This window comes from uncultured Microbulbifer sp. (assembly GCF_947504145.1).
GTDB lineage: Bacteria > Pseudomonadota > Gammaproteobacteria > Pseudomonadales > Cellvibrionaceae > Microbulbifer.
On sequence record NZ_CANNGQ010000002.1, the window covers coordinates 632698 to 690368 of the forward strand.

The window sequence follows — 57671 nt, forward strand, 5'->3', positions numbered from 1 at the left end:
GAGCCCGCTTACTCGAGCATTGTTGGCGGTGGGCGCAATGCGCTGGTGATGCACTACATCGCCAACAGTGCACCGCTGAAAAATGGCGATCTGGTATTGATTGATGCGGGCTGTGAATATCGCGGCTATGCGGCGGACATCACGCGGACCTTTCCAGTCAACGGTCGTTTCAGCGGGCCGCAGAAAGCGGTGTACGAAATTGTTCTCGCCAGCCAGCAGGCGGCCATTGAAAAAATTGTCGCCGGCAATGATTGGGACCATCCGCACCTCGCCAGCGTCGAGGTGATCGTGCGCGGACTGAAAGACCTCGGCCTGTTGAAGGGCGATGTGCACGGGCTGATCGAATCCGGCGCCTATCGCCGTTTTTATATGCACCGCGTTGGCCACTGGCTGGGAATGGACGTGCACGATGTGGGGGATTACAAGGTGCACGGTCAGTGGCGCCAGCTGGAGCCGGGGATGACCATGACGGTGGAGCCCGGCATTTATATCGGTGCTGAAGAAAGCGGTGTACCGGAGAAGTTTCGCGGTATCGGTATCCGGATCGAAGACGATATCGCCCTGCTCAAAGACGGCGCGCAGATATTGTCTGCCGCAGCACCTAAATCCGTGGCGGATATCGAGTATTTGATGCGCTCCGGCGATCTGGTGCAGGAGGCGCTGCTGTGAATACGCAAACCGATGTAAGCGCGCAGACCGATGTGGCCATTGTCGGCGGCGGCATGGCCGGTGCCAGCCTGGCGCTGCTGCTTTCCCATCACTGCCCCGGCGTGAAAATAACGCTGCTGGAGCGCCACGCGCTGCCAGACCGCAGCAACGTCTTACACCTGCCAAGTTTCGATACCCGCGCCACCGCGATTGCCGCCGGCAGCCTGCAGATTTTTGCTCAGCTGGGTCTGTGGCCCGCGCTGCGCGAACACGCGGCCCCCATCACCCGGGTTCAGGTGTCGGACCGTGGGCATGCCTTCGGCGCGAGCCTGAAAGCTGCGCGTGAATCCGCAGCCAACTTCGACGGCATGCTGGGCGCGGTCATTGAAAACGCCGCCCTCGGCCCATTACTGTACCGCGCGCTGGAAAATACCAGTGTGCACGTACTCGCTCCGGCGGAAGTGTCCGATGTGACGATGACAACGCAGGGAGCGCAGCTGACCTGGCACGGGGCGGCGCAAGGCGAGCCGAGCACTCTTCGATGCCGCTTGCTGGTGGCGGCCGACGGAGTCCGCTCGCCTCTCTGCCGGCAGTTGGGCGTCGCGACGGAAGAGGTGGATTATCACCAGCAGGCACTGGTGACCACTGTCGGTTTACAGAAAGACCCGGGTGGCGTGGCGTTCGAACGTTTTACCGACAGCGGCCCCATGGCGCTGTTGCCACTGCCCAGCCGGGAAGGTGTGCACCGCGCGGCTCTGGTGTGGACCTGTGAGCAGGACGACTGGGAGCACATTGCCGCGCTGCCTGAGCCGGCATTTATCCAGCATCTGCAAAAGACCTTCGGTTGGCGCGCAGGGAGGTTCGTGCGCGCCGGGCGGCTGCAGGGTTACCCCCTCAAATTGTCTCTGGCGCGGGAGCAGGTGCGCCGTGGGCTGGCACTGGTGGGGAACTGCGCGCACTTCCTGCACCCGGTGGCGGGGCAGGGCTTCAACCTGACCCTGCGGGACTGCGATGGGCTGGCTCGTGCCATTGGTCGCGAAATGGCGGCGCAGGGCACGGATTTCGGGCAGACCGGACCCGGCGAGCTAGACTTATTACAGGCCTATTGGCGCGAACGTCAACATGACCAGCAGCTGACAATCGGCTTCAGTGACCGTATTCCCCCCCTGTTTGCCTCACGCAGCCTGCTTCTGGGAGGCCTGCGGCAGGCCGGGTTACTGGGGTTGGCCCTGGCCCCCGCCCTGCGCGCGGGCTTCGCCCGTCAGGCGGCGGGGCTGGCGTTCTAGCGGTGGCTGTGGCGGTCAAAAATAGAGAGTTGGTTCGGTCCCTGTTCTGTTTGACCGCCGTTCACACTATAACCGTGCAGATGTTCAGGCTTCCTGTTGCGAACGCCTGGCCACGCAAACAAAATTTTTTGGGGAGCAACTGCCTATGAACAGACAGCGGATGGACGTAACCATCGTCGGTGGCGGCATGGTGGGGATGGCTCAGGCGGCACTGCTCGCCGTGCGCCACCCGGAATTGCGTATTTCGCTGCTGGAGGCATCCAATGTGGACCCCCAGGTTCGGGAAGACACTTATGACGCGCGCGTTGTTGCGCTCACCGAAGCTTCTCGCGCGCTGCTGGAAGAAGTGGGTGCCTGGCAACGCATCGCCGGCCAGCGCGAATGCCCCTATACCCAGATGCGGGTTTGGGACGCGGAAGGCACCGGTTCCGTGTGGTTCGACTGCCGGGATGTGAAGCTGCCGAACCTCGGTCATATTGTGGAAAACAGTGTGATTCTGCAGGCGTTGCGGGAACGTATCGCGGAGTTGAGCAACGTCGATCTGGTCACTGGCTTCCAGCTGGAAAGCTGGTGGCGGGATTGCGGTCTCTGGCATTTGCAGTCCCGCAGCCCAGACCGGGACGCGGTGGAAGGCCTCGACAACCAGTCGCCGGTTCTCACCACACGGTTGCTGATCGGCGCCGACGGCGCGCGCTCACGGGTGCGCGACTTGCTGCGCATTCGCACGCGCGATGTGGAGTATCAGCAGACCGCACTGGTGTGTGTCGCCCGCTGTGAACAGTCTCACCAGTCCACCGCCTGGCAGCGTTTTCTGGACACCGGCCCGCTGGCATTCCTGCCATTGGCTGGCCTCGGCGATGACCGCCACTGTGCGGTGGTCTGGTCTGCCGACGACAGCCTCGCCCGCGAGCTGGTAATGCTGGACGACAAAGCCTTTGCGCTGAACCTGGAAAAGGCCTTTGAGAGCCGCCTGGGAGCGATCGAGTCGGTCAGTGAACGCTTTTCTTTTGCCCTGCGTGCGCGCCATGCGGAGTCTTATTTTGGCCCCGGCGCAGTGTTGATTGGCGATGCCGCCCATAGCATTCACCCGCTCGCGGGGCAAGGCGTCAATCTGGGGCTGATGGATGTATTGGTACTGAGCGAGGAAATTGATCGCGCCCTCAAACGGGAAATATCGCCAGCCCACGCATCTGTGTTGACTCGCTACCAGCGCCGCCGCCGCGGCGAAAATGCGGCAACCCTGAAAGCCATGAGCACCTTCAAATCCCTGTTCGGTGCCGGTGACCTGCACTGGCGCTGGCTGCGCAACACCGGTTTGAGCATGGTGGATTCCAGTCCGTTGTTGAAAAAGCGGATCATCATGCGCGCCATGTCGGTGTAATCACCGCGGCGTACCATTGAAAATCGGTACACAAAAACGCGGCACTTTAGCCGCGTTTTTTGTGCCCGTAGCCTGTGCCCGTTCCCTCGGGGCCGGATTCCGCCGGGGAAATTTGATAGAGTCGCGCCATCGCATTTTCTTATTCAAGTAGGCCTCCATTTGAGTAACTGGATCACCGTCTGTGAATTCCCTCTGAGCAAAGATCTCTCGGCGGTGGCGGATTTTATTCGTCGCCATCAGCTGCCCCTGCGTATCACCGAGGAAAGTAATCGCCAATGTGTTGCCAGCCTGGCTCCGCAACTGGTGGAGCCGATGAAGCAGTTGCTGGAGCGCTGGCAGGCGGGGGAAGTCGATCTCGCGCAGATTCAGGTGCACACCTATGATGAGAATTCATCGGCTGGGAGCAGCCCACAGCGCGATGCAACGGAAACCGATGTGAAGCCTGACGGTGACGCGGTTGCAGATGGGAGTAATGCCAGCGCAGCGGCGGCGCCTCGATCACAAGCGGCCGTATTGCCATCCGTCATCCCTCAGTGGTCTCTGCGACAGACGCCGGTGAGCCTGGTTTTGATCGCACTGTGCTTTATCGGCTGGATTATGTTGCGCCAGGGCTGGGCGGAGCCGCTGGTCATTTTTCCGCAAAAGGTCGGGGATTTTGACGGGGCGCAATCGTCGCTCGCGTGGCATCTCGCGCGGGGAGAATTCTGGCGCTTGTGGACCCCCGCCATTGTGCACTTTTCGCTGCCCCATGCGCTGTTTAACAGTCTGGGCGTGTGGATTGTGGGGCGCTCGCTGGAGGCGCGCGCCGGCAGCTGGTGGTTTGCATTGCTGGTACTGATCAGTGCACCGGTATCCAACCTGGCCCAGTATTACTGGGCACCGCAAAACCTGTTTGGCGGCATGTCCGGTGTAGTGTACGCATTGATCGGTGCGGCATTCGTGATCCAGCGCTGGCAGCCCCAGTGGCGGGATGTACCGCCGTCGCTGATATGGCTTGCGGTGGTATGGCTGCTGGTGTGTATGCTCGGGGTGGTGGATTATTTTATTCCCGGCGGTATCGCCAATGCCGCCCATATTGGTGGTTTTGCTGCGGGCCTTTTACTTGCGCTGCTGTTCTGTGTGGGCGGCGGTGCGCGACGGTACTTTTCTCGCACCGGTACCAGTACAGTTTCTCGCACCGATTCACACCGCGAGACCGACACGCCCGTATCACGCAAAAAATTCTGATCGACCATGCTGCTACTGATTGTTTACGTCCTGATTGCGCTGGGTTTTTCCTTTCTCTGCTCTATTGCCGAGTCGGTGATCCTCAGTGTCACCCGCCCCTATGTCAGCCTGCTGGAGCGCGAGGGGCATAAATCCGGACGTCTGCTGCGAAAATTGAAAGACGATATCAACGCGCCTCTGGCGGCGATTCTGACCCTCAATACCGTTGCACACACCGTTGGCGCCGCGGGCGCCGGCGCCCAGGCCGCGGCAGTGTTTGGCAACCAGTATCTGGGGATTGCCTCGGCGATCCTCACGCTGTTGATTCTGGTGTTCTCCGAGATTATCCCCAAAACCCTGGGGGCGGTTTACTGGCGGCAACTGGCGCCGGCCACGGCCTATGTACTGCGCTACCTGGTTATTCTGCTGAAACCGTTTGTATGGCTGTCGAACTGGCTCACCCGCGGGCTCGCTCATGGGCCGACGCTCACTGGTTTCAGCCGCGAGGAGTTCGCGGTGATGGCGGAAATCGGTGAGGCCGAGGGGCAGCTGGAGCGTCACGAATCCAGCATTCTGCACAACCTGTTTTTTACCCTGCGCGATCACACGGTGCGCGAGGTAATGACACCGCGCACCGTGGTGTTTTCCCTGTCGCAGAATATGACTGTTGGCGATGCCTACGAGCAGGTAGAGAAAAGCCGCTTTTCCCGTATCCCCGTGTACGAGCAGGACGACCCGGATCTGGTGGTGGGCTTTGTGCTCAAGCAGGACCTGCTGCAGGCCTATGCGCGCGACGACCGCGAAAGCTCCCTGCGCAGCCTGCGCCGCGACCTGTTGATGTTGCCGGAAACCGCGGCCATCTATCAGGTGTTTCACAAAATGCTGGCGCGGCGGGTGCAGATCACCGCGGTGGTGGACGAGTACGGTAGCCTGGAAGGCGTGGTGACCCTGGAAGATATTCTGGAAACCCTGCTGGGCGAAGAAATCGTCGACGAGGCCGACAAAACTCCCGACCGCCAGGAACTGGCCAAGCGCCTGTGGCGCTGGCGCTCCAAACGCTACGGTTTGCGGGTGGATGAGTTCGCGCAGCGGGAGCAGGATAGTGAAGATCCGCAGGATATTCTGCGTAAGGAAGTTCAGCAGCAGCTCGACAGTGAGCCGGGCGAGCCTCAGGACCCGGGTGCCGAGGGCGGCCAGGGTCGCGATGCGGATATAAGCGGCACCGAGGAAAAGAAAAAGTAAGCGGCTATCCCGGGTTCGGTGAACAGGTTTTTTCAACGGTTCGTCGCAAGACACTTGAAAAATGCTCGGCCCGGACGGATAACGTTACTTACTGGCCACGGCGCTATTGAGCCCCGGGCGCTTGATCGACAACCCTCGATAAACCTATCTAATGGATTTGAAGTGCGCGTTGGAATTCTACTGATACTGCTGCAATCTGTACTGCTCTGCGCGGAAGCCCGCGCAGAGGGGCAGGCGCTACAGGCAGAATCTGCAGATAAGAAGATCGTGCGTGCGCTGGTATTGGAGGGCGATACCCAGCAGCAGGAGGAGCCGGACGCTTCTCCACTTTCCTCTCCGGCGGCGACCTTCTCCGGTGTTTTTGAAACGCCGAAACCTGACTACGACGCCACACAATTTTCTTCACCGTACTCTGCCCATCCCATTCGCGGGCCGCCAGCCCGGCAATAATTCTTTGTTATCGAATCCTGCGCTGATGACGCTTCGCTTTGTCGTCAGCGCACCAGAATAATTTGGTCGCGATGGCTTCCGGTTACGGAATCTTGCGCCCAGAAAAAGAGAGTTGTTGTCATGAAAAAACTGGATCTCGCCCCTCTGCAGGACAGCGACAAACTGGTTTTCCCTGAGGAATTTCACGAGCTGAGCCTGGATTCTCCCGCGCTAAAATTCGTTACGGATTTTAAAAAACACCACCCGGCGGTATTGACTGCTTCCGTTTCCGCGCTGGATGCGGCCCAGGTTCTGCGCACCGGACATTTATCCTGGGTGCTGGTGATGGACCACCGGGGTGATTTTATCGGCCTGTTGACCGCAGAGGATGTGTCCTACCAGCGTGTTATGCAGTGCGTTGCTGCTGGGCAAAACCGCGGCGATCTTACCGTGGGTGACTTGATGCGTCGCCGCAACCGGTTGCAACTACTGAACCGCGAACAATTGGAAGGCGCTTCCATTCGCGATGTTCTGGAGACCATGCGCCACAACGGGCAGCGCCACTGCCTGGTGGTGGATATGCAGCAGCACCATGTGCGCGGCGTGATCAGCACCGAAGATGTGGCTGCACGACTGCATATGGAGTACCCGATTGATACACCGGAGAACTTTGTCGAACTGCTACGCACGGTGGCGGCGGTGCACTGATACCCGATAGTTGCACCTTGTCGAGCCGGCTCCTAACGGGCCGGGTCGACCGTTTCTCCGAGGCTGTTATTCACCCGAAACCAGCCGGTAACACTGTAGCGCGGCCGGTTGGTAGTGAGCACCTCATGGGGAAACTCTTCCGAAAGGAAAATCACCATCTGTCCGAAACGCGGCGCGACTTTTTCGGCCACAGTGTCGCTGTCCGGTGCGTAGATTTGTAGTTCGCCGCCGTCTTTGGGTTGCCAGTTGGGGGTGAGGTACAGGACTGTGCTTACCACCCGGTTGGTGCCACCTTTGAACGCATCCATGTGTTTCTTGTAGTAGCTGCCGCGGTCGTAGCGGGCGTAGTGGCACTCGTAGTCAAACAGTCCCAGAAACAGCCGCCGGTTCAGCTCAAGACGCAGGTTCTCCGCCCAGCTCAGGTAGGCCGCCACTGCCGGGTTACTCCGGTCCAGCCAGAAAATCTCATCCGTGCGCACAAACTGGTTCACCTGGTGCTCCCGCTCGCGACCGATGCCCGCGGCCTGAAAGCGCGCGCGGTCGATGGAGCGGAAATGGCGCAGCAGTGATCCCAGCAGGGCCGGTGGCAGGGGCGCCGGTAGCACGATATAGCCGATTTCGCGCAGTGCAGCGGCGATGCGATCTGCAGGATCGCCGTCATCGGGGCCGCGTTGCCAGGAGTTGGTTACACAAGTGTCCACGAGGGAGTCCGCGAGCGGAGTTGTGCACTCAGCCGCCAGGGGAACAGCGTTCAATAAGGTCAGTTCCGAAAGGCTGCGCGGGAAAGCGGCCGAGCCGGCGGGTGCGGGCAGGGATGGGCCGTCGAGTGCAGCGGGGTTGGTCAGGGCGGTCTTTATACCGCCGCCCAGCCCGCCGCGCCAGTGATTTAACGAGCGTGTTTTATTGGCCCAATCTAGGGGCTCAGGGTGAGATTCCAGCCGCTGATCAGAATGGTCACGGTTACCGCGCCGATCAACAGGTTCATCGGAATACCGACCTTCAGGTAGTCGGAGAATACATAGCCGCCGGGGCCGTACACCATCAGGTTGGTCTGGTAGCCCAGTGGGGTGGCGAAACTGGCCGAGGCCGCCATCATCACCGCGAACATGAACGGCTCCGGGTTCAGTCCGGCGCCGGCGGTAATCTGCAGCACAATGGGCACCATGATGATGGCTGCCGCATTGTTGGTGACCATTTCGGTCAGAAGGGAAACACAAAGGTACACCAGGATCAGCATCAGCCAGGGGTGGCCGTAGGAGAGCGAAATCACACCTTCCGCCAGTACGCTGGCCACGCCGGTTTTCTGAAGCGCTACCCCCAGGGCAAAAGACGCTGCGATGGTGATCAGCACTGGCAGATCAAGGCTTTTCTGCGCCTGGCTGACCGAGCAGCAGCGGGTGACCAGCATGGCACCGGCGCCGATCAGGGCCGCATTCAGCATACTGATAAGGCCGGTGCCGGCGGCCAGTACCATGGCGATCAGGATCAGCCACGACGTAAGTCCCTTCTCGTGGCGGGGGCTTTCCGCTTCCAGATCGTTGATCAGCAGGAAGTCTTTGCTGTAGCGCTGGCGCAGAGCGAAGCCCGGACGCGCCTCCAGCAGCAGGGAATCGCCCGCTTTCAGTTTGATGCTGCCCAGGTTACCGGCTACCCGCTTGCCTTCGCGCGCGACTGCCAGTACCGCTGCACCGTAGCGTTTGCGGAATTCCGCATCGCGGATACTTTTGCCGATGACCTCGCAATGGGGTGAAACCACGGCTTCTACCAGGCGCCGTTCCTCCACGCCGCTGGTGAGTGCCACTTCGCCGTCGTGGTGATCTGACGGCACAATGCCGCGCATGCGCAACAGGTCGGAAATCGCTTCGGTGTCGCCGGCAAATACCAGCCGATCGCCACCGCGCAGGATTTCTCCCGAACGCACCGGGGTGATAACCCGTCCATCCCGCTCAATTTCGACCAGGTACACCCGGCGCAGCCCCCGCAGGCCGGCATCTTCTACCGACTGCCCTACCAGAGGGCCGCTGCTGTCGATGGCGACTTCCAGGGTAAATTCCCGCAAGTTGCCGAAGGGTTTTTTCTCCCGGCGATCCGGCAGCCAGCGGGGGAAAAACACCAGCATAAAGGCGATACCCACCAGCGCTGCGGGCAGGCCCACGGCGGCGATGGAGAACAGAGAGAAGCCCTCGTTGCCGGTAATGGCCTGGTACTGGCCATTGACCACCAGGTTGGTGCTGGTGCCGATCAGCGTCAGCGTGCCGCCGAGAATGGCGCCGTAACTGAGAGGGATCATCAACTTGGACGGGGCGATGTCGATACGCTTGGCCCAGGCGTTGAGCGCCGGGATCATGGTGGCGACAACCGGGGTGTTATTGAGGTAACCGGACAGCGCGACGACCGGGGCGAATACCCTCAGCATCGCAGCCCGCACCGTACTCGGGCGGCCCAGCAGGTGCTTCACCATCATGTCGATTCCGCCGGAGGCGTGGATGCCGGCGGCCACCACAAACATCGCGGCCACGGTGATCAGGCCGCTGTTGCTGAAACCGGACAGGGCCTCGGTGGGCGTAAGAATGCCACTAACGCTCAACAGGGTGAGTGCCGCCATCATGACCAGATAAGCCTGAACGCGAGTGAATATCAGCGTGGCCAGTACGGCGAAAACGAGAAACAGGGAAAACCAGCCAGACCAATCCATAGCAGCGTGTAATCATTCGGAGACAGATGACGGCTAAAGCTACTGCAAACCCTTTGGCACCAAAAGTGATTTTTTCGCATATTGATATAGCGACGCCAAAAGTGCTGTGCCGCGGTTGCTCTCGTGAGCGCGTGAAGACTGCTTCATAAGCGCCAGCGGGTAATATTTTTCACTGCGGCTGCTAGTCTTTGCAGAGTATCGGCATCTGGTAACGGCCGTTGTGCGGCCGGTAGAATACGCGACTTTCTTACGATGGCTCTTAATAACCATCGATGGCACGCGCTATAAACAACACGCAGTCCGGGCCTTCACTTCCTTATACAGAGACTCAAGACACGGGATTCAGCACAGAATGGGAAATAAAACCGCGCTTTACGATGCCCACGTTGCCATGGGCGGCAAAATGGTGGATTTCGGTGGCTGGGATATGCCACTGCACTACGGTTCGCAGCTCGAGGAGCACCACAAGGTGCGCAAGGGCGCGGGCATGTTTGACGTGTCTCATATGACGGTAGTGGATATCGATGGCGATGGTGCCCGCGACTTCCTTCGCACCCTGCTGGCCAACGATGTGGCCAAGCTGGACGGTAACCCCGGCAAGGCGCTCTACACCGGCATGCTGAACGACAAAGGCGGCGTGGTGGACGACCTGATCGTCTACCTGCGCGACCCGGGCTACCGCGTGGTGGTAAATTGCGCCACTCGTGAAAAGGATCTGGCATGGATGAATCAGCAGGTCGGTTCTTTCGATGCCACCCTCACTGAGCGTCCGCACCTGGCGATGATCGCGATTCAGGGCCCAGACGCTATCGACAAGGTCAAGGAAGTAATGGGGATCGACTGGACCGCGGCCATCGACGGCCTCAAGGTGTTCAACAGCTTTGCTCGCGGCGACTGGTTTGTAGCGCGTACCGGCTACACCGGCGAAGACGGCCTGGAAATCATGCTGAGTAACGAGGACGCGACCGGCTTCTGGAATGCGCTGGCGGACGCGGGCGTATCCCCTTGCGGCCTGGGCGCGCGCGATACCCTGCGCCTGGAAGCCGGTATGAACCTGTATGGCCACGAGATGGACGACGAAACGTCCCCGCTGCAGGCGAATATGGCCTGGACCATTGCCTGGGAGCCGGAGGAGCGCAAGTTTGTCGGCCGCGAGGCACTGGAAGCGGAAAAAGCGGCCGGAGTGGAAAACAAACTGGTGGGCCTGGTGTTAGAAGACCGCGGTGTTCTGCGCGCGGGCCAGGAGGTTGTGGTAGACGGCACCGATCGCCGCGGTATCATCACCAGCGGAACCTTCTCCCCAACTCTGGGCTTTTCTATCGCCATGGCCCGGGTGCCGGTGAGTGTTGGTGATACCGCACAGGTTGAGATTCGCAAAAAGCAGATCCCGGTGCGGGTGGTCAAACCGAGTTTTGTGCGCAATGGTAAGTCTCTGGTGTGAGATTATTGCCGGGCCGCAATTGATTTTTTAAATACCGTTTTTTCAAATAGACTGTTTACAGCTAATTTTTGAGCTTTTTTGAGGGAAGAACCCATGAGCGAGATTCGCAGCGAACTGAAGTACGCCTCCAGCCACGAGTGGGCGCGGCTGGAAGAGGATGGCACCGTAACCGTGGGCATCAGTGACCACGCCCAGGATTCTCTGGGCGATGTGGTGTACGTGGAGACTCCGGAAGTGGGCCAGACCCTTTCTGCCGGGGAAGAAGCGGGTGTGGTTGAGTCGGTAAAAGCGGCCAGCGATATTTACGCGCCGATTTCCGGCGAAGTGATTGCAGTTAATGGCGCGCTGGAAGACGAGCCGGAGACGGTGAACTCCAGCCCGTACGACGATGGCTGGTTCTTCAAGATCAAGCCCAGTGATGAAAGCGAGCTGGATAAGCTGCTGGACGCGGACGCGTACAAGGCGGAAGCCGACGAGGGCTGATCCCTCCGGGTCTTCTGACACAAAAACGCCGGGCATTGCGCCCGGCGTTTTTGTTTGGAGTGGGTTTGGTGGCCGGGCCTTCGCATCCACGGCTCAGGTGTTTGAACTCGTCTCGGCCTGCTGCGGCTGCACCAGTCCGCCGATACCGAGATCGTGCAGATACCCGTGCAGCTTTTCTTCAATCTGTTCCGGGCTCTCCATCAGCAGCACCTGTTGCAGCAAACGGTCCAGGTCCGATTTATTCACCTCCCGCAGTGCGGCTTTCACCCGCGGCAGGTTGGTGGCGTTCATGGAGAGCACGTCGTAACCCATGGCCACAAGCAGTAGTGCACCGCCCGGGTCGCCGGCGAGTTCGCCGCAGATACCCACCTTGGTACTGGTTTCGTGCCCGGCGGTAACCACCTGCAATAGCGCCTGCAATACCGCCGGGTGGAAGCTGTGGTAGATACCCGCCACGCGGCTGTTGTTGCGGTCCACCGCCAGCAGGTATTGGGTCAGGTCATTGCTGCCCACGGACATGAAGTCCACCCGCTTGGCCAGTTCGCGCGCCTGGTACACCGCGGAGGGTACCTCGATCATGATGCCCAGCGGCGGGCGCTGGATGGCGTAGCCTTCGTCGATCAGTTCATCAAATGCCCGGTCTACCAGTTTGCGTGCGGCTTCCAGTTCGCCCACGCCGCTGATCATCGGCAGCATGATGCGCAGGTTGTCGAGCCCGAGGCTCGCTTTCATCATTGCGCGCACCTGGCCGAGGAAAATTTCCGGGTGATCGAGAGTGACGCGGATGCCGCGCCAGCCGAGGAAGGGGTTGGTTTCCTCGATGGGGAAATAGGTGAGCGCCTTGTCGCCGCCGATATCCAGGGTGCGCATGGTCACCGGGCGCGGGGCGAAGGCCTGTAATTGTTCGCGGTAGATTTCCCGCTGCTCTTCCTCTGAGGGGAAGCGGTCGCGCAATAAAAACGGGACTTCGGTGCGGTACAGACCGACGCCTTCGGCGCCGCGTTCCAGAGAACGCACCACGTCTGCCATCAGGCCGGTGTTGACCCACAGGCGTATGCGGTGGCCGTCGGCGGTCTCACAGGGGAGCTTGGCCAGGTGGTCCAGGTTGCGCGCAAGCTCGCGCTCCTCTTCGACGATCGCGTCGTAGCGGCGTCTGAGTTCTGCGCTGGGGTGAATGTGCAATTCGCCACGGTAGCCGTCCACTACCAGGTCGACGCCGTCTACCTGCTCCCAGGGCAGTTCCTGGGCGCCCATCACGGCGGGTACGCCCATGGCGCGGGCAATGATCGAAACGTGGCTGTTGGCGGAGCCTTTGATGGAGATGAGGCCCGCGAGTTTTTCCCGCGGTACGTCCGCCAGCACCGAGGCGGTGAGCTCCTCGCCGACCAGGATGGTGTTGTCCGGGTATTCCCGCCGGCTCTGCTCCTGCTGGCGCAGGTGCATCAGCACCCGCCCGCCGAGGTCGCGCACATCGGCGGCGCGTTCGCGGAAGTAGGAGTCGGACATGGCTTCAAAGCGGCGCACATGCTCCAGCATCACTTCGGCCCAGGCGCGGCTGGCGGTGAGCTGTTGGCGGATCCGCTCGCATACTTCAACGGCAATGGAGTTGTCGTCGAGCATGCTGATATAGGCATCGAAGAGCGCGCGCTCTTCCTTGTTCAGATCGTTCTTCAGCCGCTCGCCCACGTTGCGGATCTCGTCTCGCGCTGCGGCCAGAGCCTGGTGGAACAGGTTCAGCTCGCCTTCCACATCCATGGTGCAGGCAAAGGGGACGGTGGCCAGGTTGGCCGGCGGCGCAACAATATGCGCGCGGCCAATGGCGACGCCGGGGGAGGCAGCGAGACCGGTGAATTTCGCTTCGTTGCGCTGCTGGCCCATATTGACCAGGGCGCCGGTGGCCTCAGCGTGGGCGATGACCCCGGCGAGCTGGGCGGAGAGGGTGACGAGAAAAGCCTCTTCCCCCTCGTCGAAGCGGCGCCGCTCGGTCTGCTGCACCACCAACACGCCCAGGACATTGCGGTGGTGGATGATGGGGGTGCCAAGGAATGCGGAGAAGCGTTCCTCACCGGTGGCGGGGAAGTACTGGAATGCGGGGTGGGCCTCGGCGTGCTCGAGGTTGATCGGCTCCTCGCGGGTGGCCACATTACCCACCAGGCCTTCGCCGGGGGCAAGATGGACCTGGCCGACGGCGTCCTGATTCAGGCCTTCGGTGGCCATCAACACGTAGTTATCGGATTGTTTGTCGCGCAGGTAGACAGAGCACACCTTGGTGTCCATCACCTCCCGCACCCGCCGCACGATAATATCGAGCGCCGTGGTGAGATCCCGGGCGGTGTTTACTTCCTGAACGATACTGCGCAGTGATCCGAGCAAATTGGCTTTCCTCGCCGTATTCTTGCCGCCGCCCTCGCAAGTGCGGCCGCCGGTGGCTGTTTGATCCTGATTCTGGCGGCGAACAAGCCGCCGCGGTTACAGGGTTACTGGTCACGCTTCAGCCAGCGTCTTTCCAATTGTAATTGTGTCGGCGCCAGCTCGGTGAGCGCGCGCCGGTAGACCTCCCGTTTGAAGGTCACCACCTTGGTCAACGGGTGCCAGTAACTCACCCATCGCCAGTGATCAAATTCCGGTTTGCAGCCATTGTTGAAGCTGATGTTGCTTTCTTCGGCATTTATCTGCAACAGGTACCACTTCTGTTTCTGCCCGATGCACAGGGGCTCCGAGCGGCGTCGTACCAGACGTTGCGGCAGACGGTAGCGGAGCCAGCCGCGGGTGCAGGCGAGCAGGGTTACCTGGCTGCGGGTCAGGCCCACTTCTTCATAGAGCTCGCGATAGAGCGCATGCTCGGGGGATTCACCGGGGTTGATGCCGCCCTGGGGAAATTGCCACGCGTCTTTGCCACCTACCCGGCGGGCCCAGAGGGCCTGACCGCGCTCGTTCAGGACAATGATGCCGACGTTGGGGCGGAAGCCCTCACTGTCGATATTGCTACTGTTGTCCGAAGTTGCACCAGTATTCTCCGCGCCCGCTTTGGGCGTGCTTTTACCGCCGCCGGATTTCTCGTTGCGCGCGGATGACCTGGCGGGTCTGCGGCGGTTTTTACGCCCGGCGGGTGTCTGCTTGCCGTCGCCCAAAATACCGTCCTCAAATTTGTGTGGTGCGCAATTCGTCAGGTAAGGGATACCTCCGCACCATAATGTCCTGCATTGTTCCACAGCGACTGAAATACGGCAATTCGGTGACGTCGGTCGGTGTAACCCCTTCCTCGGCAGGGTAAAATCATCCGCCTTTCTGGGGCCTCTGGGGCGGTTTTTTTCCGTTCGCAATGGAACAGCAGTACCGGTTTGACGTAAAAAGTTGCCATCTGGGCAACCTGCGCGTCACCGGTGCCCTATAGTCAATAAAGGAGATTCTTTGTGCAGTTGGCGATTTTTGATCTGGATAACACCCTGATAGGTGGCGACAGCGACCACGCTTGGGGGGAGTTCCTGGTGACCCGCGAATGTGTGGACGGCGAGCGCTTCCGCAGCGAGAACGACCGCTTCTACCGGGATTACCAGCGTGGGGATCTGGATATCTTCGCCTATCTGTCTTTTGCGCTGGAGCCCCTGGCACAGCTTTCCCGCGGGCAATTGCAGAACCTGCAGCGGGAGTTCATGCATGAGGTGGTGGGTAATATCTGGTTACCCCATGCGGAGACACTAATCCAGCACCACCGGGATGCCGGCCACCACATCATGATCATCACCGCCACCAATCGCTTTGTGGTCGAGCCCATCGCCACCAAACTGGGAGTGGATACTCTGCTGGCGACGGAGCCGGAAGAGGTAGACGGAAAGTTCACCGGCCGCGTGGCGGGCCAACCCTGTTTCCAGGAGGGCAAGGTGGTGCGGCTGCAGCAGTGGCTGGATCAGCACCCGCGCTACGCCGAGGGCGAAAAATGGTTTTACAGCGATTCCATCAACGATCTGCCGCTGCTGAAGCAGGTGGAGCACCCGGTGGCAGTAGACCCGGATGCCCAATTGCGCGATGCGGCGCTGAGTCGCGGCTGGCAGGTCATCAGCCTGCGCGGTGACCGCGAGGATTTTGCCAGCGCGCTGACGCGGTAATCGGGTGCGCTTCGCCTACGCTACTAGTTCCCTTCTACGCACAGAAACGAGTTCGGAAATCACGTGAAATACGCAGTCTTCAAATCTTTTCCCGCCCTGGCCCGGACCTTGCCGCTCGCATTGGCCCTGACTGGAGGCCTGTTGCTGACAGGCGGTTGTGAGCGCAAGGCGCCACAGACCGAGACAGAAACCGGTACCCAGTCGGCGCCAGTACAGGTAATCAACGAAGCCGCCGCCGATGCCTTCTCGTCCGAGTACTGGCAGGCCGGGCAGGCGCAGATTATTGATGCGGAGGCCGCCGGCCAGGCGCTGGCGCGGGCAGTGGCAAAACTGCTGGAGTCTCCCACCGAAGATCACCTGGAGGCCGCCAAGCTGGCCTGGCTGGACGCTCACCGGGAGCTGGCCGGTTCGATGCCGTTTATCAAGGTGGCTTTCTCGCCCGCGGATCTTCAGCAGCAGGGCAAAGAATTGCTGCTGGCCCTGGACAGCTGGCCCACCCAGGCCGGATATCTGGATACGGTGCCGGGCTACTCGTCCAGTGGCATCGTCAACGACACTGCCATCGAACTGACTCTTGCCAATCTGCGCAAACAGCACCGCTTGACCGCCCATGAAGAGGCCAGCACCGGGTTTCACGCGCTGGAAGTCATGTTGTGGGGGCCGACCAGTGAGCGCACTGCGGGCCAGTTTGCCAAGGCGAGTGCCGGAGAGAAGCCGGAAGCCCAGGCCGCCAATCGCCGCCGGGAGTTGACCCGCCTGATCACCCAGGGGATCAGCGAGGATTTGTCCGGTCTGTCCGCGCGCTGGCCGCTGACCGCCAATGACCTCTCCCAGCGCTATCTGGCCAAGCCGCCGGTGGCGCGCCTGCAGTGGATCCGCTCAGCGCATATGGATCTGCTGCGCAATGAGATTCTGCCGCGCTTGCCGGAAAGCTCAGAGAGTGATGTGGAGAGCGGCCGCGCCGCAGACTCCAAACAGGCGCTGCTGGCCATGTTGCGCAATCTGCAGGCCAGCTGGCTGCCGGAAGGCGGCGGTGGGCTGGCGGACCTGATGCTGGACCGGCACCAGACCACCGCGCTGGCGCAGACATTTGCCGAGCTGGAGGAGCGGCTGCTGAAAATGGAGGACCCCATCGAGCTGGCGGCGCCGGATGAGCTGCAGCGCAGCCGCCATCAGATCGAAGCGGTATTGGGGCTGATTTCCGGTGATACCGAGGTCCCGGCGCGGGAAGAGGATATGACGCCGGTTAGCGTGACGATGCCGGTCGAGGATTAGCCGCCGACAGTCGTCCAAAAACCGTATTCGCAAACGCAGAAAACCCAGGCAATGCCTGGGTTTTCTGGTTTGGGAGCTTGTTTAGACGCTTGCCCCCGGGCCAGCGTGGCTGGTGATTACCAGCGGCGTACCGGACCGGTGTCGACGTGTACGAAGTTACTTTTCGGGTAGTAACCCACACCGCCAGCCTTCAGGTTGATTGCCGCCTGGCGCAGCTTGGACAGTGCGACACCCGGCATGCGGATATCCAGTGCCATACCGCGGGTGTGGTAGCTTCGGCGCGCCACGCCCCGGCCAGCTGCGCGCAGCTTGGCGTTGGTCTTGGGCGAGCGATATCCGGAGATAATCTCGACTTCGCCGTTGTAGTTCAGCTTTTCTTTCAACTTGTACACGATATCGAACAGTTTCGGGTCCATACGTGTTACTTCGTTGGCGCGGTGGTCGCGCAGCAGGCGATTGAATTGCTTCAGGCCGCTGCTGGCGTAGTCGCCGTCCGCCCAGTAGGCGGTATTCAGGCGCTCACCGGTGTGCAGGTTGCGCATCTTCAGGTTGCGCGACTTGCCCACTTTTGCCATTGCGGGGCCGGCTGAAACCGCCGCCGCGGTGGCTGCAGAAACTGCTAAAAACCTGCGTCGTGAAAGTTCTTTCATACCCTGTTACCGCCTTTGGTCTAGTCGTGAGTGTTGCCGTCTTGAGCATCTGATCTTCGAGTTGCTTCCGGTGCCACTCGGCATGGATGCACTGTACGAAAAATAATCATTGGTTACAAACAGATCAGCGCTTATCACTAATTGATCAAAAAATAACCTGGTGTTTTTTTTCTAGCAGGCTAGGGAAGGCGGATTATTTTTGCCGGTCAGTCATGGGGAAGCCCTAAAAACCGGGTGACAGCGCTGTCATAATTAGAATTAAATTTTTCTCTGACTGGTGGGTGTTCGGTTGGCTTCCATTTGCTGGCCTCGCCGAGACTGCCGGGTTCTGGGGACGGGAAATGCCGGTTTCAGGGCTGTCCAGACGGCTTTCCGGGCTGGGAAGGCGTTGCTGGGGCGGGGGGGGATATACGAGATGACGCAGAAGAGGGGGAGTGCGGAACGGATAAATTGCTCATCCACATCAGGAAAATGGGCCTCCCTGGTCGTTTGCGCACGGGGGAGGCCGCTGGGGTCAGTTATCCCGGTGATAGACGTCCGGGCGGAACTGCACCTTGCCCAGGCCATCGACCCAGGCGGTTAGGTAGGCAATGAACAGTTTGGGCGGGTTATCCACTTTGATAGTGACCGACTCGTCTCCTGTGGTCGATTGAGCGACCCGGGTTCTGTCCCAGCCCTGGGGGCCGAGCAACGCATAGGCCAGCTCTTCCGGCTGTTCCAGGCGGATACAGCCGTGGCTGTACGCCCGGTGCGGGTGTTCGAACAGGCTCTGGGCCTGGGTGTCGTGCAGGAAAATCGCCTGCTTGTTGGGGATCACGAACTTCACCCGCCCCAGGGTATTGCCCGGGCCTGAGATCTGGCGCAGGGTCGCCTTGCCATTGGCGGCACTCTGGATGCTTTCATCGCTGATGGGGGTGGTGGTGTTGGTACCGTATTTCACTACCCGGTAGCCCCGTTTGTGCATTGCCTCAGGGTTGTTGCGGGCCTTGGGTAACAGATCGGTGAGCAGGATACTGCGGGGCACCGTCCAGGTTGGGTTGAATACCACCGAGACCACTTTGGTGGTCATGTCCGGGGTGCGTTTGCTGCTTTTGCCCACCACGGTTTTCATCGACAGCGCGATGCGCCGGTTGTCGATCAGCTGCAGCTGGTAGTCCGGCACATTCACCAGAATGTAGCGTTTGCCCGGCTTGTCCGGGAGCTTGTCCCAGCGCTCGGCATTGATTTCCAGTACCCGCGCCAGCGCTTCTGGCGGGCGCTCCAGCTCTTTCAGAGTGGCCCTGTCGGCAATGCCGGTGACGGGGATACCGTGGCGGCGCTGGTAGGACTCCAGTGCCAACTGTAATCCCGCGTCAAAGCGGTCGGGGCTGGCGGCGGCTTCGATAATTGGCCCGGGGTGTCCGCTGTAGTCGCCGAACAGCTGCAGTAGCTTGCGCAGCTGTGCGACGCGCGGCCCCTGGTCACCGGCGCGCAGAGTCGCGCCGGTGGCAATGGGCTGCCAGTGGTCTTTCAACTGACGATAGTGCTCAGCCTGTTTGCGCAGGGTATCGCCCGCGGTGGCGAAATTCACGGCGCTGTCTTCACCGGTGTAGGGTGTGCCTGCGGCATCTGCGGCATCTGCGGCATCTGCGGCATCTGCGGCATTCGCTATATTTGCGCCGCTTTCTTCTTTCTTCGGTTCTGATGCCGTTTCTACGTCTGCTATTTTTTCCGTTTGTTGGTGTGCCGGTTTGTTTTTAGCGGTTACCTGTCCTTCCTCGGGTTGTTCGGCTTTTTCTTTCTTCGCTTTCGGCTGTTCGGCTTTTTGCTCGGCCTGCTGTGCTTGTTCCGTTTCCGCCGGTTCTGCCGGCGCGGACTGTTCCACCGGTGGTTCGACAGTGTCTTCGACAACGGCGTAGGTCGTTAACGGCAGGAGTGCACAGCAGCTGACAGCCACGATGGCGTAAAAGTGACGGCTACTGGTTCGTCGGCAATGTGATCTGGCGATGGTATTGGTGCGCATGGAAACCCCCGTTCCTCATTCGGCCTGGCTGCTATTGCTGCCTGTGGGCTGGTCGCGGTCGTAGATATCCGGGCGGAAATTCAGCAGCCCCTCTTCATCCACCCAGGCTGTCCAGTAAACGATGTGCACGGGAATTGGCTGATCCAGGGCGACGGAGCGGGTGCGGCTGCCACTGGTATAGCGGGTGAGCCGCTCCGCGTCCCACTTGCTGGGCCGGGAGCCCTGATCGGCGAGAACGATCTGCGCGAACTCCTGGGGTTTTTCCAGGCGGATACAGCCGTGGCTGTACGCGCGCTTGCTGCGGCTGAACAGATTTTTTTTCTGGGTGTCGTGGAGAAAAATCGCCTGTTGGTTGGGGATCACAAACTTGAAGCGCCCCAGGGCATTGCCCTCACCGCCGCGCTGCTGCAGGGCCACACTGCCGAGGCGCAGAGCCCGCAGGTTGTGGCCGCTGAAGGGCACGGACTTGCCGCGGTTGTTCACCAGGCGGTAGCCACCGGCGGTCAGGTTGGCGCTGCCCTTTGGCAGCAGTTCGCGCACGGCGATATTTCTTGGCACCGTCCAGGTGGGGTTGAAGACAACCCGGGTAAGGCGGGTGCTCAACTGTGGGGTCGGGTGCTTGGATTTCCCCACCACCACTCGCATCCGGTACTGCTCCTGCTCGCCCTCCATCAGGCGCAGGGTGTATTCGGGGATATTGACCACAATGTGTCGCGGCCCCAGGTCTTTGGGCATTTTCTCCCAGCGGTCGAGATTGGCCTGCAGGGTGGCGAGGCGGCGCGCGGGAGGTGTGTTCAGATGCTCGCGGGTGGCGCGGTCGACAATGCCATCGGCACGCAGACCGTGGCGGCGCTGGAAGCGCTCCACTGCCCGGCGCACATCGCTGTCGTAGAGCTCGGCGGCGGCTTTTGTGGCACTGGCTTTCCCGTTTTCGTCGAGTTCGGCACTGGCCATATCGTTGGCGGTGGGCAGGTCCCCGTACTGCATCAGCAGGCTGCGCAGTGCTCTGACCTGCGGGTCGCGCACGCCTGGGGCCAGCGTCTGGCCTTTGGGCAAGGGTTGCCAGTGCTCCCCCTCACTCAGGGTGCGGTAGCGCGCCAGCTCTTCGCGCATCAACGCGTACTGGCGGCCGTAGGGGGTAAACGGGCTGTATGAGCCGGAGACGGTGGCGAATTCGGAAGGGTTGGTGGAGGTGACCGGCTGTTCCGGTGTCTGCTCCTGTGTCTGTACCGGCGCCTGCTGGCTGTCGGTACCCGGCGCTGTGGATTCCAGTGACGCCGCATCCAATGAGAGCGAGAGCATCACCGCCGCGCCCAGATTCAATTGAAAATCCCGTCTGTTACCCATCGGTGACCCCTGAAGCCAGTCTCAAACGGCCGGTTGGCCGCAAAGCGTATGAACCGGCCCAGAATTTCTCCGGACGAGCTCTGACCCTCTAATTGGTAACTTGTGACCGGGTTGGCGCCAAATAAGATTGGGGTATGCGGAGGGGGACTTTGTAGCGGATTCGGAATAACTGCCTGGGAATGGCAGCTCTGGAGTAGCGACTCCAGAGGAGCTACCGGGTGGATCTTCCACCCGGTAGCTGAGGGGGGCAGTGAGAGAAGTGGGGTTAAACGGTGTTCAGTTGATGGTTACTGGAACTGGTTGACCGCGAGGCCGTCTTTTCCGTAGATGTCCGGACGGAAGTGCATGCGACCCTGGCCATCCACCCAGGCGGTCCAGTAGGTGAGATAGACCTTCACGTTCTGGCTCATGCGCACCTCGGTGGTTTCGTCGCCGATGGTCAGCTGCTCGATCCGGTAGCGGCTCCAGTCGCCCGGCTCGTCTCGCAGCAGTACCTCTGCCAGCTGGCGCGGCTTGGCCAGGCGTACACAGCCGTGGCTGTAGTCGCGGTCGGTGAGGCCGAACAGGCTCTTGGCGCGGGTGTCGTGCAGGTAGATATCGTCCCCGTTGGGGATCTCGAACTTCACCCGGCCGAGAATGTTTTGCTCACCACCTTTCTGGCGCATCAGGAAGCCACCGGCGGCGGCGCGTTTCAGGTTCTGGGAATTCAGGGGCAGGTATTCACCGCTGCCATTGACCACCCGGTATCCCATGTTTTCCATGCCGTGGGGGTTGGCGCGGGCCTTGGGCAGTATCTCATTCACCAGGATGCTGCGGGGCACCGTCCAGGTGGGGTTGAATACCACCCGCGCCACGCGGGTATTGATCTCTGGGGTCTGGTGGATTTTTTTACCCACCACCACGTTCATCGAAAGCTTGATCCGGTCGTGCTCCACATAGTTGAGGTTGTATCCGGGAATGTTGACCTGAACAAAGCGTTCGCCGAGGTTGGCGGGCAGCTTTTCCCGGCGGCGGATATTGGTCTCGATGATATGTGCGCGCGCCGTGGGAGAGATGTTCAGGCGCTCCCGGGTCTGGCTGCCCACGATACCGTCGGGTTTCAGGCCGTGACGAATCTGGAAGCGAACCACTGCCTGGTGCAGGCTCTGGTCGAACTTCTTGCTGTTCATATCGCCGTAGCCGTAGTAATCCCCGTACACCGCGAGCATGTTGCGCAGGTGGACCACATTGTTGTGCTTGGCCCCCATGGTCATCGCCGGGCCAGCTGGCAGCGGGCGCCAGCGGCCGGAAGCGGCCATGTTGCGGTAGTGGGCGAGCTGCTCACGCAGGGCCTGGGCATCGCTGCCAAACGGAGTGTTTTCCTCGACGAACAACCCTTCGCCGTGGCTGGGAGCCCGCCCGGCGCCTTCACCTTCTCCTTGCAGGTTGCGGAAGCGGGGCATAACCCGGGGGTAGGTCTGCGGGTAGCTGCGGGTGGAGTAGCGTGCCGAGTGGCTGGTACCGTAGCGAGAACCGCTGCTGTAGCTGTTGGCTCGCTGGGTACTGTCGCGCTGTGTGTAGTAGCGCGACCGATCCACACTCTGGCTACCGCGGTTGTAGCCGCGGAAGTACTGGCGGCCGCTGTCGTTGGCGGCAAGGTGTATCGGCTCTTCGGGCCAGTCGTCGGCAGTGTCGGAGGAAAGGCTGCGGGTGCTGGCCATCTGGAAGCCTCCTTCAGTCAGGTTCACCGGGGTGATGTCCTTCCCGCGCAGGCGCGGCTGGTGCTTGGGCGCGCTCGGGTTGAGCTTGTCCAGCTGGGTGTCCTGGGCGTAGGAGATGAACGCATCGGTCAGCAGCACATCGAGTACCGCGGCCATCTGCAGTCGCTGTGGCGTATCCCGCAGGGTGCGGTCGAAGTAACCCAGATGATAGCGATAGTCCACCATACTGCTGGGGTTCCCCGAACTGGACGCGGTGAGCTGCTTGAGCAGATCGTTGGCGGTATCGCTCAGGCTGTAGTTATCGAACCACAACAGGCGGTAGTCCGTGCGGCGATAGATGCGGCGTACCGCCACCGGGTTGAAGATGGGGTCCTGGGCGGGCCAGGCGTCGGGGTTGTCCTCCAGCCAGTTCACCAGATGTGGACGCACGGCGTTCTCCGGCAGAACCGGGACCGTTTTCTGATTGGCAGTGAAAGCGTAATAGAGGGCGAACACGCACAGGCTGCCGAGAAAAATCAGTGGCAGCGATGATTTGCGTTTGCGACGCTCTGGAATGAAATATGACATGGTACCTCAGCGATACTGCAGGGCGCCGGTTTACAGTGCGGAAGCCGGGTGCCCGATCGTTCATACCTTCCCAACCTTCGGCGCGCCTCTCCTGAAGCAATTGACGAAAAAGTCCGTCAACGGCGCACCTAAGTCGAGCATCCCGCGCGACCTTCCTTTTATTGAAGCGGATATCGAGAACACTTAGCGCGTATCTCAACATCCGCCTGCCTGTGAAATTAAGTATGGCAACAAATGCGAAATTTGCTTGGCGCGAACTTCATTTCACCTTACGAAATAACGGGCCGGGAAATGATCGAAGCGCAACTGGTCGATCGCGGTGCCAAGTTGATGGGGAAAAGACGCCAAACTGGCGGAAAATAACGGGGTGGAATGGTTTGCGAGATTTGAAAGAAACGGGCGGGGATTACTTGGCGGGACAGGAAAAATAACGCGGATTGCCACTGACCACCCCGTCAGTATAAGTCTGCTCCCACAGCTGCACGCCTCCGTTTCTGTCTACCGTGACCAGTGTGCTGGCACGGGTCCCGTACCCGCCACCTAAACCGCTATTGCCGTCGGTATCCCGGTCATTGATACGCACAAAAATGGAGGACAGTGCCGATTCCATGGCGGGGCCTACCCCTGTATCGGGCAGCTGTGGCTCCGGTGCGCGGCTATCGTCGGCGAGCAGCGCCAGTGCGGGGGTGACAAAATTGCCGGTATCTAGCCTGCTCGGCAGTCCATCGATGAGGGCCGCCAGCCCTTGGCAGCCGTCGCGGACCTTGGGCCAGGGCGCGTCCGGAGCGCCGTTGGAGATGCCGTGTACACCGGCAGGCATGGTAAAGGGAGCGTGGCGATTGTTTGCACAGACCAGACCGTTTTCAGTGTGGTGGTCAAACAGCAGGGCGTTGAAACCCCGGTAGCGGGCGCCCGGCAGCGCTGCGGCATAGTCCTGTGGGGATTGACCGCCGTCGAGAAAATTGGCCGGTATCTCGCCGCGCGAGAGCACCCTTGCAGGTTCGGGTGTGCCCGGTTCTCTGATATTGGTCACCGCAGCGACCCGTCCTCCCGGAGTGATGCCGAGCCAGGTGCCCCCCGCCTCGAGATCCCGGCCGGCAATTATGGCGCTGCCAACCCAGTGGTGCGCCGGTTCCGTCGGGCGCCGGTAAAACTCGTCCCTGTTCGCCAGTAGAAGGAGTGGATACTGGGGGTGCTGCTGGTAGGCGATCAATAGAAGGCACATGGATTTTCTTCTCGCGTCCTAACTCGGGCTTTAAATGGCAATGAGTTTCCAACCATAATAACGCCCACTTTGAATAACCGCGGTTCGAGCATGCTGACTTACCCCGAAATTGATCCTGTTGCGCTGGCCATCGGGCCCCTCAAGATCCACTGGTATGGCCTGATGTACCTGGCCGGATTTGCCGCAGCTTGGTGGCTGGCCATGCGCCGGGCGCAGAAACCGTGGTCGCCGGTGATCAAATCCGAAGTGGAAGATCTCATCCTGTTCTGTGCCATCGGCGTGGTGCTGGGTGGCCGTATCGGATACATGTTCTTTTATAACTTTAATGAGCTTGTGGCCCACCCGCTCAGCCTGTTCAAGGTGTGGGAAGGCGGAATGAGCTTTCACGGGGGGCTGGTCGGTGTGATGCTGGCGGCCACAATTTACGCGCGCAAGATCGGCACCACCTTCCCGGCGCTGATCGATTTTGTTGCCCCGTTGGTCCCCATTGGCCTGGGCCTCGGCCGTATCGGCAACTTTATTGGTCAGGAGCTGTGGGGCCGCGAGACCGACGGTCCCTGGGGCATGGTCTTCCCGCGGGACCCGGAGCTGCTGGTGCGTCACCCGTCCCAACTGTATCAGGCCTTTCTCGAGGGGCTGGTGCTGTTCGTGGTGCTGTGGATATTCTCCAGCAAGCCGCGCCCGCGTCTGGCAGTGGGTGGCCTCTTCATTCTTCTATATGGCATCTTCCGTTTCCTGGTCGAATTCGTGCGCCAGCCGGATGTGGGCATCGAAGTGATGTTCGGCTGGATGACCCGCGGCCAGCTGCTGTGCCTGCCGATGATCGCCGCCGGTATCGCTCTGCTGATCTGGAGTTACCGCACCCAGCCGATGCCCGAAGGGCGCGGTCAGCAGGAAGAAAAGCCGAATGCTTCCAAAGGTGGTGCCCGCACCGCCAAGAGCGAAGCCAAGTAAATTTTTAGCCAGCGAATTAGTAGTCATATAAATGAAACAATACCTGGACCTGATGCGCCACGTGCGCGATAACGGCACCGACAAGAGCGACCGCACTGGCACCGGCACCCGCAGTGTTTTCGGCTACCAGATGCGCTTTGACCTGGCGCAGGGCTTCCCGTTGATCACCACCAAGAAGTGCCACCTGCGCTCCATCATTCACGAGCTGCTGTGGTTCCTGAAGGGCGATACCAATATTGCTTACCTGAAAGAAAACGGGGTGCGTATATGGGACGAGTGGGCAACCGCAGACGGTGACCTGGGGCCGGTCTACGGCTATCAGTGGCGTTCCTGGCCCACCGCCGATGGCCGCCACATTGATCAGATCAGCGATCTGGTGCAACAGCTCAAAACCCGTCCGGATTCCCGTCGTCTGATCGTCAGTGCCTGGAATCCGTCGGATCTGCCGGACGAAGGCGTCTCCCCGAGCGACAATGCCAGTGCCGGTAAAATGGCGCTGGCTCCCTGTCACGCCCTGTTCCAGTTCTATGTCGCCGACGGCAAGCTCAGCTGTCAGTTGTACCAGCGCAGTGCGGATATCTTTCTGGGGGTTCCCTTCAATATCGCCTCTTACAGCCTGCTGACCCTGATGCTGGCGCAGGTGTGTGACCTGGAGCCCGGGGACTTCGTGCACACCTTTGGCGATGCCCACCTGTACTCCAATCATATGCAGCAGGTGGAGGAGCAGCTTTCCCGGGAGCCGCTGCCACTGCCGCAGATGTTGCTCAACCCCGAGGTCAAAGACCTGTTTGACTTCCGCTTTGAAGACTTCGAGCTGAAGGGCTACGAAGCCTATCCGCATATCCCTGCCCCGGTGGCGGTGTAATGGCGGCGGCCTCGCCAACGCTGGCGATGATCGTGGCCATGGCCCGCAACCGCGCCATCGGCCGGGAAAATACCCTGCCCTGGCGCATCTCCGGGGACCTGCAGTTCTTCAAGCGCACGACGATGGGAAAACCAATCGTCATGGGGCGAAAGACCTTCGAATCCATCGGCCGTCCTTTGCCTGGGCGGCCGAATATCGTGATCACCCGTAATCCGCAATGGGGTGCCGACGGGGTAACCGTTGTATCTTCGTTGGCGTCGGCTCTGGATGCCGCCAGCCGCGACGCCGGGCGTGACGGCGCCGATGAGGTGATGGTGATCGGGGGTGCAGAGATATACCGGCAGGCCATGCCGCTGGCGGGGCGTTTGTACGTCACCGAAGTGGATGCGGAGGTGGAGGGGGATGCTTTTTTCCCGTCGCTGGACGCATCCTGGCAGGAGGTCAGCAGGGACTGTTACCAAGCCTCTGATAACGACGAGTACAACTACTGCTTAGTTCAGTACGACAGGTTTAAATAAAAAACAGTTTGACTAAAAAGTACTCTATCGAGTAGTTTTGATTAAATGTTGCACAAAGTAGCCCGCCGCATATGTGTGCATGAAACCCGAGGGTGTTACCCAGGTGTTACCCAGCTACACAGCTGAGGCGGTGCAGTCAATCCGCATTTGAATAATCAAATCGGCTGTTTACAATGTGCGGCTCTTAGCTGTCTTCAAACCAAAAACTACCGCGTTGTGGCAGCTAATCCATCGCGACCATGTTGTGAAATATTGAACCCACTGGGGGGTCTAATGAAAACCAAGCGATTCATGGCTGTGGCGCTGACCACTGCGCTGTCTGCCGGCGCACTGTACGGTAGCGTAGCCACTGCGGACACTATCAATACCGTCCTCAAGGTCGGCGAGCAGAAAACTGCTGCGGCCACCGCATCTCAAAAGCGCATCGACACGATCGCTCAGGAAACCTCTGACCTGCTGCAGCAGTTCAAGGTTGTGAACAAAGAAATCGACGGGCTGCGCGTATATAACCGCCAGCTCGAGAAGCAGCTGGCTAACCAGCTGTCCGTGATCAAGGATCTCGACGAGTCCATCGATCAGGTAACCGTGATCGAGCGTCAGATCCAGCCGCTGATCCTGCGTATGCTGGATGGTCTGGAGCAGTTCATCGAACTGGACGCCCCCTTCAAGTTGGCCGAGCGTAAGTCCAACCTCGAAGGTGTTAAAAACAATATGGACCGTTCCGATATCACTGTAGCGGAGAAATTCCGTCAGGTGCTGGAGCTGTACAACTTCGAAGCGGAATACGCGCGTAAGATCGACAGCTACGGCGACACCCTGAACGTGGGTGGTCAGGATCGCGAAGTGAACGTACTGCAGATCGGTCGTATCGCTCTGGTAGCTCAGACCACCGACTCCAAAATCTCCCTCGCCTATGACAAAGCGCAGAAAGCCTGGGTTGAAGTGGACGCTGGCGAATACCGTCGCGCCATCATGCAGGGCCTGAAAATCGCTAAGAAACAGGCCACTACCGATATCATGACTATGCCGATTCCGGCTCCGGAGGCTGCGCAATGAAAACCTCTATCGCCAAACGCGTCCTAGCCGTTGCGGCCGCTGGCCTGATCAGTGTTTCTGCTGTAGCCCAGGACAAAGCATCTTCCCTGGACCAGCTGCTGAAGATGGTTCAGAGCTCCAAAATCTCCGAGTCCGCCGAGCACAAAAAGCGCGAAGCTGACTTCCGTCGCCAGAAGGCTAACCAGGCTTCTCTGCTGAGCCAGGCGGAAAATACCCGTACCTCCGAAGAAGCCCGCTCTGCGGCGCTGGAGAAGAAGTACGAAGAACAGGAACTGCTGGTACAACAGAAACGTCAGCAGCTGGACGAGCGCCTCGGCTCTCTGAAAGAGCTGTTCGGTCACCTGACTTCCACCGCTGGCGACCTGCGCGCCAACCTGCAAACCTCTCTGGTTTCTGCCCAATACCCGGGCCGTGCCGAGTTCCTTGATCAGCTGATCGAGAAAATGAACTCTGCTACCAAGCTGCCGACCATTCAGGAAATCGAACGCCTGTGGTACGAGCTTCAGCGTGAAACCGTAGAATCCGGCAAGGTTGTGAAGTTCAACAGCACCGTAATCCTGCCCGACGGCGAACAGGCCGAGCAGGAAGTGGTACGTGTTGGTAACTTCAACGTTGTTTCCAATGGCAAGTACCTGGAAATGAACGACAGCCAGAAACTGGCCGAGCTGATCCGTCAGCCCAGCGGCAAGTATCTGAGCATGGCTTCTGACCTGCAAAGTGCTACCAGTGGCTTCAGCGCCTTCGGTATCGATCCTACTGGTCCTACCGGTGGTTCCTACCTGAAAGCAATGATCGCGAGCCCGAGCATTGTTGAGCGCTGGCATCAGGGCAAGATCGTTGGTTACATCATTACCGCCGTTGGTGTGGTTGCGGTGCTGCTGGCCATCTGGCGTCTGATCGTGCTGTCTGGTGTGAATGCCAAAGTGAACTCTCAGCTGCGTTCTTCCACTCCGAACACCAACAACCCGCTGGGTCGTGTTCTGGCAGTGGCCGAAGAGAACAAAGGTGTAGACGGTGAGACTCTGGAACTGAAGATGGAAGAAGCGGTGCTGAAAGAGCGTCCGGCCATCGAATCCGGTCTGAACCTGCTGAAGATCATTGCCATGGTTGCCCCGCTGCTGGGTCTGCTGGGTACCGTGACCGGTATGATCATCACCTTCCAGGCGATCACTATCTTCGGCGCAGGCGATCCCAAGGCAATGGCCGGCGGTATCTCCTCTGCACTGGTAACGACCGTACTGGGTCTGTGTGTGGCTATCCCGACTGTGCTGCTGCACACCATCGTGAACGGCCGCGCCAAACGCATCCTGCACATCCTGGACGAACAGAGCGCCGGTATCGTTGCAGAAAACGCTGAGCGTAAATAAGAGGAGGCGGCAACATGCACGCATTAAATGACGCATGGGCCGCCGTTGTCGCCTTTATGGCGTCGGGCGGGCCAGTACTACTTCTGATCGCCGGCCTGACCTTCTTCATGTGGACGCTGATTTTCGAGCGGGTCTTTTACTTCAATGGCAGCCTGAAGCGTGATGTTCAGGGTGCAGTGGACAGCTGGGAAGCGCGCCCTGAGCGCAAATCCTGGGGTGCCCACCAGATCCGCTACGCACTGGTTTCCCGGGTATCCGAGAAGATTCAGAGCAATATGGACATGATCCAGACCTGTGTTGCCCTCGCGCCGTTATTTGGCCTGTTGGGTACCGTCTGGGGCATGATCAACGTGTTCGAAGTTCTCGCGATTACCGGCGGTGGTGATGCTAAGCAAATGGCCAGTGGTGTATCCATGGCCACCATCCCGACAATGGCGGGTATGGTGACCGCACTGTCTGGTGTATTTGCCAATACCTACATCACCCGGACTGCCGAGCGTGAAACCCAGCTGCTGGAAGACCATCTGACGATGGATCACTAAGGCACCACAATAGCGTTGCTGACGTGGCCGAAAGGGTACGCCGGTAGCGGAGAAGGTTTAGCCAGTAAGGGAGCTTCCATTTGTACTGAGTGCAATGGAGGCTCCACAGGGCCAAATCTCGCTATTAGCATTTCGCTAGAGAGAGTTGCAATGAGCAGAAAAAAGACTACGGCAGAAGAAGAAGGCCAAGCGATTGACCTCACGCCCATGCTGGACGTGGTGTTCATCATGCTGATCTTCTTTATTGTCACCGCGACCTTTATCAAGGAACCGGGTATCGACGTTCTGAAGCCGGAAGCGACAACCGCTGATCTCAAAGCCGCCTCTATTCTGGTAGCGATTAACGACAACAACGAAATCTGGATTGCCAAACAGCACGTAGACGATCGCCTGGTGAAAAACACCCTGGAACGTCTCTACGCAGAAAACCCGAAAGGGTGGTTGGTCATTCAGCCCGATAAAAAGGCGAGTATCGAGAAGGTTGCCCTGATCGCAGACGCGGCCAGGAAGATCGGAATCGAGAAAGTGTCGGTCGCTACAGAGAAGAGTTAACAGCTATGAACCCGGTAAGACTAGTAGGGGCGGGTGCGCTGGCGGTAGCCACCACTTTTGCCCTGATCTTCACCATGCATGCGCTGATCGAGGCCAACCTCGGTGCTCCGGAAGAGGAGGATCCGATCAAGGTTGCCGACGTCGTGATGCCGGAGACGAAGATCGAAACAAAATACGATACCAGCAAACCGGATAAACCCGACGAACCTGAACAGCCGCCGCCCGATATGCCGGAGCCAGAGTTTGACCAGCCGGATATAGACAATGCTCTGAACATGTCTGCACCCGCTGCAAGCGCTGGCATTCAAGTCGGCGGAATTGGTGGTTTCGCCTCTGAAGGCGATTACCTACCGATTGTGAAGGTGCAGCCCCAGTATCCGCGTCGCGCACTGCAGCGTGGCATCGAAGGCTGGGTAGTTGTGGAATATACGGTGACCAAGAACGGTTCTGTACGTGACCCGCGTGTGGTGGAAGCTTTCACAAAAGATGGCAACCCGACCACAATCTTCAACCGCGCTGCGGTGAAGTCTGCGCTGAAGTACAAGTACAAGCCGCGGGTTGTTGATGGTGAGCCGATTGAAGTGCCTGGTGTAAAAACCAAGATCAGCTTCAACATGGCGCAATAAATAGGGGACGCATATGAATATGACGACCGTGACGAAAGGCCTGTCCAAATTCGTCCTGCGCACGTCCGTAGCGCTGCCCCTGGTACTTGCACCAGCAGTAAGCGTTACCGTACTGGAAGCTGTTGGCGTGTCTGCTTCTTTCGCCCAGGCCGAGGCCCAGGGCGAGCAGCAGACCCGCAAAGTACCGGCCATGCGTGAAAACGTGTTCAAGAAGCTGGGCAAAGTGCAGGAAGCTGCCGATGCCCAGAACTGGCCGGCCGCGCTGGCTGCGCTGAAAGAAATGGAAGCCGGGAAGGACAAGTACAACGGTTATGAAACCGCCCAGATGTACTACTTCTATGGCTTTGTTTACTACAGCATGGAGCGGTATCCGCAGGCGATTACCTACTACAAAAAAGTACTGCAGCAGGGTGAACAGAACCTGCCGGTAGCACTGGAAGTGGGTACTCTGCTGACCGTGGCCCAGTTGTACTTCGTGCAGGAAGACTACAAGCAGGCACTGAGCTACCTGAACAAATGGTTTGCCGTAGCGGATAACATCAGTGCGGATTCCTACGCTCTGCGTGCCCAGGCATACCACCAGGTAGGCAATGCGAAAATGGCGATGGCCGATATCTCTACTGCTATCAGCATGTACGAGAAAGAAGGCAAAACGCCGAAGGAAAACTGGTTCCAGCTGCAACGCTACTTCTACTATGAGCAGAATGACTACAAAAATGTAGCCAAGGTGCTCGAGAAGCTGGTGAAGCACTACCCGAAAGGTGAGTACTACAAGCAGTTGGCGGGTATGTACGGTGAGCTGAAGCGTGAAGACGATATGCTTCACATGATGGAAGCTGCCTACATCGCCGGTGCCCTTCAGAAAGAGAAAGAGCTGTTGAACATGGCTTATCTCTTCATGGGTGCTGAGATGCCGTACAAAGGTGCCAAGGTCATCGACAAGGGCATCGACGAGAAGAAGATCAAGCGCACCTCAAAAAATCTGGAAACTCTGGCGCAGGCCTACCAGATGGCTCAGGAGCTGCAGAAGTCTATTCCCGAGTTGGAAGCTGCTGCCAGCATGTCTGACAAGGGCGATCTCTACTCCCGTCTGTCCGGTATCTACCTCGATCTGGACAACAACGAGAAGGCCGTCGACATGGGTGCCAAGGCGCTGAAAAAAGGCGATATCAAACGCCCGGATCAGCTCTATATCGTTCTCGGTATGGCCAATGCCAACCTGAAGAAGTACGACAGCTCTTTGAAGTACTTTGAGAAAGCGCTGGATGACAAACGTTCAGAGAAGTTTGCCAAGCAGTGGATTACTTTCGTCAAAGCAGAGCAGGAGCGTGAGAAGCAGCTCGCCATGTAAGTTTTACATGCAAGCCAGTCGCTTCATGCGAACCGGAAAAGCCGCACATTGTGCGGCTTTTTTTTTGGCCAAAATTCCGCAACTCTGGCGCAATACTGATCAATTAATGCGAATTATTTGCAGTTTCGTGAGAATCAACTAAATACTGAAAGTAGCTGATCAGCTTTTTCCACCGCGCCGCTACAGGTATCTCGGCGCGACCAATCAACACCTTAAAATAAAAAGGAGAGGTGTATATGGAACAGGCTTATCCGCTCAATTCCAATCCTCTATTTGCTCTATCCACGAAAGCCACAACCCTGGTGCGCAATGGCGCTCTGGCCCTGGGGGTAACGGGGCTGTTGCTGCTGGGAATGACCCAGCTTATCGCCACGGACTACCGGGCTCCTCCAGAGGTACTGCCGCCACAAGTGGCAGCTATCCATATGCCGGATGTAAAGCCCACCGTGCACAAAGCGGAGCCGATCGAGAAGCCTCAGGATGTACCTCCGTTGATGGAGCCAATGCCGGTCGAGCGCACGATTGAACCGGGGGTGGTTCCTGTCACTATCGGCGCGCCGGTGGTGGCGGGGCAAAAGGTCGATGCGACGATTGTGAGTTCAGGCCCTCTGCCCATCTACAAACCGGCCCCGCGGTATCCGCGGCGGGCACTGGCGAAAGGGCTGGAGGGGTACGTCGTGGTTGAGTTCACCATCAGTAAAAACGGTAGTGTGAAAGATCCGAGAGTTGTCGGTGGCTACGACTTCAGTGGCGCGCCAACGGAAGTGTTTAACCAGTCCGCCCTGAATGCGGTTGAGCGCTTTAAGTATCGCCCGACTGTGGTCGAAGGGAAGCCGGTCGAGAAGCACGGCGTGCGCAACCGGATTACTTTCAAGATGGCCGAATAAAAGGAGTGTAAAAAAATAGCGGGCAATGCCCGCTATTTTTATTCTGGCGTGTTTCAGTGCTAGCTTCAGTCGATCTCTCGGATGGCACCTTTATCGGCGCTGGTGGCAAGAAGTGCATACGCCTTGAGTGCACGACTGACTTTGCGCGGGCGTACCTTGGCCGGCTTCCAGCCCTCAGCACCTTTCGCGTCCATGGCCGCACGGCGACGCTGCAACTCCTCTTCTGGAATAGCCACCTCGATCAGGCGGTTGGGGATATCGATACGTATCGGGTCGCCATCCTGCACGAGAGCGATGTTGCCGCCTCCCGCCGCTTCCGGGGAAACGTGCCCGATAGACAGGCCAGAAGTACCGCCGGAGAAGCGGCCGTCGGTAATCAGTGCGCAGTATTTCCCCAGCCCTTTGGATTTCAGGTAGCTGGTGGGGTAGAGCATTTCCTGCATCCCCGGACCACCTTTGGGGCCTTCGTAGCGGACGATGACCGCGTCACCTTCCTTAACCTTGCCTTCAAGAATATGCGCCACCGCATCTTCCTGGCTCTCGACAATATGCGCCGGGCCCTCGAACTTCCACAGCTCTTCTTCTACCCCGGAGGTCTTGACCACGCAGCCGTCTGGGGCGAGGTTGCCAAACAGCACCGCAAGTCCGCCCTCGGATGAGTAGGCGTGCTCCACCGAGCGGATACAGCCCTGCTCGCGGTCGCCATCCAGATTGTTCCAGCGGCAGTCCTGGCTGAATGCGGTTTGTGTGGGGATGCCCGCAGGGCCTGCGCGGAAAAATTTGTGTACTGCAGGGTCGTCGGTGCGACGGATATCCCACTGCTCCAGGGCTTCCTTGAAGGAGTTGCTGTACACCGTGGGCAGGCTGGCATCCAGCAGGCCACCGGCTTCCAGTTCACCGAGAATGGCCATCACGCCACCGGCGCGGTGTACGTCTTCAATATGGTATTTCTGGGTATTGGGCGCCACCTTGCACAGCTGCGGGATCTTGCGCGACAGGCGGTCGATATCCGCCAGAGTAAAGTCGACCTCACCCTCTAGCGCCGCCGCCAGCAGGTGCAGAATGGTGTTGGTGGATCCGCCCATGGCGATATCCAGCGCCATGGCATTGCTGAACGCGGCACGGTTGGCGATGCTGCGAGGCAGGGCGGAATAGTCATCCTCTTCGTAATGGCGCTTGGCCAAGGCGACGATCTCGCGGCCGGCGCGCAGGAACAGCTGTTCGCGGTCTGCGTGGGTGGCCAGCATGGTGCCATTGCCCGGCAGGGACAGGCCTAGTGCCTCGGTCAGACAGTTCATGGAATTGGCGGTGAACATACCGGAGCAGGAGCCGCAGGTTGGGCAGGCGGAGCGTTCGTATTCGGCCACCATTTCATCGCTGGCGTCGTCGGTCGCGGCGATCACCATGGCGTCGACCAGGTCGAGCTTGTGCTCGGCGAGCTTGGTCTTGCCCGCTTCCATGGGGCCGCCGGAGACGAAAATCACCGGAATATTCAGGCGCAGGGCGGCCATCAGCATTCCCGGGGTAATCTTGTCGCAGTTGGAAATGCACACCAGCGCGTCAGCGCAGTGGGCATTTACCATGTATTCCACTGAGTCGGCGATGATCTCGCGGCTGGGCAGGCTGTAGAGCATGCCGTCGTGGCCCATGGCGATACCGTCATCCACAGCGATGGTGTTGAACTCTTTGGCCACACCACCGGCTTTCTCGATTTCCCGCGCGACCAGCTGACCCATGTCTTTCAGGTGCACGTGCCCGGGCACGAACTGGGTAAAAGAATTGGCCACGGCGATAATCGGCTTGTGGAAATCGTCATCCTTCATGCCGGTGGCGCGCCACAGGGCGCGGGCGCCGGCCATGTTGCGGCCAGCGGTGGAAGTGCGTGAACGGTACTGAGGCATAGCGGTTCTTAAACGTGGTTTACAAAAATGGATTGGCCTGGGAAGCAGGCGAGGGCACTACATCGGCGTTGACCGGTGTAGACAACAACGGAGCGCCCGCGAGCCCGACAGGTTAGCAAAACGGGAGAAAATTTGCGCGGTTTGCGGCGCAGCTGGCTGTGGGCGCAAGGCTTGTCCGTCATGCGCCCACTTGTCCGCAATCCTATTGCCCGTTGAGCCGTTTGCGTAAAACGCGCGAATTGCGCTGGATGTTGTACAGGGATTTGCGGCTGGTGGGCAGCTCGGACACATCTACCTGCTCAAAACCGCGCTCGATGAACCAATGCTCGGTCTGGGTGGTGAGCACATAGATTTCCGGCAGCTCCAGAGCCTTTGCCTGCCGTTCCAGATGCAGCAGCAGTTTGGCCCCGCGGCCGCCACCACGAAACTCCGGGTGAATCGCCACACACGCAATCTCTGCCGCAATCATATCCGCCTGATCGTCCAGAATCGGATAGAGGGCCGCACAGGCTACGGGCGTACCGTCCACTTCCACCAAGGTGAAGTGGTCAATTTCCGCCTCAAGTTTTTCCCGCGAGCGCCGCACCAGAATACCCTGTTTTTCCAGCGGCCGGATCAGCCCGAGAATGCCGCCCACATCCTGAATGCGTGCGCGCCGCACCACCTCGTAGCTGTCGCGGTAAATCATGGTGCCGGCGCCTTCCCGGCGGAACAGCTCCTGCAGCAGGGCGCCGTTGTCGCCATAGCTCAGCAGATGTACCCGCTGAGTGCCAGCATTACAGGCGCTGATCGCACAACTGAGGGTTTCACTGTCCAACTGTTCGGCCACATCCTCTGCCTGGTGAATACTCAGATCGTAGACTGGCTCGCCGTCCACTTCGAGCTGAGGTTTGTCGCGGAACAGAACCAGCTTTTCCGCGTTCAGGCTCTTCGCCGCCTCCGCCGCCAAATCCAGATAGTTCAGATTGAACAGTTCCCCGGTCAACGAAGTGCCGAGCGGCGACAGCAGCACCAGCGCACCCTCTTCCAGGGCGCGGCTGATCGCTTTAGTATCCATCCGTCGAACCCGACCGGTCCAGCGCATATCGGTTCCGTCGATAATCCCTTCCGGCCGCGCGGTAACAAAGTTGCCGGAGAGCACCTTGAGCGAAGAATTGGCCATGGGCGAATCCGGCAGCCCCTGGGAAAACGCCGCCTCGATTTCAAAACGCAGCCTGCCCACCACGCCCTTGATCACTTCCAGTGTCTCGCGATCGGTGATGCGGGTATTGCCCTGGAAGCGGCTCTGGATGCCGGCGCATTCCAGTGCGCGGTTCACCTGCGCACGCGCACCAGGCACCAGTACCAGGCGCACGCCGAGGCTGATCAGCAGGGCGAGATCGTGCACCAGGTTGCGAAAGTTCTCGTGCTCAAACCCTTCACCCGGAATGGCGACCACCAAGGTTCGCCCGCGCAGATCATTGATATAAGGCGCGGCGTTTCGGAACCAGTTGAGGTTGGTGGTTTTGGTGTTCACAATCGTTTCTTGTCAGCAGTTAAGTGGGTTGGTGGTGCAATATACCGTATTTTCTGCGGCATTGATGGTTGTGTGCGCACGCATTCGCCGTCAGACCTACAGGAGCCTCGGTGAAGGTATCACCCGGTAAGGTGACCGCCAGTATGTCGTGCGTATACGACTAAAGGCAGAAGCGCCCAATCATGCCTTTAAGGATCTCCACCATCGGGTCAATCCGCTCCAGTCCCAGGTATTCATCCGGCTGGTGCGCCTGATCGATATCCCCGGGGCCGAGTACGATGGTCTGCATCCCCAGCTTCTGCAAAAACGGCGCCTCGGTGGCAAAAGCCACGCTCTCGGCAGTGTGGCCGGTCAGCTTCTCGGCCACTTTTACCAGCTCCGATTGTGCCGGCTCCTCGAATGCCTCCACGCCGCCAATCAGTGAATCCATTTCCAGCTGAATCTTTTCACTGCCCACCACGTTTTTTAGCCGTTGGTGCAACTCACCGCGCAAATCGTCCATGGGCATCCCCGGCAGCGGCCGCAGGTCGAACTGCAATTCCGTGTGGCCGCAAATCCGGTTGGGATTATCGCCACCGTGAATACAGCCAAGATTGAGGGTCGGCACCTGCACCGCAAAGCCTGGGTTTTTATAGCGCTCCTGCCACTCGCCGCGCATTTTCAAAATCTCGCTCATGGCACTGTGCATCGCCTCAAGCGCACTCGCGCCGTAAGCGGGGTTGGAGGAGTGCCCTGCCTGGCCGGTAATGCGCAGCCGCTCCATCATCATGCCCTTGTGCATGCGAATGGGTTTGAGCCCCGTAGGCTCACCGATTACCGCATAGCGGGCTTTGGGCATCCCGGCTTTTACCAACGCGCGTGCGCCGGACATGGAGGTTTCTTCATCGGCGGTGGCGAGAATGATCAGGGGCTGTTGCAGGACTTTTCCAGAAAAAGCTTTTGCGGCCTCAATCGCCAGCGGGAAAAAGCCTTTCATATCCGTGCTGCCGAGACCGTAAAAACGGTTGTCCCGCTCGCTCAGCTTGAACGGATCCGATTGCCAGCGGTCGTCGTCGTATGGAACGGTATCCGTGTGCCCGGCGAATACCAGCCCGCCGTCTCCCTGGCCGAGGGTGGCGATCAGGTTGGCTTTATGGGGTTGCTCTTCAATGGGCATTACCTGTACAGAAAAGCCCAGTGTTTCCAGCCAGGCGGCCAAAAGGTCGATGACGCCACGATTACCCATATCCAGTTTTGGGTTGGTGGCACTGACGCTGGGGCTGGCAACCAACTGTTTCAGCTGGCTCTGCAGATCGGGCAGCGTGTGGATGCTCATTGTTTTGTCCTTTTAGCGAGAGATCAAATCCGTCTATGTTTGTTGCGCCATTCGCTGATCAGCACGGCGGCAACGATGATGGCGCCGCCGGTGGCAAGGCGCGGTAAATCTGCATCGCGATTCCAGATTAACAGGTTTACCAGTAAACCGGCGGGAATCAGCGCGTTGTTCATGGCCGCCAGGGTACCCGGAGAGACCTGAGTGGCGCCTTTGTTCCACAGGAAATAACCAAGGCCGGAGGCAATGGCGCCCAGCCACACCAGTACGCCCCATTGAACGCTGCCGGTCGGGTACTGCGGTTTGCCAAGTATCAACCAGGCAACACTTGCCACGATACTGGCACCGATAAAAAACCAGCCGAAGGTTTGCCTCGGTGGCAGAGAGTTGCCGCGCTTTGTCTCAGATTGCATAAACTGCCTGTAGGCTACTTGCCCTGTGGCAAAACACAGGTTGGCGCCCTGCACCACCAAGAAGCCGCGCCAGTAGCTATCACTCAGGTTGTCCCAGCGAATGACGGCGGCACCGATGACGGCGATGGCGGCAATCAGCAGGTTCCAGAGGGAAAATTTCCGTGCCAGCAGGTCATAGATCAGCGCGATATACACCGGGGTGAAGATGGTGAACAGCAAGACTTCCGGTACGCTCAGTAGTAAAAATGACTGGTAGTAAAAAAGGTACATGAGCCCGAGCTGGACCGCGCCGATGGCCATAAGGGTCAGTGCCGTGCGCGGCGGGGTGCGCCAGTTGAGGAAGGGCAGAAATGCCAGGGTGGCGAGCAGTACCCGGGTGAGTACAGAGAAATAGCTATCTACCTGGCCGGCGAGATAGACGCCGATCAGACTGAAGGAGAAGGCCCACAGGAGGGTGACCAGTATCAGTAAAATCATGAAAATGTGTGGTGTCCGGTGAATACGCTGGCGGATTACATAGCTTTGGCGGCGCTGGCGCAATTGGTTGAGCGGCTAAAAAAAGTTCGTGCATTCAGTTTCAATGCCAGCAATGGCCCGGGCTCGCAAACCAACTGGCGCGGGCATGGGCGCGGTGAGGTGGAGGTGACAAGCTTCGGTGCACATACTCTGTTTGCGGAGCGTGCTGAGTTTACCGATGGCGATGGTCACAAAATTGACCTGCAAAATACCTATCGCTGGACACGCTGTATCGACTTTGTGCGGCTGGAGCATTTGCGCCGTGAAAAGCCGGTGCTGCTTTTCAACCTCGTTCCGTTGACCGAGCATGGGTTTCGTCACCAGTCTCCGCATTTGTGTGGCGAGGATACCTATACCGCCGACTTGATTTTGCACCCGGATGAAATTGAGTTGATCTGGCAGATTGATGGGCCACGGAAAAACGAGAAGCTGCATTATCACTACTGGTAGCTTTGCACTTTGGCAATAGAGCGAATTGTTCCTCGTGCTTGCTGAGCCTTATGAAGGTGGCTTGAATGTGGCGATACCCGGAAGCGGCACCGCCACTGAAAGCGAAACGGCCGGTACCACCGGATATCTATAAGCTAATCTGCCCCCGCAAATACGTCACCGCCTTGCCCCGCATAATCACCCGATCACCTTTCAGTTCACAATCCAGCTCACCACCGCGCGGCGAAATCTGTTTTGCCTTGAGTGTTGTTTTATCCAGTTTTTCCGCCCAGAAAGGCACCAGTCGAGTGTGGGCAGAACCGGTTACCGGGTCTTCATCGACACCGATGGCGGGCGCGAAGAAGCGGCTGACGAAGTCACAGTCGAATCCATCACCTGGCGCGGTGCAGATCAATCCCTTGTATGGGAGCTTGGCAACGGCGCGCATATCCGGGGCGAGGTTGGCAACGATGTCGGCAGAGGCTAGTTCCACCAGCAGCTGGTCATCGGAGCCGGCGATTTCCATCGCAGATACGGGTGCGGCACCCAGCGCATTCGTGTATTCGCTTGCCAGTGCAACCGGCTGGTTATTCTGAGCGGGGAAATCCAGTGCCAGTAGTTCACCTTCCCGCCGTACCACCAGTTCGCCGCTGCGGGTGTAGAAATGGATTTCGTTGTCGATGAATCCCAGTTCGCTCCACAGCAGGTGGGCGGTAACGAGGGTGGCGTGGCCGCACAGGGGGACTTCTTCGCCGGGTGTGAACCAGCGCAACTCGAAGCCGTGTCCTGCGGGCACGGTGAAGGCCGTTTCGGCGAGGTTGTTTTCCGCGGCGATCTGTTGCATCAGGGTGTCGTCGAGCCAGCGGGTGAGTGGTACGTAGGCGGCGGGGTTGCCTTTGAAGAGTTCTGAGGTGAAGGCGTCAGCCTGATAGATGGGCAGTTGCATGGGAGTGTCCTTCTCACATTGCCAGCGGAAACAAAAAAGGGAGAGCAATTTGCTCTCCCTTTTTATCAAGTGCGCTCGGTAATTTCCATTCCCAGGCGAATACCATCGGCTTGCCAGCCGCTTGTTACCAACCAAAGACGCCCTTGAAGAAGAAGAAGAACAGGATCGCAAGGCCGGCGCCCGCAGGCAGGGTAACGATCCAGGAGGCGGCGATGGTGGTGATCATGCGCAGGTTGAGTGCGCCGATACCGCGGGCCAGGCCGACACCCAGTACCGCGCCCACAAGTGTGTGGGTGGTGGAAATGGGCAGGCCGGTGCCGGAGGCAAGAACCACGGTGGAGGCGGCGCCGAGTTCGGCGGCGAAACCGCGGCTCGGGGTCAGCTCGGTGATTTTGCGGCCGATGGTGGCCATCACCTTGAAACCGTAGGTGGCGAGGCCGACGACGATACCGGCACCACCCACCAGCAGGATCCACGGCGGCATCACGGCCTTGGCGGTAACCGCACCCTGTTGCACGGTATTGACCACAGCGGCCAGCGGGCCGACGGCGTTGGCCACGTCGTTGGAGCCGTGGGCGAAGGCCATGGCGCAGGCGGTAAAGATCATCAGGATGGCGAAGACCCGCTCTACATTGGCAAAGCGGTTGTCTTTCTCGATCGCCGGGTCGCGCTTGATGCGCTTGAGCAGCATGATGCCGATGCCCATGACAATCAGGCCTACAACGCCGGCAATCAGCGCATCTTGCCAGAACGCCAGGGTAATACCGGCATCCTTGAAGACGTGCTTGAGTCCCTTGGTGAGGGTCACCATGGAGATCATCCAGCCCACCGCAAACATGTACAGGGGGATGTACCGCTTGGCGTTGGTGAAGGGGTCTTCGGTGTTGAGGATCAGCCTTTGTACGCTTCGGAATAACAGGAAGGAGATCGTTCCCGCCAATACCGGCGATACTACCCAGCTGGCGACGATGCTCGCCACCTTGCCCCAGGCCACCGCATCCACGGAGATGCCCACGGCGGAGAAGCCGACGATGGCGCCCACAATGGAGTGGGTGGTGGAAACGGGCCAGCCCAGGATGCTGGCGATCATCAGCCAGGTGCCCGCGGCCAGCAGGGCCGAGAGCATGCCGTACACCAGCAGCTCTGGTTTGTCGTTAAACAGATCCGGGGCGATGATGCCCTTGCGGATGGTGGAGGTCACTTCCCCGCCGGCTAAATAGGCGCCGGCGAACTCGAAGATCATGGCGATCACGATCGCCTGTTTGATGGTCAGTGCGCGGGAGCCAACGGAGGTGCCCATGGCGTTGGCCACGTCGTTGGCGCCCACACCCCAGGCCATGAAGAATCCGAATACACAGGCCAGAATCAGGAAGATATGGCCGTACTGAGCAATGATATCCACGTTCTCTCTCCCCGTTAACGCGCCAGTAGCAGCTGTAGTCGGTTGCCCACGCCGTGGGCCTCATCCGCCAGGTCGCCGACCCACTCGATTACCCGGTAGAGAAAAATCACGTCTACCGGCGGCAGGTCTTTTTCTAATTTGAACAGTGAGGCGCGCACTTCCACCTCGAGCTTGTCGGATTTGCGTTCCAGGTCGTCCAGCTCTTCGGTCATGCGGCGGGTGATGTCCACTTCGCGCCCGGAGAAACCGGATTCCAGCAGCTCGTCCAGCTCGTTGATCGCTTTCAACGCCTGGGCAGAGGCGGCCACGGCACTTTCCACGAAGGTGGCCATCATGGCGTGCATGGATTCGGGGATCTGCATCTGGCGGCCGGTGGCGAGGCCGGCGATGTCCTGCGCTTTGTTGGCTACCTTGTCCTGCACGTGCAGCAGTTCCAGCAGGTCGGTGCGGGAAACTGGCATAAACAGGCTGTCCGGCAGGTGCAGGCGCAGGTCTTTTTTGATGTCGTCGGCGCGGTTCTCACTGGCGGAGATGCGTTGCTGGACGGTGGTGGCAGTGCTGTAGTCGCCCTTCATAAGGGCTTCAAAGAAGGGCACCAGATCCGCTGACGCCTCGTGGGCGGTCGCCATGTGCTCCTTGATCGGCTTGATCGGCGAGCGGCCGAACAGATTGGCGATATTGGACAGGGGCATGGTCTGTTCCTTTTTCCGGTCCTGACAGTTGGTTGGAAGCCACAGGCGCGGCCGAATTGGGCGGCATGGTACCCCAACCTGTGCGCAGGTCACAGTGACGGTTTGGTTTCGCCCCGATTCCGTTGACGCGGCGCACTGTTGCCGCTGGACATAAGAGCTACAATGCGCCTTCACACTAAGCGTAGACGGGTGGCAAGGTATGGCTGTAAGCACGGGTACGAGAGGGGCAGACCGGGTTCTCGACCTGCCGGGTTTGCTGGAGGATCTGGTAGGCCAGGGGTATGTCAGCCGTATGGATGCCAACCGGTTGATCGGCACACCGCGCAGCGCCGAGCAGGCGCAGATGCACCCGCTGACCTATATCGCCAGCTGCGAACTGGAGAACCAGAAGAAGCCCGGCAAAATCCTGGATGCGGGGACTCTCACCCAGTGGCTGGCAGATACCTCCTCCCACGGCCTCTACCATATCGATCCACTGAAGGTGAATGTCGCTGAAGTCACCGAGGTGATGAGCTTTCAGTTTGCCAAGCGGCACCAGATCCTGTGCGTAGAGGCCTCGAAAGAGATGCTGCTGGTGGCCACCGCGCAGCCTTATACCTCCGGCTGGGAAGAGCAGCTGGAACACACCAGTGGCCGCACGGTTCAGCGGGTGGTAGCGGATCCGGCGGACATCAAGCGCTACGGCACCGAGTTCTACTCCCTGGCCAATTCTATTTCCGGCGCCAGTGGCTTGAAGGGCAGTTCCGGGGCCGGCAATTTCGAGCAGCTGCTGGAGCTGGGTAATCTCAAGGACCCGGAAGCCAACGACCAGCACATTGTTAATATTGTCGACTGGCTGCTGCAGCACGCATTCGATCAGCGCGCCAGTGATATTCATATCGAGCCCAGAAGGGGCATTGGCCGTATCCGTTTCCGCATCGACGGCGTGCTGCACCCGATCCACGAATTGCCGGATCAGGTCAACGCAGCCATCACCAGCCGCCTGAAAATCCTCGGTCGTATGAACGTGGCGGAGAAGCGCAAACCCCAGGACGGCCGAATCAAGACCAAGCGCCCGGATGGCAGCGAGGTGGAGCTGCGTCTGTCGACTTTGCCGACGGCATTTGGGGAAAAGCTGGTGATGCGGATCTTCGATCCGGAAGTACTGGCGCGCTCATATACCGACCTGGGTCTGGCCGGCGACGATCTGGCCCGCTGGCACAAAATGCTCGGTCGCCCAAACGGCATTGTGCTGGTCACCGGCCCCACTGGCTCCGGTAAAACCACTACTCTCTATACCGCGCTGAAACAGCTGGCGTCCACGGAAGTGAACGTCTCTACCATCGAAGACCCCATTGAGATGGTAGAAGACAGCTTTAACCAGACCCAGGTGCACCACAGTATCGGTCTAGATTTCGCTGCCGGTATCCGCACCCTGATGCGTCAGGACCCGGACATCATCATGGTGGGTGAGATTCGCGATCTGGAAACCGCGCAGATGGCAGTACAGGCGGCACTCACCGGCCACCTGGTGATCTCCACCTTGCACACCAACGATGCCCCGACCGCTGTCACGCGACTGCTCGATCTGGGCCTGCCTCACTACCTGCTGAAATCCACCGTGCTCGGCGTAATGGCCCAGCGTCTGGTGCGTACCTTGTGCCCCAGCTGCAAACGCAAGGCCGATGTGAGCGATGAGGACTGGCAGGCGCTGGTGAAGCCCTGGAAGGCACCCAAGCCGGAAGTGGTGTACCAGCCGGAGGGTTGCCTTGACTGCCGCAACACCGGCTACCTCGGCCGCCAGGGCATCTATGAAATTCTGCCATTTACCGAGGGGGTGCAGGCGCTGGTCACGCACGACTGTGACCTGCAACAGGTGCGTCGACAGGGCATGCGCGAAGGCATGAACAGCCTGCGTTTATCCGGCGCGAGGAAAGTGGCTGCCGGCATCACCACCGTGCAGGAAGTATTGCGGGTGGCGCCACCGCCGGATATTGCGTTTTAGTGCCCTTGCAAAATTTGTCTGGTGGCGCATAGTCATTAGTAGTCACCAACAGACATAAATGGAAACAATAAAAAAAGGATTCAAAGCATGGCGATTGAATACGTATTACTGGATGTCTTTGCGGATGCACCTTTTCAGGGCACCCAGATTCCCGTGGTCAAACTGAGCGGAAACAAGATGGACGCGGCCACCAAGATGGCCATTGCCAGCGAATTCCAGCAGAGCGAAACGGTGTTTATCGAGCCGGACAGTGCGACGCCCGCAAGCGTGTTCAATAGTCGCGGTCCGCAGAAGTTCGGAGCCCACACCATTCTTGCCGCCGCCCATATCGCGTTTGAAATGGGGCTGACCAAAGACGAAGGTGCCTTTGCCTCGTTTATCCTGCGCCAGGAATCCGGAATCATCGAGAGTTTTATCGATAATGCCGACGGCGCGCCGGGGGCTGTTCAGTTTGCCCGGGTTCTGTCGCCCACCATTGACCGCTATACCCCCGAGTTGGCCCAGCTTGCCGCGGCACTGAACACGGAGGAAAAACATATTTCCTTCAGTAAGTACAAACCGCTCGTGGTCAGCGTCGATACCCCAACGCTGATTGTGCCGTTTACCCGCCCCGAACATGTGCTGGCGGCAAGCCTTAATCACGAGCGTTGGAGCGAACTGCTGGGCGAGCTCTACACCTCCGAACTCTTCTTGTTCGCACCGGGTTCCATTACTGGTGGTACCGAGTTTCACGGGCGCCTGCTCAACCCCAATATGGCTAAAGATGTCTTCCCACCCATCGGTAATGTGATGCCGGAATTTGTGGCCTACCTCGCCGAGCAACAGGAAACCGCTCCGGGTACCCATACGTTTTCTGTCGACCGCGGCAGCATGGAAACGCGCAAAAGCGTGCTGCATGCAGAGTTTGACAAAAAGCCGGGCAAGGAAGTGCGCTGCCGTATTGGTGGCAATGTGATCAAGATGGGCGAGGGCAGGTTGCTGCACGTCTGATTGCCGTCTCGATTTGCCGCTGTTCAAAGGAGAAGTTCCCGATGCCGTTGAGCGAGCACTGCCCGCCGCAACACCAACCTGTATTTTCCCAGCGCTGGAAAAGCTGGTGCGATGCTGTTGAATCCGCGCAGGTATCAAAGGTAGAGGCGCTGCTGGATGCAGAAAGCAGCAGGGCGCTGGTGCGCGCCTTTATAGGGTCGGACTTTTTTGTGCAGCAGTGCACTCGCCACCCCGGCTGGTTAGAGCAGCTGCTGGTGCATGAAGATGCTGGGGTTGCTGCACCGGATCTCGATGCCCTGGCGGACGAGGAACAGCTCGAACACACCCTGCGTGAATTGCGCAACCGGGTAAACTGCGAAGTAATCTGGCGAGACTTTGCCGGCCAGTGGGATATTCCCACCGCCTGTGCACGGCTTACCGAACTGGCCGAGATCTGTATCCAGACCGCCCTCGACTGGCACCGCGCAAAAATGGTCGAGCGCCACGGGGAGCCGCGCAGCCGCGAAGGCACTATCCAGCCGATGGTGGTGCTGGGGATGGGCAAGCTGGGGGCGCGGGAGCTGAACCTGTCTTCCGATATAGACCTGATCTTTGCTTACCCGGAACCGGGCCAGTCCGATGGTGAGAAGCCATTGGAGAATCAGGCCTATTTCCAACGCCTGGGCCAGCGCCTGATCAAATCCCTCGATACTGTTACCGCAGACGGTTTTGTATTCCGTATGGACATGCGTCTGCGCCCGTATGGCGACAGCGGTCCGCTGGTGAGCCACTACGCCGCACTGGAAGATTACTACCAGACCCAGGGGCGCGAGTGGGAACGCTACGCCATGATCAAGGCGCGCCCGGTGGCCGCGTCTGGCGACGGTGCGGCCGCGGCCTCGGAAGAACTGATGGAGCTGCTGCGCCCGTTTACCTATCGCCGCTATATCGATTTCAGTGTGATCGAAGCACTGCGGGAGATGAAAACCCTGATCCAGCGTCAGGTGCGCGCGCGCGGCCTGATCGACAATATCAAGCTGGGGCGCGGCGGTATCCGCGAGGTGGAATTTATCGCCCAGGCGTTCCAGCTGATTCGCGGCGGGCGCGAGCCGGACTTGCGGGTGCGCAATATCCTCAAAGTTCTGCCGATGCTGGAAGCGGGGGGGCATCTGCCGCAAGGCGCGGCGGATGAGCTGCGCGAAGCCTACCTGCTGTTGCGCCGGGTGGAGCACGGGCTGCAGGCGGAAAAAGATCACCAGACCCAGACCCTGCCTCCGGAACTGGAGCGCCGCGAACAGCTGGCGTTCGCCCTCGGTTATGACCGCTGGGAAACGCTGGAAACGGCACTGGTGCAGGCCCGCGCCGCCATCGAGCGGGAGTTTGACGAAGTGATCGCGCCGCCCGAGGAAAGCGGCGAGATCACCGCATCGGACAACTGGGAAATGTTGTGGGCCGGGTGTGAGCGCAGCGACGATCGCGACACTTGGCTGGAGCAACTGCATAACGCCGGCTTCACCCCCGCCGTCAGGGCGCTGGAAGCGCTAACCAATCTGCACGGAGATCGCATTGTCGCTGCGCTGCCTGCAGCCGGCCGCCAGCGTCTGGATCAGACCATGCCACTGTTGCTGGCGGTGGCCTCTGAGGTGAGTGAGCCATTACTGGCGCTGGAGCGGGTGCTGCCCCTGCTGCGCTCGATTTTGCGCCGCAGTGCGTATCTGGTGTTAATCAACGAAAACCCGCCGGTGCTGGCACAGCTGCTGCGCCTGTGCAGTGCGTCTCCCTGGATTGCCGACCAGCTTGCCCGCCACCCGATTCTGCTGGACGAAATGCTCGACCAGCGGCGCCTGCTGCAACCGTCCACCGCCGAGGATATCGCCGACGATCTGCGTCAGCATATGCTGCGAGTCGATGAGGATGACCTGGAGGCGCAGATGGAAGCCCTGCGCCATTTCAAACAGGGGCAGAGCCTGCGTATCGCGGCCCAGGAAGTCACCGGCGCACTGCCATTGATGAAGGTGAGCGACTCCCTGACATGGCTGGCGGAAGCCATCCTGCAGCAATCCCTCGCGCTGGCCTGGCAGCAGGTGACGGAAAAACACGGCATGCCCAAAGGTGCCAGTACCGATGATCTGCGTTTTTCGATCGTCGCCTACGGCAAACTGGGTGGTCTTGAACTGGGGCACGGCTCGGATCTCGATATCGTCTTTGTGCACGATACCGAGCCCCAGCAATACACCGATGGCGACCGGTCCATCGACAACCTGAGTTTCTATACCCGGCTCGCCCAGCGGTTGATTCATATCCTGCAGACCCGAACCTTGAGCGGTCCGCTCTATGAGGTGGATACCCGCCTGCGCCCGTCCGGCAATTCCGGACTGCTGGTGACGTCTCTCTCCGCCTTTGAAAAGTACCAGCGTGAGAACGCCTGGACCTGGGAACACCAGGCTCTGGTGCGCACGCGCCCGGTTGCCGGCAGCGAACGCCTCGGAACGGCGTTTGAATCCCTGCGGACCAAGCTGTTATGTGAGCGCAGAGACGAGCAGAAATTGCGTAAAGAGGTGGTGGAGATGCGCAATAAGATGCGCGGACACCTCGATAAGAGCAATGATCGACAATTCGATCTCAAGCACGGCAGCGGCGGTATTGTCGATATCGAATTTATGGTTCAATATGCCGCATTGGCCTGGGCGCAGCGCGCCCCTTCTATCGTGCGGTTTACCGATAATATCCGCATTCTTGAAAGCCTCTCTGAGGCGGGCCTGATGCCGGCCCACCAAGCCGCGCATTTGATCGACGCCTACAAAGCCTACCGATCAGAAGGTCATCGCCTGGCATTACAACAGCTGCCGGGGGTTGTATCCGGTGACCAATTCGAAGCGGAAAGAAAGACCGTTGAAACAACTTGGCAGCAGATATTGGGTTGAGCTTCCCTGTCGGGAGAGTTGCGCCCCACAACTTCCGCTGTCCGCTTAAACTGTTTTTCACCTGGCTCTGTGCTGTAGGAGCCAGCCTGCTGGCGAACTGATTCGATCCTCCCTCCAGAACGGGCTCGACCATCCTCCCCCAGGCCGCTCCTACAGGCGTTAATAGAATTTTGTAGGAGTTTTCCATGTCTTTTGCCGATAGAGACGGCGTTATCTGGTTTGACGGTGAACTGGTTCCCTGGCGCGATGCCCGGGTACATGTACTCACCCACACCCTCCACTATGGAATGGGCGTTTTCGAAGGCGTACGCGCCTATGAAACCGCCGATGGCGGTACAAGTATCTTCCGTCTGAACGAGCACACCCGTCGCCTGTTCCGCTCCGCCAAGATCATGAACATGCCCATGCCTTACGACGAGGAGCAGCTCAACGAAGCCCAGCGTCTGGTCGTGCGTGAAAATGGTCTCAAGGAAGCGTACCTGCGCCCGATGGTGTTTTACGGCTCAGAAGGGATGGGCCTGCGCGCCGATTCCCTGCAGACCCACGTGATCGTTGCCGCCTGGGAGTGGCCGAGCTACATGACCCCGGAAGCCCGCGAACTGGGTATCAAGGTCAACACCTCGTCCTACACCCGCCACCACGTGAATATCTCCATGTGTAAGGCCAAGGCCAACGGCAACTACATCAACTCGATGCTGGCGTTGCAGGAAGCCATCCGCAATGGCTGTGAAGAGGCTCTGTTGCTGGACCCGGAAGGCTACGTGGCCGAAGGCAGTGGCGAGAACTTCTTCCTGGTGAGCGACGGCGTCATCTACACCCCGGAGCTGACCTCTTGCCTGGACGGCATCACTCGCGCCTCGGTGATCCAGCTGGCCGACGAGTGCGGCTATAAAGTGGTAGAAAAGCGCATCACCCGCGATGAAGTGTATATCGCCGACGAAGCCTTTTTCACCGGCACCGCCGCCGAGGTACTGCCGATCCGAATCCTCGATGGTCGCACCATCGGTTCCGGCCGTCGCGGCCCGATTACCAAGCGCCTGCAACAAATGTATTTTGATGCGGTACAGGGCAAGAGCCAGGCCCATATGGGCTGGCTCAGCGATGTGCACGAAACCTGCGAGCAGGTAGCAGCATCGGCCTGATTGGCGAATCGCCATAACGAAGGGGCGGACCACCGGAAGGTGTCCGCCCTTTTTTGTGCGTGCACACTGAGAGCCTGTCCCTAGAGGCGTCTATGTTTATCCCTTAGAATGCTTGCTAGCCGTTACAGATTACATAGAACAACCGCACAGGGCGGGACAGGTTTTATCAAATGTTCTCCTACTTTATGAAAAAGCGTCTGCGCAAGCACGACGTGGTCAACAACCGTAAACTGGAATCCATCCTCCGGGTGCAGTTGCTGCAACAGCAGTCACTGACCAGTATTGAGAAGGGTGTCGGCAATGATAAAGAACACAATATCGTTGTTTCCCTGACCTCGTTTGATCGCCGTATCCACAATGTGGTTTACGCGGTGGAGAGTGTGTTCCAGCAGTGGGTAAAACCCGATGCGGTCGTGCTGTGGTTGTCCAGAGAGCAATTCCCGGACGGACAGCTTCCAGAGAGTCTGGTGCGTCAGCAGAAGCGCGGCCTGCAGGTGTTTTACATCGAAGATCTTGGCCCCTACACCAAATATTACTACGCCTTCGATAAATTCCCTGACAGCCTGATCATCACCGTGGACGACGACACGGTGTATCCGCCGGATATGATTGACCAGTTGTACCGCGCCTGGCTGCGCCACCCGAACTGGATTCACTGTCACCGCGCGCACCTGATGCGGCTGGACAAGCAGGGCAAGCTCAAATCCTACGACGACTGGGGTTCCGACTGGCGCTGGAAAGAGTTCGACGGCGACCCCTCCCCGCTGGTGTTTCCAACCGGTGTTGGTGGTGTGCTCTATTTCCCGGGCTCGTTGCACCCGGACGCCTTCGACAAGGAAAAATTCCTCAAGCTCTGCCCCAATGCCGACGATGTCTGGCTGAAGGCCATGAGCCTCAAGCAGGGCACCCCCTGTGCCCGCATGCCAGATCCTCGCGACTGGTCCGGCCGCTTCTTTACTGTGGGTGGCACTCAGGACGTGGCACTGCGCAAGGAGAACTGGCGTTCGCGCGGCGGCAATGACTGCAAAATTCGGGACGTGTTTGAGCACTACGATCTGTACCAGTTGCTGCGCTGACTTCGCGAAGCAATGGGGAGGGTTGCCCCCGGTAGCGGCACCGCCACCGGGACAGATTCGAAGTCCGGAAAGAGGTGTTACTGGCCGCCGGCCACCTGCGGACGCCCCACACAATAGTATTCAAAACCGGCTTCGGCCATATCCAGCGGGTGATACAGGTTGCGCCCGTCGAACACTACGGGGTCGGTCAGGTTACTGCGCACCGTGTTGTAATCCAGCGATTTGAATTGCTGCCACTCGGTGGCAATTACCAGCGCATCGGCACCGGACAGGGCGCTGTCGCGGGTACCGCACAATTGCAGTTCGTCGCGGTTGCCGTAAATACGCTCGCACTCGTGCATCGCCTCCGGGTCAAACGCCCGCACCTTGGCACCCATTTCCCACAGCTTTTCCATCAGCACACGGCTCGGCGCCTCGCGCATATCGTCCGTATTGGGTTTGAAGGACAGCCCCCACAGGGCAAACGTCTTGCCCGATAGATCCTTGCCGTAGCGCTCCACAATCTTGTCCAGAAGATAGTGCTTCTGAGTGTGGTTGCGCTCCTCCACGGCATTCAATACTTTCGGGTCCAGCCCCAGCTGCGCGGCAGTGGTTTTCAGAGCCTGTACATCTTTCGGAAAACAGGAGCCGCCGTAACCGATACCCGGATAGATGAAGTGGTAGCCGATACGCGGGTCGGAACCTATCCCCTGGCGAACGGACTCGATATCCGCACCCACGCGATCCGCGATCACGGCCATCTCATTCATAAAGCTGATCTTGGTGGCGAGCATACAGTTGGCCGCGTACTTGGCCAGCTCTGCACTGCGCACATCCATCACGATGACCTTGTCGTGGTTGCGATTGAAGGGCGCATACAGCTGGCGCATCTTCTGCTCGGAAGCGTTTTCCGAGGTGCCGATGATGATGCGGTCCGGCTTCATGCAGTCCGCCACTGCAGAGCCTTCTTTCAGAAACTCGGGGTTGGAGATTACATCGAACTCCAGATTCAGGGCGTTGCGCGCCTGAAGCGTGCGGGTGACTTCTTCACGCACCTTGTCCGCCGTGCCCACCGGTACCGTAGATTTGTTGATAATGTATTTCTTGCCGTCCATATGCTCGGCAATGGTGCGGGCCACAGTGAGGACGTAGCGCAGATCCGCGGAACCATCTTCATCCGGCGGCGTACCGACCGCGATAAAGATCAGTTCGCCATGGGCAACGCCATCGGCGGCGCTGGTAGAGAAGGTCAGGTTACCGGATTCGTTGTTACGCTTTACCAGCGGCTCCAGCCCCGGCTCAAAGATCGGAATATGGCCCTGTTTCAGGCGCTCGATCTTGTTTTCATCGATATCGATACAGGCTACGCGGTGGCCTGCCTCGGCCAATACGGCGGCTTGTACGAGTCCAACATAGCCAGTGCCGAATACGGTAACGTTCATGATCTTTTCTCCAATTCCTTTCTTGTTCGGTTACCAGGCGCGGCAGGTGATAAACCGGCACTCTGGTGAACTCTAAATAGTAAACGTGACGGCGATATGGCCGTAAGCTTCCTTTCTGTCAGCGGGGGCACCGGCCATCACCGGGCCCACACATAGTCGTGGCTGAATTTTGAGCCTGTTGTGGCTTCCACAATATATTGTGCGAACAGGGTGTTATTCATCTCCCGGTGGAAGAATGCCCTGCAATTTCCCGCCCAGTGCTGGCGTTTGGCATCATCCTGGTGAAATTCCCGCAGCTGCAGCAGCAGTGAATCTTCGCTGTCGAAGTAGGCCAGTGTCTCCGGCGGTACAAAATCCTCAAACGCGGCCGCGGCGTGGGTCAGCACCAACAGGCCGTTGCCGGCCAGTTGCGCGATACGCGCGGAAGAATACCACTGAAAGCCTTCCTGCCGGTTCAGGTTCAGGCCCATTTTGCTGTGTGCCAGCTTGCGTTGGTAATCGAGCCCCCACAGGGTGGGCTGGTCGAAGAGCCCGGGGGTGTGAAAGCGGAAGTCTTGTGGAAGCTGTTCGCGAAGCTCGGAAACCAGTTGACCGCGCTCGGTGTGCTGGCGGGAGTTACTGCAGAACAGCAAGTCCGCTTCCAGTGCCGGGTCGTCGCCGGCGATGACGCTGACATCGGCATTCTCCACACTGGGGTCCACCGGGTTCGGCATATGCCAGAGGCGGGCGCGGCTGCCGGTAAAGCGTTTGAGCTCGGCTGTGCCAGTGGAGACAAACATGGCGTCGGCGATGGTGCAGCGCTTTTCGATGTTGGTTGCATTGCGCGGGACAAACAGTGGATCGTTGTTGCACGCCGCGAGAAGGATGTGCGGGTGCCTGCGGCGGATCTCGACAAAGGTCTCGTTGTCGATCAGGTCGCAGTGGCCAAATACGATGAGTTCCGGCTGGAAGGCGTCAACGGTCTGCAACAGGCGCCGGTTGGTTTTCTTTTTGCCCAGTTCGCGGATACCCAGCGGGGCTTCGAATCTGGCGACGTCGCGATCGCTGAAGGCGAGCACATTGTGGCCGGCGCGAATCAGGCCGGTATATAACTTGAGTGCCCAGCTGACCCGGATGTAGCCGTACTTGCGGTGCTGGTGGTTGTCGACGTGAAGAATGCGCATAAAAGAGCTGGCACCAGCAGGACAGGCCCGCACAGGCAATTGGACTAGGTGCCCGGCATTATACTGCCGCGCTCCCGCGGTTCAATTGTGACGAGGACGGCGGTTCGCGGGGTCCTGTATTCCCTCCCTTGCCTGGGGTAGCATTCTGGCTTTCTGACGGTAAGTACCGGGGTGGCCGTATGAGGCGAACGCATTGCTGACAATCTGGCGATTTATGGACGGCAACCGCGCGCACGAGAAGCAGAGTGCTGCGCTGGTCAGTGGGCTGCGAGCAGTACAGGGGGCGGACCAGGTCGTATGTTGCGACGTCTCCTGCGCAGAAGCCCATGTGCCCCTCTGGGGGCAGCCATCACAGGCTCTGCGGGATCTGCCCGCGCCAGACTTTATTCTCGGCGCCGGCCACCGCAGCCATTGGCCTGTGCTGCGCGCACGTCGTCTGTTTGGTGGGCGCAGTGTGGTGGTGATGAAGCCCACTCTGCCGCTCGCCTGGTTCGATTTTGTCATCGCGCCGGAGCACGATCAGCCCCGGCCGCTGCAGAACGTTATTCTCACCCGCGGCGCGCTTGCCGAGCCGCTCCCCGATTTTCCAGCAGAGTTCAATCGCGCGCTGTTACTCCTCGGTGGCCCCAGCAAACACTTTCACTGGGATGCAGCAAAAATTGCCGCTGTCACCGGCAGGCTGTTGAAGCAACCGCGCCAGTGGATAGTGTCCGACAGCCGTCGCACCCCCCAAGACACCCTGGCCCAGTGCGCCGATTCCGGTGCCGAACTCCATCCGTGGCAGCAGTGTTCTGCCGACTGGCTCGGGGAGCAGATGGCCCGCGCCGGGCAGATCTGGGTCACCGGCGACAGTGTGTCGATGATCCACGAGGCGCTGCAGAGCCGGGTACCGGTGGGCGTGATCCCAATGCCCAGCCGCAGCCCGTGCAACAAAATCCGCATGGCCGTCGACCGCCTTCTGGATGAGGGCTTGGTGACGGATCGCATCGATGGAGATCTGCATACTGCGGCACCGCGTCAGCCCCTCGCCCAACAGGTGATGTGTGCGCAGGCGCTATTGCGGCGTAGCGGTTGGCGGGAAGCGCAGCCGGTAATGCAAGGAAGTGCCCTGTGATACTGATCGCCACCCAGTGTTTCCCGCCGGATCGCGGCGGCATCGAGGGGCTGATGGGAGGGTTGGCGGATGCGCTGTGCGCAGTAGAGCGCGAGGTCATCGTGTTTGCAGATCGCACTCGCGCGGCGGAAGTGCCGCGCCCCTGCGCTTTTGAACTGCATCGTTTCGGCGGCTGGAAGCCCTGGCGCCGCTGGCGCAAAGCGGTGGCCGTGCGCGCTGCGTGCCAATCCGAAAGCGTTGCCGGGGTATTCGCGGACTCCTGGAAAAGCGCGGAAAAACTGGGCGCACTGGGTGTGCCGCTGGCGATACTGGCTCACGGTATGGAATTTCCCGCGCGCCCGTCGGGCGGAAAAGCCGCGCGCATTCGCAAGGCTCTGTGTCATGCGGATACCGTCATCGCCAATTCCTCCTATACCGCCGAGCAGGTCAGACCCTATTTGCAGGGGCATACCCGGCTGGTGGTGATCAATCCACCCATTGGTCCTCAGCCGCCAGTACTAGAAAAAACACTGGCGACGATGCGCGCGCGTTTCGGTGGCGCGTCGCCGGTACTGTCTACCGTTGCCCGGCTGGAACCGCGCAAGGGCGTCGATATGGTGATCCGCGCACTGCCCGCCATCCGGAAAACATTCCCTGCGGTGACTTACCTGGTGGCGGGCAGCGGGGAAGATCGCGAACGTCTGGATGGCCTTGCCCGCGAGGCGGGTGTGGCAGATTGTGTGCACTTTCTGGGAATGGTGGACGATGCACAGAAGGCCGCGATCTACGCGCTGAGTGACCTGTATGTGATGCCGGTGCGGCGCGAGGGGAATTCCGTAGAGGGGTTCGGCATCGTCTATCGCGAGGCCAACTGGTACGGTGTGCCGGTATTGGCGGGGCGCGATGGCGGTGCGGTGGATGCAGTGGAGGAGGGGGAGGCCGGTGCCCTGTGCAATGGCGCCGACCTGGACGAAGTATCCGGGGAAATCCTGAAGCTGCTGCGGGATAAGGCGGGACGCCAATCCATGGCCGCGCGCGCCGCCGAGCTTGCGCGCGGACCGGCGCAGTGGAAATCGGCGGTGCACCAATTCCTCGCGACGCTGGGTCCCGCTTCCCGCTAATTACATTTTTTACGCTCGTTCCGCTTTCTTCCAGGGAATGCTGCGGTCGGAAATTTCCCAGTGAATGCGCTTCCACATTTTTTCGATACGCCGTTGGATATAGCGTCGGCGAGATATGGAAAAATGCTCAGACAGTGGCAGAAATGCCGCGTTCCCCAGGCCATCGACCAGGTAGAGTTCCAGTTGCCTGTTGCGGGTTACCACAACCAGATTGTGCGGAAGCAGATTTTTGGTGAGCACACCGGTAGCACGCAGCCACTGCGAAAAACGCTCCAGCGCATCTCGGATGGCCACGTCCAGCCCGACATTTTTCAGATAGGTCTCCAGCGTCATTGCCGGCGCCCCCTGTTCATCCAGCAGCAACTCCGACACGGCGCCGGGGCCCTCGCTGGTTTCTGTCATTCCGTACCAGCGCGGGAGATGCTCCCACACAGAACTGTGTGAGGACGCGCTTCTCAATACCCGCTGGCGGTAGCCGGCCACTTCCCGGGCGTTGTCATCAAAGTGGCTGTCGCGGGCCAGCGCTTTGTACCAGGGGGCGCGCTGGCGAAGCTCGGCGACGCGGCCCGGCAACATGACTTTGACACAGCGGTCGGGGAAATCCGGGTGGTGATAGCAGTGGCGGTTGCCGCCGGAGGCAAAGGGCTTGCTGTTGCTGAGGTCGATCAATTCGCCGGTTCCGCTTTCTTTGCTGATGTTTTTTTTTGCCGTGCAAGCCGCTGGTAGAGCGCCAGTGTGTGTTGCGCCTGCTGCTGCAGGGTAAATTCTGGGGCGAGGCGTGGGGTCGCGGCGGCGCGCAGCAGTTGGTTGGTTTTGTCCAACAGTTGGTGGCGGTTACCATCTTCCACCAGCCCCTGGGGAAAGCAGGCGTGGAGGGATTCCGCCGGGCCGCCGATGTCATAGCCGATGACCGGCACCTGCATGGCCAGGGCTTCGATGACCGTGCGCCCGAAAGGCTCTGGTTTACGCGACAGGTTGTACACCAGTGCGGCGTGCCGGTACCACTCGCGAATATCGTTGCGGTGGCCGGTAAAGGTGATCTTGTCGGCGATGCCGTGCTCTGCCGCCAGTGCGCGCAGCTCCTGTTCGTAGTGCTGCTTGTTTTTTTCCGCGCCACCGATGATGACGCCGTGGATATCACCCTGCTGTTTTGTCAGCTCGGCAATCATGGCGATGAAATCTTCCTGCCCTTTCCAGCGGCTCAGCCTTCCCGGCAGCACCAGCCAGCGGCGGTCGCGCAGCTCGGGAAACTCTCCCAGGGCATTTTCCAGCCAGTCTGTTGGCACCGGAACCTGAGGCGAAAATTCATTGGTATCCACTCCGCGATAAATCACCTCCGGTTCTGCCTGGAGGTCGGCGGCGTAGTTGCTGAGCAGATAGTCTTTGACACAATCGGAAATCGCAATGACCTGCTCGCTGCGGGCCATGATTGCGCTGTAACGGTTGATGGAATAGAGCCCGTGGGCGGTACTGACCAGGCGCGGCCGGGTGGCCGGGTCAAGTTTCTTCCAGGCAAGATAGGTCAGCCACGCCGGTACCCGGGAGCGGACATGCAGGATGTCTGGTTGTAACTCGCGGATCAGTCGCCGCAGAGGGTGGACCTGTAGCAGGCTGGTGAGGGATTTTCGCTGCACCGGCAGCGCAATATGTCGGCTGCCTTCCATTTCCAGTTGTTCCACCATGCGGCCGCCACTGGAAATGACGATGGACTCGTGGCCCTGCTGCACCAGTGCGCGCGCCATATCGAGGGTGCCGCGTTCCACGCCTCCGGCATTCAGGGCGGGCAGTAGCTGGATGACTTTCAACAAAGAACCGTCTCCCTCATAGAACTTTCTCCATCAAATCGCAGCCTCTAACAAAGAATCCGCCGGCTCAGAGATGCTGAGTTGTCGTGGCCTGCTGGCGCTTTGCCGCCCACAATTGGGTCAGTAGTCCGCCGCCGACCAGCGCCATAACGAAGCGGCCGCTATCGTAAAAGAGGTAGGATTCGAACAGATTGATCACCCCGAAAAACACCGCAAAAGAAACGCTGAATAACAGGGTACTGCCGGAGATGAGGCCGGCCCTGTAGTAGCGCAGGCTGCGATGCAGCAGCCAGAATACCAGCGCGCCCAGCAGCAATAATCCCAGCAGACCAAAATTCACCACCAGATCCAGATAGCTGTTGTGCAGGTGGCCGAAGTTCTGCTTGATCGCTGCGGGCAGGTTTTCCGAGTGATCGAAGATCAGGCTGCGGCCGTTGCCCCCCCAGCCCACCAGCGGCCGCTGGGCGATCCACTGCAGGGCTTCCGTCCAGGTGCGGATGCGCACGCCAGTGCTGGTAAAGGGCAGGTTCTCCAGCTCGCCCTGCTGTACGAGGGTGATGGTTTGCCGCTCGGCATCCAGGCGGTTGCTGACGATGTCACCGAGGCTCAGGTAGCCCGCCAGTAGTGCCGCACCGCAGGTGGCCATGGTGGCCGCGGCGATATAGCGGCGGTGGCTATGAAAGTGTTTGCGCAGGGTGACGATACCGGCACAGGCGATCACCACCAGCGCAAACAGC

At 59.5% G+C, this 57671-nt stretch carries 50 protein-coding genes (2 of these 50 only partly in view); 29 read left to right on the forward strand and 21 right to left on the reverse strand.

All coding sequences use genetic code 11. The features are described 5' to 3' along the window. The 7 genes from pepP to Q1A74_RS09285 all read left to right on the forward strand — a co-directional run. Positions 1–669, forward strand: the 3' portion of a protein-coding gene (gene pepP, locus Q1A74_RS09255) for a Xaa-Pro aminopeptidase (RefSeq protein ID WP_299594987.1). 666 nt of this gene lie to the left of the window's left edge; only the last 669 of its 1335 coding nucleotides appear in the window; the start codon falls outside the window, past its left edge; the stop codon is at positions 667–669. Next, positions 666–1934: an FAD-dependent monooxygenase gene (locus Q1A74_RS09260; protein WP_299594989.1), complete on the forward strand. Its 1269-nt coding sequence runs from the start codon at positions 666–668 to the stop codon at positions 1932–1934. Before pepP ends, Q1A74_RS09260 begins: the two co-directional genes overlap by 4 nt. A 145-nt stretch (positions 1935–2079) precedes the next feature. Further along, positions 2080–3315, forward strand: a complete 1236-nt coding sequence (locus Q1A74_RS09265) for a UbiH/UbiF/VisC/COQ6 family ubiquinone biosynthesis hydroxylase (RefSeq protein ID WP_299594992.1) — start codon at positions 2080–2082, stop codon at positions 3313–3315. A gap of 159 nt (positions 3316–3474) precedes the next feature. Further along, positions 3475–4542 (forward strand): rhomboid family intramembrane serine protease, encoded by a 1068-nt coding sequence (locus Q1A74_RS09270; RefSeq protein ID WP_299594994.1) that lies wholly within the window; start codon positions 3475–3477, stop codon positions 4540–4542. 6 nt (positions 4543–4548) lie between these two features. Then, positions 4549–5763 carry a hemolysin family protein gene (locus tag Q1A74_RS09275; RefSeq protein ID WP_299594996.1) on the forward strand — a complete coding sequence of 405 codons (1215 nt, stop codon included), beginning with the start codon at positions 4549–4551 and terminating at the stop codon, positions 5761–5763. 162 nt (positions 5764–5925) lie between these two features. Beyond that, complete coding sequence (locus tag Q1A74_RS09280; protein WP_299594998.1) at positions 5926–6213, forward strand: hypothetical protein; 288 nt, start codon at positions 5926–5928, stop codon at positions 6211–6213. 120 nt (positions 6214–6333) lie between these two features. Then, the gene (locus Q1A74_RS09285; RefSeq protein WP_299595000.1) at positions 6334–6900 is read left to right on the forward strand and encodes a CBS domain-containing protein; all 567 of its coding nucleotides are present in this window, start codon (positions 6334–6336) and stop codon (positions 6898–6900) included. Between the two features lie 32 nt (positions 6901–6932). Here the strand turns inward: Q1A74_RS09285 and Q1A74_RS09290 are convergent, their stop codons facing one another. Together Q1A74_RS09290 and Q1A74_RS09295 are read right to left on the reverse strand one after the other, a co-directional pair. Beyond that, positions 6933–7601 (reverse strand): 2OG-Fe(II) oxygenase, encoded by a 669-nt coding sequence (locus tag Q1A74_RS09290; protein ID WP_299595003.1) that lies wholly within the window; start codon positions 7599–7601, stop codon positions 6933–6935. Positions 7602–7813: 212 nt separating this feature from the next. After that, positions 7814–9595: an SLC13 family permease gene (locus Q1A74_RS09295; protein ID WP_299595005.1), complete on the reverse strand. Its 1782-nt coding sequence runs from the start codon at positions 9593–9595 to the stop codon at positions 7814–7816. Between the two features lie 352 nt (positions 9596–9947). Between Q1A74_RS09295 and gcvT the strand changes: the two genes are divergently transcribed. Both gcvT and gcvH read left to right on the forward strand, forming a co-directional pair. Continuing rightward, complete coding sequence (gene gcvT, locus Q1A74_RS09300; protein ID WP_299595006.1) at positions 9948–11036, forward strand: glycine cleavage system aminomethyltransferase GcvT; 1089 nt, start codon at positions 9948–9950, stop codon at positions 11034–11036. Between the two features lie 93 nt (positions 11037–11129). Then, complete coding sequence (gcvH, locus tag Q1A74_RS09305) at positions 11130–11519, forward strand: glycine cleavage system protein GcvH (protein WP_299595008.1); 390 nt, start codon at positions 11130–11132, stop codon at positions 11517–11519. Between the two features lie 93 nt (positions 11520–11612). Here the strand turns inward: gcvH and ptsP are convergent, their stop codons facing one another. Both ptsP and Q1A74_RS09315 read right to left on the reverse strand, forming a co-directional pair. After that, on the reverse strand, positions 11613–13892 hold the full coding sequence (gene ptsP, locus Q1A74_RS09310; protein WP_299595010.1) for a phosphoenolpyruvate--protein phosphotransferase: 2280 nt from the start codon (positions 13890–13892) through the stop codon (positions 11613–11615). Positions 13893–13996: 104 nt separating this feature from the next. After that, positions 13997–14500, reverse strand: coding sequence for an RNA pyrophosphohydrolase (locus tag Q1A74_RS09315; protein WP_299595591.1), 504 nt, complete (start codon positions 14498–14500; stop codon positions 13997–13999). A 432-nt stretch (positions 14501–14932) separates the two neighbouring features. Here Q1A74_RS09315 and Q1A74_RS09320 point away from each other — a divergent pair, with 432 nt between their 5' ends. Both Q1A74_RS09320 and Q1A74_RS09325 read left to right on the forward strand, forming a co-directional pair. After that, positions 14933–15625, forward strand: a complete 693-nt coding sequence (locus tag Q1A74_RS09320; RefSeq protein ID WP_299595012.1) for an HAD family phosphatase — start codon at positions 14933–14935, stop codon at positions 15623–15625. A gap of 63 nt (positions 15626–15688) precedes the next feature. Further along, a complete protein-coding gene (locus Q1A74_RS09325; RefSeq protein ID WP_299595014.1) occupies positions 15689–16900 on the forward strand; it encodes an imelysin family protein in 1212 nt (403 codons plus the stop codon). 116 nt (positions 16901–17016) lie between these two features. Here the strand turns inward: Q1A74_RS09325 and Q1A74_RS09330 are convergent, their stop codons facing one another. From Q1A74_RS09330 to Q1A74_RS09350, 5 genes are all read right to left on the reverse strand, one after another. Next, on the reverse strand, positions 17017–17550 hold the full coding sequence (locus Q1A74_RS09330) for a DUF882 domain-containing protein (protein WP_299595016.1): 534 nt from the start codon (positions 17548–17550) through the stop codon (positions 17017–17019). Between the two features lie 514 nt (positions 17551–18064). Next, positions 18065–19552 (reverse strand): L,D-transpeptidase family protein, encoded by a 1488-nt coding sequence (locus Q1A74_RS09335; protein WP_299595018.1) that lies wholly within the window; start codon positions 19550–19552, stop codon positions 18065–18067. Between the two features lie 15 nt (positions 19553–19567). After that, positions 19568–20899: a L,D-transpeptidase family protein gene (locus Q1A74_RS09340; RefSeq protein WP_299595020.1), complete on the reverse strand. Its 1332-nt coding sequence runs from the start codon at positions 20897–20899 to the stop codon at positions 19568–19570. 287 nt (positions 20900–21186) lie between these two features. Further along, positions 21187–23166, reverse strand: coding sequence for a L,D-transpeptidase family protein (locus tag Q1A74_RS09345; protein ID WP_299595022.1), 1980 nt, complete (start codon positions 23164–23166; stop codon positions 21187–21189). Between the two features lie 406 nt (positions 23167–23572). After that, positions 23573–24391, reverse strand: a complete 819-nt coding sequence (locus tag Q1A74_RS09350; RefSeq protein WP_299595024.1) for an NRDE family protein — start codon at positions 24389–24391, stop codon at positions 23573–23575. Between the two features lie 90 nt (positions 24392–24481). Here Q1A74_RS09350 and lgt point away from each other — a divergent pair, with 90 nt between their 5' ends. The 10 genes from lgt (at position 24482) to Q1A74_RS09400 (ending at position 33109) form a co-directional block, all read left to right on the forward strand. Next, a complete protein-coding gene (gene lgt / locus Q1A74_RS09355; protein WP_299595026.1) occupies positions 24482–25345 on the forward strand; it encodes a prolipoprotein diacylglyceryl transferase in 864 nt (287 codons plus the stop codon). A gap of 31 nt (positions 25346–25376) precedes the next feature. Next, positions 25377–26210 carry a thymidylate synthase gene (locus tag Q1A74_RS09360; RefSeq protein ID WP_299595028.1) on the forward strand — a complete coding sequence of 278 codons (834 nt, stop codon included), beginning with the start codon at positions 25377–25379 and terminating at the stop codon, positions 26208–26210. Beyond that, entirely contained in the window at positions 26210–26728 is a 519-nt protein-coding gene (locus Q1A74_RS09365) for a dihydrofolate reductase (RefSeq protein WP_299595030.1), read from the forward strand. Before Q1A74_RS09360 ends, Q1A74_RS09365 begins: the two co-directional genes overlap by 1 nt. A gap of 273 nt (positions 26729–27001) precedes the next feature. Next, positions 27002–27784 carry a DUF3450 domain-containing protein gene (locus Q1A74_RS09370; protein WP_299595032.1) on the forward strand — a complete coding sequence of 261 codons (783 nt, stop codon included), beginning with the start codon at positions 27002–27004 and terminating at the stop codon, positions 27782–27784. Then, entirely contained in the window at positions 27781–29151 is a 1371-nt protein-coding gene (locus Q1A74_RS09375; RefSeq protein ID WP_299595034.1) for a MotA/TolQ/ExbB proton channel family protein, read from the forward strand. Before Q1A74_RS09370 ends, Q1A74_RS09375 begins: the two co-directional genes overlap by 4 nt. A 14-nt stretch (positions 29152–29165) precedes the next feature. Continuing rightward, the gene (locus Q1A74_RS09380; RefSeq protein WP_299595036.1) at positions 29166–29693 is read left to right on the forward strand and encodes a MotA/TolQ/ExbB proton channel family protein; all 528 of its coding nucleotides are present in this window, start codon (positions 29166–29168) and stop codon (positions 29691–29693) included. Between the two features lie 150 nt (positions 29694–29843). Beyond that, positions 29844–30245, forward strand: a complete 402-nt coding sequence (locus tag Q1A74_RS09385) for a biopolymer transporter ExbD (RefSeq protein WP_299595038.1) — start codon at positions 29844–29846, stop codon at positions 30243–30245. 5 nt (positions 30246–30250) lie between these two features. Further along, complete coding sequence (locus Q1A74_RS09390) at positions 30251–30871, forward strand: energy transducer TonB (protein ID WP_299595040.1); 621 nt, start codon at positions 30251–30253, stop codon at positions 30869–30871. A 13-nt stretch (positions 30872–30884) separates the two neighbouring features. Continuing rightward, complete coding sequence (locus Q1A74_RS09395; RefSeq protein WP_299595042.1) at positions 30885–32222, forward strand: lipopolysaccharide assembly protein LapB; 1338 nt, start codon at positions 30885–30887, stop codon at positions 32220–32222. Positions 32223–32458: 236 nt separating this feature from the next. Beyond that, the gene (locus Q1A74_RS09400; RefSeq protein ID WP_299595044.1) at positions 32459–33109 is read left to right on the forward strand and encodes an energy transducer TonB; all 651 of its coding nucleotides are present in this window, start codon (positions 32459–32461) and stop codon (positions 33107–33109) included. A gap of 65 nt (positions 33110–33174) precedes the next feature. On the opposite strand, the gene ilvD is transcribed toward Q1A74_RS09400, so the two are convergent. The 4 genes from ilvD to Q1A74_RS09420 form a co-directional block, all read right to left on the reverse strand. Further along, positions 33175–35010, reverse strand: coding sequence for a dihydroxy-acid dehydratase (gene ilvD, locus Q1A74_RS09405; RefSeq protein ID WP_299595046.1), 1836 nt, complete (start codon positions 35008–35010; stop codon positions 33175–33177). Between the two features lie 202 nt (positions 35011–35212). After that, positions 35213–36526, reverse strand: coding sequence for an amino-acid N-acetyltransferase (argA, locus tag Q1A74_RS09410; protein WP_299595048.1), 1314 nt, complete (start codon positions 36524–36526; stop codon positions 35213–35215). A 160-nt stretch (positions 36527–36686) separates the two neighbouring features. Next, positions 36687–37841 carry an acetylornithine deacetylase gene (argE, locus tag Q1A74_RS09415; protein ID WP_299595050.1) on the reverse strand — a complete coding sequence of 385 codons (1155 nt, stop codon included), beginning with the start codon at positions 37839–37841 and terminating at the stop codon, positions 36687–36689. Between the two features lie 23 nt (positions 37842–37864). Then, positions 37865–38728, reverse strand: a complete 864-nt coding sequence (locus Q1A74_RS09420) for a carboxylate/amino acid/amine transporter (protein ID WP_299595052.1) — start codon at positions 38726–38728, stop codon at positions 37865–37867. 18 nt (positions 38729–38746) lie between these two features. On the opposite strand from Q1A74_RS09420, the gene Q1A74_RS09425 reads away from it, so the two are divergent. Continuing rightward, complete coding sequence (locus Q1A74_RS09425; protein ID WP_299595054.1) at positions 38747–39217, forward strand: DUF6314 family protein; 471 nt, start codon at positions 38747–38749, stop codon at positions 39215–39217. A gap of 127 nt (positions 39218–39344) precedes the next feature. Here Q1A74_RS09425 and Q1A74_RS09430 read toward each other — a convergent pair whose 3' ends face one another. The 3 genes from Q1A74_RS09430 to Q1A74_RS09440 form a co-directional block, all read right to left on the reverse strand. Beyond that, the gene (locus tag Q1A74_RS09430; RefSeq protein WP_299595056.1) at positions 39345–40142 is read right to left on the reverse strand and encodes a PhzF family phenazine biosynthesis protein; all 798 of its coding nucleotides are present in this window, start codon (positions 40140–40142) and stop codon (positions 39345–39347) included. Positions 40143–40266: 124 nt separating this feature from the next. Beyond that, positions 40267–41544 (reverse strand): inorganic phosphate transporter, encoded by a 1278-nt coding sequence (locus tag Q1A74_RS09435; RefSeq protein ID WP_299595058.1) that lies wholly within the window; start codon positions 41542–41544, stop codon positions 40267–40269. Between the two features lie 14 nt (positions 41545–41558). After that, on the reverse strand, positions 41559–42236 hold the full coding sequence (locus Q1A74_RS09440) for a TIGR00153 family protein (RefSeq protein WP_299595060.1): 678 nt from the start codon (positions 42234–42236) through the stop codon (positions 41559–41561). Positions 42237–42435: 199 nt separating this feature from the next. Here Q1A74_RS09440 and Q1A74_RS09445 point away from each other — a divergent pair, with 199 nt between their 5' ends. The 5 genes from Q1A74_RS09445 to Q1A74_RS09465 all read left to right on the forward strand — a co-directional run bounded on the left by Q1A74_RS09445 (position 42436) and on the right by Q1A74_RS09465 (position 50331). Beyond that, entirely contained in the window at positions 42436–44220 is a 1785-nt protein-coding gene (locus Q1A74_RS09445) for a GspE/PulE family protein (RefSeq protein WP_299595062.1), read from the forward strand. Positions 44221–44307: 87 nt separating this feature from the next. Beyond that, the gene (locus Q1A74_RS09450) at positions 44308–45210 is read left to right on the forward strand and encodes a PhzF family phenazine biosynthesis protein (RefSeq protein ID WP_299595065.1); all 903 of its coding nucleotides are present in this window, start codon (positions 44308–44310) and stop codon (positions 45208–45210) included. 41 nt (positions 45211–45251) lie between these two features. Beyond that, positions 45252–48113: a bifunctional [glutamate--ammonia ligase]-adenylyl-L-tyrosine phosphorylase/[glutamate--ammonia-ligase] adenylyltransferase gene (gene glnE / locus Q1A74_RS09455; RefSeq protein ID WP_299595067.1), complete on the forward strand. Its 2862-nt coding sequence runs from the start codon at positions 45252–45254 to the stop codon at positions 48111–48113. Between the two features lie 185 nt (positions 48114–48298). Continuing rightward, positions 48299–49255, forward strand: a complete 957-nt coding sequence (locus Q1A74_RS09460) for a branched-chain amino acid transaminase (RefSeq protein WP_299595069.1) — start codon at positions 48299–48301, stop codon at positions 49253–49255. A 170-nt stretch (positions 49256–49425) separates the two neighbouring features. Further along, positions 49426–50331: a hypothetical protein gene (locus Q1A74_RS09465; RefSeq protein ID WP_299595071.1), complete on the forward strand. Its 906-nt coding sequence runs from the start codon at positions 49426–49428 to the stop codon at positions 50329–50331. A gap of 77 nt (positions 50332–50408) precedes the next feature. Here the strand turns inward: Q1A74_RS09465 and Q1A74_RS09470 are convergent, their stop codons facing one another. Next, positions 50409–51752, reverse strand: a complete 1344-nt coding sequence (locus Q1A74_RS09470; protein ID WP_299595073.1) for a UDP-glucose/GDP-mannose dehydrogenase family protein — start codon at positions 51750–51752, stop codon at positions 50409–50411. 137 nt (positions 51753–51889) lie between these two features. Continuing rightward, positions 51890–52915: a glycosyltransferase gene (locus tag Q1A74_RS09475; RefSeq protein ID WP_299595075.1), complete on the reverse strand. Its 1026-nt coding sequence runs from the start codon at positions 52913–52915 to the stop codon at positions 51890–51892. Between the two features lie 193 nt (positions 52916–53108). Here Q1A74_RS09475 and Q1A74_RS09480 point away from each other — a divergent pair, with 193 nt between their 5' ends. Both Q1A74_RS09480 and Q1A74_RS09485 read left to right on the forward strand, forming a co-directional pair. Further along, positions 53109–54029 carry an ELM1/GtrOC1 family putative glycosyltransferase gene (locus Q1A74_RS09480; protein WP_299595077.1) on the forward strand — a complete coding sequence of 307 codons (921 nt, stop codon included), beginning with the start codon at positions 53109–53111 and terminating at the stop codon, positions 54027–54029. Next, the gene (locus tag Q1A74_RS09485) at positions 54026–55129 is read left to right on the forward strand and encodes a glycosyltransferase family 4 protein (RefSeq protein WP_299595080.1); all 1104 of its coding nucleotides are present in this window, start codon (positions 54026–54028) and stop codon (positions 55127–55129) included. The genes Q1A74_RS09480 and Q1A74_RS09485 overlap by 4 nt, the downstream gene beginning before the upstream one ends. Before the next feature lie 9 nt (positions 55130–55138). Here Q1A74_RS09485 and Q1A74_RS09490 read toward each other — a convergent pair whose 3' ends face one another. The 3 genes from Q1A74_RS09490 to Q1A74_RS09500 all read right to left on the reverse strand — a co-directional run. Then, positions 55139–55798: a YrbL family protein gene (locus tag Q1A74_RS09490; RefSeq protein WP_299595082.1), complete on the reverse strand. Its 660-nt coding sequence runs from the start codon at positions 55796–55798 to the stop codon at positions 55139–55141. Next, positions 55795–56937 carry a glycosyltransferase family 4 protein gene (locus tag Q1A74_RS09495; RefSeq protein WP_299595084.1) on the reverse strand — a complete coding sequence of 381 codons (1143 nt, stop codon included), beginning with the start codon at positions 56935–56937 and terminating at the stop codon, positions 55795–55797. The genes Q1A74_RS09490 and Q1A74_RS09495 overlap by 4 nt, the downstream gene beginning before the upstream one ends. Before the next feature lie 64 nt (positions 56938–57001). Further along, positions 57002–57671 carry the 3' portion of an O-antigen ligase family protein gene (locus Q1A74_RS09500; RefSeq protein WP_299595086.1) on the reverse strand. It continues 731 nt past the right edge of the window, so 670 of the gene's 1401 nt are visible here — the last part of the coding sequence; the start codon falls outside the window, past its right edge; the stop codon is at positions 57002–57004.

Excerpts from the sequence above, each read along its gene's own strand:
- Q1A74_RS09265 (WP_299594992.1), top strand. The coding sequence starts at position 2,080 with ATGAACAGACAGCGGATGGACGTAACCATCGTCGGTGGCGGCATGGTG.
- Q1A74_RS09275 (WP_299594996.1), top strand. The coding sequence starts at position 4,549 with ATGCTGCTACTGATTGTTTACGTCCTGATTGCGCTGGGTTTTTCCTTT.
- Q1A74_RS09285 (WP_299595000.1), top strand. The coding sequence starts at position 6,334 with ATGAAAAAACTGGATCTCGCCCCTCTGCAGGACAGCGACAAACTGGTT.
- Q1A74_RS09295 (WP_299595005.1), bottom strand. The coding sequence starts at position 9,595 with ATGGATTGGTCTGGCTGGTTTTCCCTGTTTCTCGTTTTCGCCGTACTG.
- gcvT (WP_299595006.1), top strand. The coding sequence starts at position 9,948 with ATGGGAAATAAAACCGCGCTTTACGATGCCCACGTTGCCATGGGCGGC.
- gcvH (WP_299595008.1), top strand. The coding sequence starts at position 11,130 with ATGAGCGAGATTCGCAGCGAACTGAAGTACGCCTCCAGCCACGAGTGG.
- Q1A74_RS09330 (WP_299595016.1), bottom strand. The coding sequence starts at position 17,550 with ATGAAAGAACTTTCACGACGCAGGTTTTTAGCAGTTTCTGCAGCCACC.
- Q1A74_RS09335 (WP_299595018.1), bottom strand. The coding sequence starts at position 19,552 with ATGCGCACCAATACCATCGCCAGATCACATTGCCGACGAACCAGTAGC.
- Q1A74_RS09340 (WP_299595020.1), bottom strand. The coding sequence starts at position 20,899 with ATGGGTAACAGACGGGATTTTCAATTGAATCTGGGCGCGGCGGTGATG.
- Q1A74_RS09345 (WP_299595022.1), bottom strand. The coding sequence starts at position 23,166 with ATGTCATATTTCATTCCAGAGCGTCGCAAACGCAAATCATCGCTGCCA.
- Q1A74_RS09350 (WP_299595024.1), bottom strand. The coding sequence starts at position 24,391 with ATGTGCCTTCTATTGATCGCCTACCAGCAGCACCCCCAGTATCCACTC.
- lgt (WP_299595026.1), top strand. The coding sequence starts at position 24,482 with ATGCTGACTTACCCCGAAATTGATCCTGTTGCGCTGGCCATCGGGCCC.
- Q1A74_RS09360 (WP_299595028.1), top strand. The coding sequence starts at position 25,377 with ATGAAACAATACCTGGACCTGATGCGCCACGTGCGCGATAACGGCACC.
- Q1A74_RS09365 (WP_299595030.1), top strand. The coding sequence starts at position 26,210 with ATGGCGGCGGCCTCGCCAACGCTGGCGATGATCGTGGCCATGGCCCGC.
- Q1A74_RS09370 (WP_299595032.1), top strand. The coding sequence starts at position 27,002 with ATGAAAACCAAGCGATTCATGGCTGTGGCGCTGACCACTGCGCTGTCT.
- Q1A74_RS09375 (WP_299595034.1), top strand. The coding sequence starts at position 27,781 with ATGAAAACCTCTATCGCCAAACGCGTCCTAGCCGTTGCGGCCGCTGGC.
- Q1A74_RS09380 (WP_299595036.1), top strand. The coding sequence starts at position 29,166 with ATGCACGCATTAAATGACGCATGGGCCGCCGTTGTCGCCTTTATGGCG.
- Q1A74_RS09385 (WP_299595038.1), top strand. The coding sequence starts at position 29,844 with ATGAGCAGAAAAAAGACTACGGCAGAAGAAGAAGGCCAAGCGATTGAC.
- Q1A74_RS09390 (WP_299595040.1), top strand. The coding sequence starts at position 30,251 with ATGAACCCGGTAAGACTAGTAGGGGCGGGTGCGCTGGCGGTAGCCACC.
- Q1A74_RS09395 (WP_299595042.1), top strand. The coding sequence starts at position 30,885 with ATGAATATGACGACCGTGACGAAAGGCCTGTCCAAATTCGTCCTGCGC.
- Q1A74_RS09400 (WP_299595044.1), top strand. The coding sequence starts at position 32,459 with ATGGAACAGGCTTATCCGCTCAATTCCAATCCTCTATTTGCTCTATCC.
- ilvD (WP_299595046.1), bottom strand. The coding sequence starts at position 35,010 with ATGCCTCAGTACCGTTCACGCACTTCCACCGCTGGCCGCAACATGGCC.
- argE (WP_299595050.1), bottom strand. The coding sequence starts at position 37,841 with ATGAGCATCCACACGCTGCCCGATCTGCAGAGCCAGCTGAAACAGTTG.
- Q1A74_RS09420 (WP_299595052.1), bottom strand. The coding sequence starts at position 38,728 with ATGATTTTACTGATACTGGTCACCCTCCTGTGGGCCTTCTCCTTCAGT.
- Q1A74_RS09430 (WP_299595056.1), bottom strand. The coding sequence starts at position 40,142 with ATGCAACTGCCCATCTATCAGGCTGACGCCTTCACCTCAGAACTCTTC.
- Q1A74_RS09440 (WP_299595060.1), bottom strand. The coding sequence starts at position 42,236 with ATGCCCCTGTCCAATATCGCCAATCTGTTCGGCCGCTCGCCGATCAAG.
- Q1A74_RS09445 (WP_299595062.1), top strand. The coding sequence starts at position 42,436 with ATGGCTGTAAGCACGGGTACGAGAGGGGCAGACCGGGTTCTCGACCTG.
- Q1A74_RS09450 (WP_299595065.1), top strand. The coding sequence starts at position 44,308 with ATGGCGATTGAATACGTATTACTGGATGTCTTTGCGGATGCACCTTTT.
- glnE (WP_299595067.1), top strand. The coding sequence starts at position 45,252 with ATGCCGTTGAGCGAGCACTGCCCGCCGCAACACCAACCTGTATTTTCC.
- Q1A74_RS09460 (WP_299595069.1), top strand. The coding sequence starts at position 48,299 with ATGTCTTTTGCCGATAGAGACGGCGTTATCTGGTTTGACGGTGAACTG.
- Q1A74_RS09465 (WP_299595071.1), top strand. The coding sequence starts at position 49,426 with ATGTTCTCCTACTTTATGAAAAAGCGTCTGCGCAAGCACGACGTGGTC.
- Q1A74_RS09470 (WP_299595073.1), bottom strand. The coding sequence starts at position 51,752 with ATGAACGTTACCGTATTCGGCACTGGCTATGTTGGACTCGTACAAGCC.
- Q1A74_RS09475 (WP_299595075.1), bottom strand. The coding sequence starts at position 52,915 with ATGCGCATTCTTCACGTCGACAACCACCAGCACCGCAAGTACGGCTAC.